General features: G+C 71.8%; 53 protein-coding genes and 2 pseudogenes (1 of these 55 running past the window's edge). 21 read left to right on the top strand and 34 right to left on the bottom strand.

The features are described from left to right. Together purU and ACFY8U_RS10605 are read right to left on the bottom strand one after the other, a co-directional pair. A protein-coding gene (gene purU / locus ACFY8U_RS10610) for a formyltetrahydrofolate deformylase (protein WP_361598573.1) crosses the window boundary here: on the bottom strand, window positions 1-209 show its beginning. The gene continues 643 nt to the left of window position 1, outside the view; 209 of the gene's 852 nt are visible here — the first part of the coding sequence; it begins with the start codon at window positions 207-209; its stop codon lies off the left edge, out of view. Window positions 210-255: 46 nt separating this feature from the next. After that, complete coding sequence (locus ACFY8U_RS10605; protein WP_389569692.1) at window positions 256-702, bottom strand: hypothetical protein; 447 nt, start codon at window positions 700-702, stop codon at window positions 256-258. A gap of 203 nt (window positions 703-905) precedes the next feature. Here ACFY8U_RS10605 and ACFY8U_RS10600 point away from each other — a divergent pair, with 203 nt between their 5' ends. Next, window positions 906-2192: an ABC transporter substrate-binding protein gene (locus ACFY8U_RS10600; protein WP_389568446.1), complete on the top strand. Its 1287-nt coding sequence runs from the start codon at window positions 906-908 to the stop codon at window positions 2190-2192. 45 nt (window positions 2193-2237) lie between these two features. On the opposite strand, the gene ACFY8U_RS10595 is transcribed toward ACFY8U_RS10600, so the two are convergent. After that, entirely contained in the window at window positions 2238-3815 is a 1578-nt protein-coding gene (locus tag ACFY8U_RS10595; RefSeq protein ID WP_389568444.1) for a hypothetical protein, read from the bottom strand. Window positions 3816-3995: 180 nt separating this feature from the next. Next, a complete protein-coding gene (locus ACFY8U_RS10590) occupies window positions 3996-5378 on the bottom strand; it encodes a transcriptional regulator (RefSeq protein ID WP_389568442.1) in 1383 nt (460 codons plus the stop codon). Between the two features lie 267 nt (window positions 5379-5645). On the opposite strand from ACFY8U_RS10590, the gene ACFY8U_RS10585 reads away from it, so the two are divergent. From ACFY8U_RS10585 to ACFY8U_RS10575, 3 genes are read left to right on the top strand one after another with little or no spacing between them, the layout of a single operon-like run. After that, window positions 5646-6323 (top strand): bifunctional DNA primase/polymerase, encoded by a 678-nt coding sequence (locus ACFY8U_RS10585; protein ID WP_389568439.1) that lies wholly within the window; start codon window positions 5646-5648, stop codon window positions 6321-6323. A 59-nt stretch (window positions 6324-6382) separates the two neighbouring features. After that, window positions 6383-7264: an ABC transporter ATP-binding protein gene (locus tag ACFY8U_RS10580; RefSeq protein WP_389568436.1), complete on the top strand. Its 882-nt coding sequence runs from the start codon at window positions 6383-6385 to the stop codon at window positions 7262-7264. Then, on the top strand, window positions 7261-8892 hold the full coding sequence (locus ACFY8U_RS10575) for a transporter (protein ID WP_389568434.1): 1632 nt from the start codon (window positions 7261-7263) through the stop codon (window positions 8890-8892). The genes ACFY8U_RS10580 and ACFY8U_RS10575 overlap by 4 nt, the downstream gene beginning before the upstream one ends. Window positions 8893-8927: 35 nt before the next feature. Here the strand turns inward: ACFY8U_RS10575 and ACFY8U_RS10570 are convergent, their stop codons facing one another. Further along, window positions 8928-9287, bottom strand: a complete 360-nt coding sequence (locus ACFY8U_RS10570) for a winged helix-turn-helix transcriptional regulator (RefSeq protein WP_389568431.1) — start codon at window positions 9285-9287, stop codon at window positions 8928-8930. A gap of 74 nt (window positions 9288-9361) precedes the next feature. Between ACFY8U_RS10570 and ACFY8U_RS10565 the strand changes: the two genes are divergently transcribed. Next, window positions 9362-10012: an NADPH-dependent F420 reductase gene (locus ACFY8U_RS10565; protein WP_389568428.1), complete on the top strand. Its 651-nt coding sequence runs from the start codon at window positions 9362-9364 to the stop codon at window positions 10010-10012. Between the two features lie 61 nt (window positions 10013-10073). On the opposite strand, the gene ACFY8U_RS10560 is transcribed toward ACFY8U_RS10565, so the two are convergent. Beyond that, window positions 10074-11288 (bottom strand): FG-GAP-like repeat-containing protein, encoded by a 1215-nt coding sequence (locus ACFY8U_RS10560; RefSeq protein WP_389568426.1) that lies wholly within the window; start codon window positions 11286-11288, stop codon window positions 10074-10076. Between the two features lie 323 nt (window positions 11289-11611). Between ACFY8U_RS10560 and ACFY8U_RS10555 the strand changes: the two genes are divergently transcribed. Further along, a complete protein-coding gene (locus tag ACFY8U_RS10555; RefSeq protein ID WP_361598597.1) occupies window positions 11612-12064 on the top strand; it encodes an SSI family serine proteinase inhibitor in 453 nt (150 codons plus the stop codon). A 72-nt stretch (window positions 12065-12136) separates the two neighbouring features. Here ACFY8U_RS10555 and ACFY8U_RS10550 read toward each other — a convergent pair whose 3' ends face one another. After that, a complete protein-coding gene (locus tag ACFY8U_RS10550; protein ID WP_389568424.1) occupies window positions 12137-12661 on the bottom strand; it encodes a GNAT family N-acetyltransferase in 525 nt (174 codons plus the stop codon). A 233-nt stretch (window positions 12662-12894) separates the two neighbouring features. Here ACFY8U_RS10550 and ACFY8U_RS10545 point away from each other — a divergent pair, with 233 nt between their 5' ends. Further along, window positions 12895-13164: a hypothetical protein gene (locus ACFY8U_RS10545; protein ID WP_389568421.1), complete on the top strand. Its 270-nt coding sequence runs from the start codon at window positions 12895-12897 to the stop codon at window positions 13162-13164. A gap of 58 nt (window positions 13165-13222) precedes the next feature. Here the strand turns inward: ACFY8U_RS10545 and ACFY8U_RS10540 are convergent, their stop codons facing one another. The 3 genes from ACFY8U_RS10540 to ACFY8U_RS10530 form a co-directional block, all read right to left on the bottom strand. Then, window positions 13223-13729, bottom strand: a complete 507-nt coding sequence (locus ACFY8U_RS10540) for a hypothetical protein (protein WP_389568418.1) — start codon at window positions 13727-13729, stop codon at window positions 13223-13225. Window positions 13730-13979: 250 nt separating this feature from the next. Then, on the bottom strand, window positions 13980-14582 hold the full coding sequence (locus tag ACFY8U_RS10535; protein ID WP_389568416.1) for a GNAT family N-acetyltransferase: 603 nt from the start codon (window positions 14580-14582) through the stop codon (window positions 13980-13982). Window positions 14583-14645: 63 nt separating this feature from the next. Further along, window positions 14646-15083, bottom strand: coding sequence for a hypothetical protein (locus tag ACFY8U_RS10530; protein ID WP_389568413.1), 438 nt, complete (start codon window positions 15081-15083; stop codon window positions 14646-14648). A 218-nt stretch (window positions 15084-15301) separates the two neighbouring features. Here ACFY8U_RS10530 and ACFY8U_RS10525 point away from each other — a divergent pair, with 218 nt between their 5' ends. Next, window positions 15302-15850 carry a DUF1062 domain-containing protein gene (locus tag ACFY8U_RS10525; protein ID WP_389568411.1) on the top strand — a complete coding sequence of 183 codons (549 nt, stop codon included), beginning with the start codon at window positions 15302-15304 and terminating at the stop codon, window positions 15848-15850. 46 nt (window positions 15851-15896) lie between these two features. Here the strand turns inward: ACFY8U_RS10525 and ACFY8U_RS10520 are convergent, their stop codons facing one another. Continuing rightward, window positions 15897-17102: a hypothetical protein gene (locus ACFY8U_RS10520; protein WP_389568408.1), complete on the bottom strand. Its 1206-nt coding sequence runs from the start codon at window positions 17100-17102 to the stop codon at window positions 15897-15899. 88 nt (window positions 17103-17190) lie between these two features. Here ACFY8U_RS10520 and ACFY8U_RS10515 point away from each other — a divergent pair, with 88 nt between their 5' ends. Further along, window positions 17191-18063, top strand: a complete 873-nt coding sequence (locus ACFY8U_RS10515; protein ID WP_389568405.1) for an arginase family protein — start codon at window positions 17191-17193, stop codon at window positions 18061-18063. Between the two features lie 26 nt (window positions 18064-18089). On the opposite strand, the gene ACFY8U_RS10510 is transcribed toward ACFY8U_RS10515, so the two are convergent. Together ACFY8U_RS10510 and ACFY8U_RS10505 are read right to left on the bottom strand one after the other, a co-directional pair. Continuing rightward, window positions 18090-19265: a hypothetical protein gene (locus ACFY8U_RS10510; protein ID WP_389568403.1), complete on the bottom strand. Its 1176-nt coding sequence runs from the start codon at window positions 19263-19265 to the stop codon at window positions 18090-18092. A gap of 137 nt (window positions 19266-19402) precedes the next feature. Next, window positions 19403-19582, bottom strand: a complete 180-nt coding sequence (locus tag ACFY8U_RS10505; RefSeq protein WP_389568401.1) for a hypothetical protein — start codon at window positions 19580-19582, stop codon at window positions 19403-19405. Between the two features lie 184 nt (window positions 19583-19766). Here ACFY8U_RS10505 and ACFY8U_RS10500 point away from each other — a divergent pair, with 184 nt between their 5' ends. The 3 genes from ACFY8U_RS10500 (at window position 19767) to ACFY8U_RS10490 (ending at window position 21907) form a co-directional block, all read left to right on the top strand. Then, complete coding sequence (locus ACFY8U_RS10500; protein ID WP_361598624.1) at window positions 19767-20081, top strand: metalloregulator ArsR/SmtB family transcription factor; 315 nt, start codon at window positions 19767-19769, stop codon at window positions 20079-20081. After that, window positions 20078-20500: an SRPBCC domain-containing protein gene (locus ACFY8U_RS10495; protein ID WP_361598627.1), complete on the top strand. Its 423-nt coding sequence runs from the start codon at window positions 20078-20080 to the stop codon at window positions 20498-20500. Before ACFY8U_RS10500 ends, ACFY8U_RS10495 begins: the two co-directional genes overlap by 4 nt. A gap of 171 nt (window positions 20501-20671) precedes the next feature. Then, the gene (locus ACFY8U_RS10490; RefSeq protein ID WP_389568398.1) at window positions 20672-21907 is read left to right on the top strand and encodes a serine hydrolase domain-containing protein; all 1236 of its coding nucleotides are present in this window, start codon (window positions 20672-20674) and stop codon (window positions 21905-21907) included. A gap of 81 nt (window positions 21908-21988) precedes the next feature. On the opposite strand, the gene ACFY8U_RS10485 is transcribed toward ACFY8U_RS10490, so the two are convergent. Beyond that, window positions 21989-22840: an alpha/beta fold hydrolase gene (locus tag ACFY8U_RS10485; RefSeq protein WP_389568396.1), complete on the bottom strand. Its 852-nt coding sequence runs from the start codon at window positions 22838-22840 to the stop codon at window positions 21989-21991. A gap of 542 nt (window positions 22841-23382) precedes the next feature. Here ACFY8U_RS10485 and ACFY8U_RS10480 point away from each other — a divergent pair. Beyond that, window positions 23383-23574 (top strand): annotated as a pseudogene (locus ACFY8U_RS10480) (MerR family transcriptional regulator); the annotation flags it as partial. Window positions 23575-23709: 135 nt separating this feature from the next. On the opposite strand, the gene ACFY8U_RS10475 reads toward ACFY8U_RS10480, so the two are convergent. Beyond that, on the bottom strand, window positions 23710-24402 hold the full coding sequence (locus tag ACFY8U_RS10475; RefSeq protein ID WP_361437255.1) for an iron dependent repressor, metal binding and dimerization domain protein: 693 nt from the start codon (window positions 24400-24402) through the stop codon (window positions 23710-23712). A gap of 160 nt (window positions 24403-24562) precedes the next feature. Between ACFY8U_RS10475 and ACFY8U_RS10470 the strand changes: the two genes are divergently transcribed. Continuing rightward, complete coding sequence (locus tag ACFY8U_RS10470) at window positions 24563-25330, top strand: SIS domain-containing protein (protein ID WP_389568393.1); 768 nt, start codon at window positions 24563-24565, stop codon at window positions 25328-25330. Window positions 25331-25469: 139 nt separating this feature from the next. Here ACFY8U_RS10470 and ACFY8U_RS10465 read toward each other — a convergent pair. After that, window positions 25470-26811 (bottom strand): annotated as a pseudogene (locus tag ACFY8U_RS10465) (PAS domain-containing protein); the annotation flags it as partial. 603 nt (window positions 26812-27414) lie between these two features. Between ACFY8U_RS10465 and ACFY8U_RS10460 the strand changes: the two are divergent. Next, a complete protein-coding gene (locus ACFY8U_RS10460; RefSeq protein ID WP_389568390.1) occupies window positions 27415-29235 on the top strand; it encodes an FG-GAP repeat domain-containing protein in 1821 nt (606 codons plus the stop codon). 9 nt (window positions 29236-29244) lie between these two features. Here ACFY8U_RS10460 and ACFY8U_RS10455 read toward each other — a convergent pair whose 3' ends face one another. Genes ACFY8U_RS10455 through ACFY8U_RS10445 form a run of 3 tightly spaced genes read right to left on the bottom strand, consistent with a single transcriptional unit; the run spans window position 29245 to window position 31851 of the window. Further along, the gene (locus ACFY8U_RS10455; protein ID WP_389568387.1) at window positions 29245-30066 is read right to left on the bottom strand and encodes an ABC transporter permease; all 822 of its coding nucleotides are present in this window, start codon (window positions 30064-30066) and stop codon (window positions 29245-29247) included. Next, the gene (locus tag ACFY8U_RS10450) at window positions 30063-31046 is read right to left on the bottom strand and encodes an ABC transporter ATP-binding protein (protein ID WP_389568385.1); all 984 of its coding nucleotides are present in this window, start codon (window positions 31044-31046) and stop codon (window positions 30063-30065) included. Before ACFY8U_RS10450 ends, ACFY8U_RS10455 begins: the two co-directional genes overlap by 4 nt. A gap of 1 nt (window position 31047) precedes the next feature. Beyond that, window positions 31048-31851, bottom strand: a complete 804-nt coding sequence (locus tag ACFY8U_RS10445) for an ABC transporter permease (RefSeq protein WP_389568382.1) — start codon at window positions 31849-31851, stop codon at window positions 31048-31050. Between the two features lie 131 nt (window positions 31852-31982). Between ACFY8U_RS10445 and ACFY8U_RS10440 the strand changes: the two genes are divergently transcribed. After that, window positions 31983-32861 (top strand): winged helix-turn-helix transcriptional regulator, encoded by an 879-nt coding sequence (locus ACFY8U_RS10440; protein ID WP_389568380.1) that lies wholly within the window; start codon window positions 31983-31985, stop codon window positions 32859-32861. On the opposite strand, the gene pdxH is transcribed toward ACFY8U_RS10440, so the two are convergent. Then, window positions 32853-33503: a pyridoxamine 5'-phosphate oxidase gene (gene pdxH, locus ACFY8U_RS10435; RefSeq protein ID WP_389569690.1), complete on the bottom strand. Its 651-nt coding sequence runs from the start codon at window positions 33501-33503 to the stop codon at window positions 32853-32855. The genes ACFY8U_RS10440 and pdxH overlap by 9 nt on opposite strands. Window positions 33504-33786: 283 nt before the next feature. Between pdxH and ACFY8U_RS10430 the strand changes: the two genes are divergently transcribed. Then, window positions 33787-34896: a citrate synthase 2 gene (locus ACFY8U_RS10430; RefSeq protein ID WP_389568378.1), complete on the top strand. Its 1110-nt coding sequence runs from the start codon at window positions 33787-33789 to the stop codon at window positions 34894-34896. 210 nt (window positions 34897-35106) lie between these two features. On the opposite strand, the gene ACFY8U_RS10425 is transcribed toward ACFY8U_RS10430, so the two are convergent. Beyond that, the gene (locus tag ACFY8U_RS10425) at window positions 35107-36159 is read right to left on the bottom strand and encodes an isopenicillin N synthase family dioxygenase (RefSeq protein ID WP_389568376.1); all 1053 of its coding nucleotides are present in this window, start codon (window positions 36157-36159) and stop codon (window positions 35107-35109) included. Window positions 36160-36250: 91 nt separating this feature from the next. After that, a complete protein-coding gene (locus ACFY8U_RS10420; RefSeq protein ID WP_389568374.1) occupies window positions 36251-36373 on the bottom strand; it encodes a hypothetical protein in 123 nt (40 codons plus the stop codon). 139 nt (window positions 36374-36512) lie between these two features. Here ACFY8U_RS10420 and ACFY8U_RS10415 point away from each other — a divergent pair, with 139 nt between their 5' ends. Continuing rightward, window positions 36513-38237, top strand: coding sequence for an FAD-dependent monooxygenase (locus ACFY8U_RS10415; protein ID WP_389568371.1), 1725 nt, complete (start codon window positions 36513-36515; stop codon window positions 38235-38237). Here ACFY8U_RS10415 and ACFY8U_RS10410 read toward each other — a convergent pair. From ACFY8U_RS10410 to ACFY8U_RS10370, 9 genes are all read right to left on the bottom strand, one after another. Then, entirely contained in the window at window positions 38204-38815 is a 612-nt protein-coding gene (locus tag ACFY8U_RS10410) for a TetR/AcrR family transcriptional regulator (protein WP_361644503.1), read from the bottom strand. The two genes, ACFY8U_RS10415 and ACFY8U_RS10410, sit on opposite strands and share 34 nt — an antisense overlap. After that, window positions 38803-39510: an enoyl-CoA hydratase family protein gene (locus tag ACFY8U_RS10405; protein WP_389568369.1), complete on the bottom strand. Its 708-nt coding sequence runs from the start codon at window positions 39508-39510 to the stop codon at window positions 38803-38805. The genes ACFY8U_RS10410 and ACFY8U_RS10405 overlap by 13 nt, the downstream gene beginning before the upstream one ends. Window positions 39511-39529: 19 nt before the next feature. Continuing rightward, on the bottom strand, window positions 39530-41107 hold the full coding sequence (locus ACFY8U_RS10400; RefSeq protein WP_389568366.1) for a 4-coumarate--CoA ligase family protein: 1578 nt from the start codon (window positions 41105-41107) through the stop codon (window positions 39530-39532). Between the two features lie 205 nt (window positions 41108-41312). Then, window positions 41313-42446 carry an acyl-CoA dehydrogenase gene (locus ACFY8U_RS10395; protein ID WP_361437224.1) on the bottom strand — a complete coding sequence of 378 codons (1134 nt, stop codon included), beginning with the start codon at window positions 42444-42446 and terminating at the stop codon, window positions 41313-41315. Then, window positions 42443-44371 (bottom strand): biotin carboxylase N-terminal domain-containing protein, encoded by a 1929-nt coding sequence (locus ACFY8U_RS10390; protein ID WP_389568363.1) that lies wholly within the window; start codon window positions 44369-44371, stop codon window positions 42443-42445. The genes ACFY8U_RS10395 and ACFY8U_RS10390 overlap by 4 nt, the downstream gene beginning before the upstream one ends. Before the next feature lie 11 nt (window positions 44372-44382). Further along, window positions 44383-45981, bottom strand: coding sequence for an acyl-CoA carboxylase subunit beta (locus ACFY8U_RS10385; RefSeq protein ID WP_389568360.1), 1599 nt, complete (start codon window positions 45979-45981; stop codon window positions 44383-44385). Further along, window positions 45978-47672: an acyclic terpene utilization AtuA family protein gene (locus tag ACFY8U_RS10380; protein WP_389569688.1), complete on the bottom strand. Its 1695-nt coding sequence runs from the start codon at window positions 47670-47672 to the stop codon at window positions 45978-45980. Before ACFY8U_RS10380 ends, ACFY8U_RS10385 begins: the two co-directional genes overlap by 4 nt. Window positions 47673-47758: 86 nt before the next feature. Then, a complete protein-coding gene (locus ACFY8U_RS10375; RefSeq protein ID WP_389568358.1) occupies window positions 47759-48547 on the bottom strand; it encodes a TIGR03084 family metal-binding protein in 789 nt (262 codons plus the stop codon). A 126-nt stretch (window positions 48548-48673) separates the two neighbouring features. Next, a complete protein-coding gene (locus tag ACFY8U_RS10370) occupies window positions 48674-49282 on the bottom strand; it encodes a TetR/AcrR family transcriptional regulator (RefSeq protein WP_389568356.1) in 609 nt (202 codons plus the stop codon). Between the two features lie 104 nt (window positions 49283-49386). Here ACFY8U_RS10370 and ACFY8U_RS10365 point away from each other — a divergent pair, with 104 nt between their 5' ends. Further along, window positions 49387-49818: a VOC family protein gene (locus ACFY8U_RS10365; RefSeq protein ID WP_361754289.1), complete on the top strand. Its 432-nt coding sequence runs from the start codon at window positions 49387-49389 to the stop codon at window positions 49816-49818. A 118-nt stretch (window positions 49819-49936) separates the two neighbouring features. Here ACFY8U_RS10365 and ACFY8U_RS10360 read toward each other — a convergent pair whose 3' ends face one another. After that, window positions 49937-52273 (bottom strand): LPXTG cell wall anchor domain-containing protein, encoded by a 2337-nt coding sequence (locus tag ACFY8U_RS10360; RefSeq protein ID WP_389568352.1) that lies wholly within the window; start codon window positions 52271-52273, stop codon window positions 49937-49939. Between the two features lie 211 nt (window positions 52274-52484). Between ACFY8U_RS10360 and ACFY8U_RS10355 the strand changes: the two genes are divergently transcribed. Beyond that, entirely contained in the window at window positions 52485-53078 is a 594-nt protein-coding gene (locus ACFY8U_RS10355; protein WP_389568349.1) for a hypothetical protein, read from the top strand. Window positions 53079-53090: 12 nt separating this feature from the next. Here ACFY8U_RS10355 and ACFY8U_RS10350 read toward each other — a convergent pair whose 3' ends face one another. Beyond that, complete coding sequence (locus ACFY8U_RS10350; protein ID WP_389568347.1) at window positions 53091-53612, bottom strand: hypothetical protein; 522 nt, start codon at window positions 53610-53612, stop codon at window positions 53091-53093. Between the two features lie 107 nt (window positions 53613-53719). Further along, a complete protein-coding gene (locus tag ACFY8U_RS10345; protein ID WP_389568344.1) occupies window positions 53720-54595 on the bottom strand; it encodes an NAD(P)-dependent oxidoreductase in 876 nt (291 codons plus the stop codon). Window positions 54596-54883: 288 nt separating this feature from the next. Between ACFY8U_RS10345 and ACFY8U_RS10340 the strand changes: the two genes are divergently transcribed. Next, on the top strand, window positions 54884-55582 hold the full coding sequence (locus ACFY8U_RS10340; protein ID WP_389568341.1) for a hypothetical protein: 699 nt from the start codon (window positions 54884-54886) through the stop codon (window positions 55580-55582). Window positions 55583-55673: the final 91 nt, after the last annotated feature.

Below are 55673 nucleotides of genomic sequence, written 5' to 3'. Positions count from 1 at the left end.
ACCGCCGCGAAGCTCGCCCGGAGCTTCTCCACGGTCACCGGCTCCTCCGCCGAGAAGTGGACGCGCATGAAGAACAGGCCGGTGTCCCGGTCCTTGAACTGCTGACTGTCCTCGATGTTGCAGCCCGTGATGAACAGATAGCTCGAAACGGCGTGCACAATGCCCTGTTTGTCCGGGCAGGAGAGCGTGAGGACGTACTGGTCGGTCATCCCCGTAGGGTGCCATACCCCACCGCGGCGGCAGGGCCGACGTCCGTCAGGCGGACCTCGTGATGATACGGAGAACGTCCAGGGAGCGCGGGGGTGTGTCCGGGTCCTCGCCGTCCGCGGACGCCATCCGTATGTGTGCCTCGCGGGCGGCCCGTACGGCCTCCGGCCACCCGTGGTGCTCCATGTACGCCGAGAACGGCGCGTCGGGCCCCACCTGGTGCATGATCCGCAGCACGCGCAGCGCGGCGACGTCCACCAGCGCGGCCTCGCCCGAGTCACGGAAGATCGTGCCGACGTACTTCTCGGCGGACCAGTTGTCGAGCCAGGTGTCCTCCACGAGGCGGTAGACGGCGTCGGTGACGTCGCCGTACCCCTCGTGACCGGCCAGCCAGGTGGTCTCGTGGAACCCGGGGTCGGAGAGCATGTGCAGCGCCGAGCGCACGTTGCTGCGCCAGCGCCACCACGGCATGTCGTTGAGCGGCATGTCGCCCATGGTGGAGGAGCGACGGCCGCGACGGGAAGAGTTCACCGAACCCGAGACTGGACTGGACACCGTTCGATCGTACGTTCCCTTCCAAGATCGGCGGACCGGCCCCCTCCCGAGCAGGCTCCGGCTCCGGCAATTCACCTTCACGTCACCCCCCGTTGAACCGTGCACACTTCTGCGTTACCCGTGAGGCGGAATTGTGCGTGTCCATGACCGGTAGGCGACTGACCTCACTCCTCGCGTATGTCACGACGGCGGCGGCCGGGGCGTCGCTGCTCACCGGCTGTGGCGTGCTCCCTGGGACCACGGGGGGATCCAGGGAGCCCGTCACGGTGATGACCTGGGCCCCGGACGGCACCCGGGCCACCAACCAGCCCGGTATGCCCGCCATGGCCCAGGCCTTCGCCCGCTGGGTCAACGCCTCCGGCGGCATCGACGGCCACGAGCTGAAGATCCTCACCTGCAACGAGAAGAACACCTCCTCCGGCGCCGCGGACTGCGCCCGCCGGGCCGTCCGCGAGGACGTCGTCGCCGTCGTCGGTTCGTACAGCCAGAACGGGCGTGCCTTCATGGCCCCGCTGGAGGCGGCCGAGATCCCGTACATCGGCGGCTACGGCATCTCCGAGGACGAGTTCACCAGCCCGCTCTCCTACCCGGTGAACGGCGGCCTCGCCTCGCTCATGGCCGGGCACGGCCGGCAGCTCGCCGAGTCCTGCCGCAAGGTCTCGCTCGTACGCCCCGACACCCTGTCCGGCGACAAGCTGCCCGACCTGCTCAACTCCGGTCTGCGCAAGGGCAGTCACGACGGCGCGGTGGACATCCCGGCCGTCGAGGACGCCGCCGAGTACACCACGCAGGCCGAGCGCGCCCGCGACAAGGCAGGCAGCAAGGACGGCTGCGTCGCCGCCGTCCTCGGCGAGCGCACGCAGACCTTCTTCGACTCCTTCCGCCGCCTCCCCGAGGGCGAGGACGGCCAGGGCGGCCAGGACGACGGCAAGGGCAAGGACGGGATCCGGATCTCCTCCGTGCTCGGCAGCGTCAGCCAGCCCGTCGTCGACCGCACCGGAGGCGCGCACAGCCCCTTCGAGGGCGCGTACGTCACGGGCTGGTACCCGGAGGCGAACGACGCGCGCTGGGCGCCGATGCGCAAGGTGATCAAGGAGCACGCGTTCGCCGACAACCGGGTCGACCCGACCGACGCGGGCGTCCAGACGACGTGGATCGCGTACACCGTCCTGAAGAAGGTCATCGAGTCCCTCGACAGCGACACGATCACCGCGGGCGCCGTCGCGCACGCGCTGGACCGCGGTGTCCAGATCGACACCGGCGGCCTCACCCCCGAACTGCGCTGGCGGTACGAGGACATGCTCGGCGCCCCCCGCTTCCCCCGGATCGTCAACCACGAGGTGACGTTCCAGGTGGTGCGCAAGGGGCAGCTCGTGGCGCAGAAGCCCGGCTTCGTCGACGTCGGCGAGACCGTCCTCAGCGCCCCGTAGCGGCCGGGGCGTCACCGGTTCCCCGGCGGCGCCCCCGCCCCTCCCCTACAGCTGGGTCGGGGTCCGCTTCGACAGCCCGAACTTGTCGGCGGTCGGGTTCCACAGGGACGCCGCCTCACGCTTGGCGATCGTGGCGTCGGAGCTCTTCTTGCCCGCCTCGACCGTGTGCGAGGTGCCGCGGGCCTTTCCGCCCTTGCACAGCTTCTTGTTGCCCTTCACCTGGTCCGCCCAGGCGGCGTAGTGGTCGTCGGCGGACGCCGAGGCCTGCCACGCCTTGGTGAGGGCGGCGGTCAGGGCCGCGCTGTCCGGAAGCTTGTCGACCGTCAGGCCCTGCAGCCGGGTCACCAGGCCGCGGCGCTGCCCGGCGGCGTCCCGCAGATCGGTGGCGGCCTGGTCGAGGTTCTTGCACTGCTTGATGCTCTCGACCGAACGGATCACCGCGTCACGGCTGTTGTTGCTGTCCGCGAGCAGCTTGTCGAGCTCCTTCGCCTGCGGCTCGGCCGGGTCGGCGGCCGCCTTGCCGGTCGGCTCGGCCGACGGGGCGCCGGAGCTGGCGGCCACGTTCTGGGCGGGGGCCTTGTCCTTGCCCTCGTCCCCGCCGCTGAGCAGCGCCCCGGCGCCGAGGCCGACGACGGCGCAGCCGACGACGACGGCGGCGATCAGCGCCACGGGCGACTTACGGCGCGGCTCGGGCTCGTCGTCGTACCCGTCGTCGTAGGCGCCCTGGAAGGGGGCCGGCGCGGTCGGCTGCTGGAACTGCTGCTGCGCAGGCGGCTGCTGGGCGTACGGGGGCTGCTGGAACTGCGGCGGGAACTGCTGCCGGGACTGCGGCGGCTGCTGCTGCTGCGGCATGTGCTGCGTCGCGTCGCTGCGGAAGAGGTTGTCGAACTCGGCGGGCGGCTGCCGCTCGCCGTGCGTCTGCGCCGGTACGGGAGCGATGTACTGGGTCGCGTCGGAGGCCCCGGCGGGCTGCTGCTGCCGGCCCAGGGGGCCCGTGCCGAGGAACTGGGTGTCCGAGCCGGCACCCTGCGCCGCGACGGGCGGGATGTGCTGCGTCGCCTGCATGTCGGAGGCGGACGCCCCGGAGGTGGGCATTCCCGACATGCCGGGCATCGACTGTGCGGCGCCGGGGTGCGCGGGGCCCACGGGAGGGTAGCCGTAGCCGCCCTCGGGGCCGGGCTGCGCGGGCGCGGCGGCGTGGGGGTATCCGTACCCGCCGGGCGGCGGGGTGGGGGACGACGACGGATACGCGCCCGGTATCTGGCCCTGCGTCCCGGGCATCGCACCCGGCATCGGGCCCGGCATCGGCCCCGGCCCGCCGCCGGGCGGCGCGCCCTGCGGCGGGATCGGCGCGAGGTACTGCGTCGCCTGCATGTCCGCGGCCCCGCCCGGTCCGGCCTCCGGCGGAAGCGGCTGGGCCGCCGGCAGCGGCTGCGAGGACGGCTGGGGCTGCTGCCCCTGCGGCCCGCCACCGGGGCCCCAGGCGCCGCCCCACGGCTGTCCTCCGGCCGGGCCCGCGCCCTGGCCGGTCTCCACGCCGCCCTCCGCGGGCAGCACGACACCTTCGTGCGTCGGCCGTACCGCCGGATACTGCGGCTCCGGCCCCTGTCCGCTCTGCGTCACCGGGACTCCCACTGATGGACCTACGGAATCGTCGGCTCACGCTACCGGGTGCGTCCGGCGCCGCGCACACGTGTGTGAGCCCGGTAACAGACCCACAACGACACCACCCTCAACTGCCGTATCAGCGTGCCCCGATCACCCCACAGCGCAGGTCGTGACGGTGACGCCCATCACACCAGGTCACGCCGCATGGAGTTCGAGCCGCGCCCCGAACTCCCGTACCACCGGCTCCCCCGCGAACGGCTCCAGGCGTTCCTTGAGGTCGTCCAGATACTCCGCCCCGCGCGAGGACCGCAGCGTCGCGAGCAGTTCGAGGGCGCGCGTCCCCGTGTGGCAGGCCTGCTCGACCTCGCGCCGCTGCACCTGCGCCGAGGCGAGCAGCACCAGACCGATCGCCCGCCGCCTGGCCCGCGTCTCGGGATGGCCGGCGAGCGACTCCTCCGCCGCCCGCCCCGCCGCCTCCGCCTGACCCAGATCCCGGTGGCAGTGGGCCAGTTCGTCGGCCAGATACGCCTGGTCGAAGTGGGCGATCCACGACGGGTCGTCACCCGACTCCGGATCCGCCCGCTCCATCGCCCGTACGGCACGGCCCGCGACCGCCTCGAAGGCGTGGACGTCCCCGAGCAGCGCGTGGCCCCGCGCCTCCGCCGCGTAGAACATCGCCTCCGCCCGCGGGGTCACCCGCCCCCGCGCGCCCTCCTGCGCCGCCCGCGCCAGCTGCGCGATCTCCCGCGGGTTCCCGAGCTGGGCGGCGAGATGACTCATCGAGGCGGCGAGCACATAGCCGCCGTAGCCCCGGTCGCCGCCGGCCTGCGCGAGCCGCAGGGCCTGGATGTAGTACCGCTGGGCGAGCCCCGGCTGCCCGGTGTCCACGGCCATGTACCCGGCCAGCTCCGTGAGCCGCGCCACCGCCGCGAACAGCTGCCGCCCGACCGCCTCCCGGTACGAACCCGAGAGCAGCCCCGCCACCACGCTGTTCAGGTAGTGCACGACCACCGGCCGCACATGGCCGCTGCCGAACCGCCGGTCCAGGTCGACCAGCGCACCGGTCATCGCCCGGACCGCCTCCACGTCCGAGACCCCCACCCGCGCCCCGGCCGACCGGGCCACGTGCGCGTCAGCGCCCGTGATCAGCCAGTCCCGGCTCGGCTCCACGAGCGCGGAGGCCGCCACCGTGGACCCGGAGAGGAAGTCCCGGCGCCCCACGTCGCTGCGCCATAGCTCGCAGACCTGCTCGATCGCGCCCAGCACGGTCGGCGAGAACTGCAGCCCGACGCCCGCCGCCAGGTTCTTGCCGTTCGCCATCCCGATCTCGTCGATCGTGACCGTACGGCCCAGCTTGCGGCCGAGAGCCTCCGCGATGATCCCCGGCGCCCGCCCGCGCGGCTGCTGACCACGCAGCCAGCGCGCCACCGACGTCTTGTCGTACCGCAGATCGAGACCGCGCTCGGACCCGACCATGTTCACCCTGCGGGCGAGGCCGGCGTTGGAGCACCCGGCCTCCTGAATGAGCGCCTGCAGCCGTTCGTTCGGCTGACGGGCGACGAGTGGCCTGGCTGACATGACTACCCCCTGAGGCCGGTGTGATCGGTGAGAACTGATCACTGCCCGGCGGATATCCGGTCAATGCCGATGTGAACACGCGAAACCGGACGCATCGGCCACGGGCAGCCGGCCGACACCCCCCACCTCTGGCTACCCCTCCACCGCTCCCCGGCCCCACGCGCGCCCCCGTCCGTGCACCCATGCGCCCCGCCGTGCAGGATCGATGCTCCACACCGCGCCGCGCCCCGCCCGTAACCCCAGGTGACGGCGGCAGTTGAGATCACCGTGGATGAGACCATCGGAGTCACGGAAGCCGCACAGATCCCCAAGCAGCGAGGCGAGCAGCTGCTGGACAGCGCCGTGCGGTATGCGGAAGAGCGGCACTGGGACGTGTTCCCGGGGACCTGGCTGGAGGCGGTCGAGGGCCGGGAGCGCTGCTCCTGCGGCGCGGAGGCGTGCGTCTCGCCCGGCGCGCACCCGGCCAGGCCCGACTGGTCGACGCAGGCGACCGGCAGCGCGGTCGGGGCGCGTCGCATGTGGTCGAAGCAGCCCAAGGCGTCGATCCTGCTGCCGACCGGGCGCACCTTCGACGCGATCGAGGTGCCGGAGTCGGCGGGCTTCCTGGCGCTCGCGCGGATGGAGCGGATGGAGCTCACGCTCGGCCCGGTGACGTGTACGCCGGAGCGCCGGATGTTCTTCTTCGTGCTTCCGGGCGCGGCCACCAAGGTCCCCGATCTCGTACGGAAGCTGGGCTGGGCGCCGGCGTCGATCGACCTGACCACCCGCGGCGAGGGGTACTACGTGGCGGCCCCGCCCACCCGGGTCGGCGGGCACGGCGCGGTGCAGTGGGCCCGGCGGCCCACTCCGGCGAACCGCTGGCTGCCGGACGCCGAGGAGCTGATCAGCCCCCTCGCGTACGCCTGCGGGCGGGAGGCGGCGGCCGAGAGGGCTCGCAGGGCCTAGGGGCGGCCTCTAGGGTGTGCCCGTACGGAGTACGGGGACGACCGGAGGGTTGACGGACCATGCCTGACCAGGCACTTGACGGCGTGAACGAGGAAGGCGGCGACGCACGCGCGGACGCCGTGACGGCGGGCGGCGCATCCGGGGACCACGGTGATGCGGTGCCCGCCGTCCGTGTCGAGGGGCTCTGGAAGCGCTTCGGGCAGCAGATCGCCGTCAACGGCGTCGACCTCGTCCTGCCCGCGGGCAAGTTCATCGGTCTCGTCGGCCCCAACGGCGCCGGCAAGACCACCACCCTCTCCATGATCACCGGCCTCCTCCGGCCCGACGCGGGTCGTGTGCTCGTCGCCGGGCACGACGTCTGGCGCGACCCCGAGTCGGTGGCCGAGGTGAAGGCACGGATCGGGATCCTTCCCGAGGGCCTGCGGCTCTTCGAGCGGCTCTCCGGCCGTGAACTCCTCGCGTACAGCGGGCGGCTGCGGGGGCTGCCCGGTGCGGAGGTCGACAAGCGGGCCGCACAGCTCCTCGACGTACTCGACCTGGCGGGCGCGCAGAACAAGCTCGTGGTGGACTACTCCACCGGTATGCGCAAGAAGATCGGGCTCGCCGCCGCGCTGCTGCACAACCCGGAAGTCCTCTTCCTCGACGAGCCGTTCGAGGGCGTCGACCCGGTGTCCGCGCAGACGATCCGGGGCGTCCTGGAGCGCTACACGGGCTCGGGCGCGACGGTCGTCTTCTCCAGCCATGTGATGGAGCTGGTGGAGTCGCTGTGCGACTGGGTCGCCGTCATGGCGGCCGGCCAGATCCGCGCCCAGGGACCGCTCGCGGACGTGCGGGGCGACGCGCCGTCGCTGCAGGCCGCGTTCCTGGAGCTGGTCGGCGCGAACGGACGGGAAGCGGCCGGGGACTCCCTGGACTGGCTGGGCGGCGGTACGGCCCGATGACCGCGGCGACCACGGCCACTCCGGCCGTCTCGGCCTCCCCCTCGCTGACGTCGGTCTTCGTACGGCTCAAGCTGTCGCTCCTGCGCAACGGGCTGCGGCAGTCGACGGGCCGGACGGCGGCGTACATCGTCTCGATCGTGATCACGGCCGTCTTCGCGGCGGCGATGGTGCTCGCGTTCGTGCTGATGCGCGGCAGCGCGGACGCGGACTCGATCGTGATCCTGCTGACCGGGGTGCTCGCCCTGTCGTGGGCCGTGATGCCGCTCTTCGTACCGGGCGGTGACGAGACGCTCGACCCGTCGCGGCTCGTGATGCTGCCGCTGCGGCCCCAGCCGCTGGTCCGGTCGCTGCTCGTGGCCTCGCTGGTGGGCATCGGCCCGGCGTTCACGCTGTTGATAGGGGTGGGTGCGGCCCTGGCGCTCGCGCGGGGCGCGGCGGGTGTCGTGGTGTCGGTCCTCGCCGTGCCGCTGGTGGTCCTGGTGTGCGTGGCGCTCTCGCGGGCCGTCGCCGCCGCCAACGTACGGCTCCTCACCTCGCGCAAGGGCCGTGACCTGGCGGTGCTGAGCGGCCTGCTGATCGCGGTCGGCATCCAGGTGGTCAACTTCGGCGCGCAGCGGCTCAGCCGCGCCGGCGGCCTCTCGTCGCTCGAACCGGCCGCGGCGGTCGTGGGCTGGCTGCCGCCGGCCTCGGCGATCGGAGCCGTGGACTCGGCGAGCGAGGGCGACTACGCGCTCGCGGCGGGCCAGTTGCTGCTGACGGTCGCCGCCCTCGGGGCGCTGCTGTACTGGTGGCAGCGGAGCCTGGTGAAGCTGATGACGGCACCGGACGGCTCGACGATCGGCGCGGCTCCGGACTCGGCCGGCGGCCGGTCGGGTACGGGACTCCTCGGGCGGCTGCTGCCCGGCGGACGGACGGGAACGGTGATGGAGCGCACCCTGCGCTACATCACGCGCGACCCGAAGACGAAGGCGGCCTGGATCACCTCGCTCGCGATCGGTGCGATCGTGCCGCTCTTCAACGCCTTCCAGGGCACGGGCTCCATCTACTTCGCGTGCTTCGCCTCCGGCATGCTCGGCATCCAGATGTACAACCAGTTCGGGCAGGACACCTCGGCGTTCTGGATGGTCGCCCAGACGATCTCGACGGCGGCGGACGCGTACGCGGAACTCCGGGCGCGGGCGCTCGCGCTGCTCCTGATCACCCTGCCGTACACGGTCCTGGTGACGGCGGCGACGGCGGCCGTCCTGGGCGACTGGTCCTCCCTCCCGGAGGCGCTCGGCCTGGCGTTCGCCCTACTCGGCGCCATGCTGGCGACGGGCGCGGTGACGTCGGCGAACTTCCCGTACTCGATCCCGCAGGACAACGCGTACAAGAACGTCGCCCCGGGTCAGGGCGGTCTGGCGTGGATCTCGATCTTCGGCGGGATGATCGGGGGCGCGCTGCTGTGCGCCCCGGTGATCGGCGCGACGATCTACCTCCACCTCGCGGACGAGGAGTCGCTGCTCTGGATCCTGCTGCCGACCGGCACCCTGTACGGCGCGCTCCTCGCCTGGGGCGGCCTGAAACTGGCGGCCCCGAGGACCGCGAACCGCCTGCCGGAGATCCTGACGGCGGTGAGCAAGGGGTAGGAGTGCGAGTGGCTCCCGCGCTGAGAGGGGCCTCGCTATTCGACTCGTCCAGAGGCGCGGTCCTGGGCAGCCATGACCTCGTCGCCGTGCTCGAACGCCCACGCTCCGAACGCCTCGATCGGGTCGAGCAAGGTGCCGCCCAGGGCGGTGATCCGGTAGTCCACCCGCGGCGGCGCCTCGGCGTAGGCGCGCCGCTCGACCAGGCCGTTGAACTCCAGTCGCCGCAGGGTCTCGGTGAGGACCTTGGGGCTGATGCCGCCGATGCGGTCGAGCAGTTCGACGGGGCGTCGGGGGCCCTCGCGCAGGGCCCAGAGGACCACGGCGTTCCAGGTGTTGGAGAGAAGGTCGAAGGCGAGGCGTGCGCGGCAGTCGGCGAGAAAGGCGTCGGACGTCACGCACCACATGGTGCCTGACGGTCTTCCTAGTGTCGTCCCGTATCCGGTTCGAGGCAGGACTGAGAGGGGACATCGTGAGGATCGGCGTGCTGGGGACGGGCAACATGGCGGACGCGCTCGCCACGCACTGGGTGCGGGCGGGGCACGAGGTGTTCGTCGGGGGACGGGACGAAGGGAAGGCGCGGCGGCTCGCGGCCCGCATGGGCCCCACGGTGGGGCACGGAAGTCCGCGTGCGGCGGCCGAGTTCGGTGAGGTGGTGCTCGCCGCCTTGCCGTACGGCGCTGGGGCGGAGGTCGCCCGTGAGCTTCACACGGCCCTGCGGGGGAGGGTGGTGCTCGACTGCGCCAATCCGGTGGGGCCCGGCTTCGGTCTGCTCACCGAAGCCGGGCTCTCGGCGGCGGAGCAGCTGGCGGAGGCGGCACCGGGGGCGCGTGTGGTCAAGGCGTTCAATCTCTGCCACGAGGACGTGTGGCGGATGAACCCGCCGGTCTTCGACGGGCGGCCCCTGGCCGTTCCGGTCTGCGGGGACGACGACGCGGCACTCGCCCTCGTACACACGTTGGTACGGGATGCCGGCTGTGAGCCGGTGGCCGGAGGCGGGTTGGAGCGGGCCGGGCTCCTGGAGGCGACCGCCGCGCTGTTCATCGGCCTGTGGGTCGGCGAGGGGGCTGACGCCCAGGCGATCGCGCCACCGTTGGCGTTTGCCACGGGACCGGGGAGCTGAGTCCGGGGACTTCACCCTGGGCGGCGGCCGGTCCGCGGACCGGCCGCCGCCCAGGGAGCATTCAGAAGGCGCCGTTCAGGCCCCACCATTCGCCGTCGGTGCGCTCGCCCGCGGCGAGGGAGCCGTCGGCCCGGCCGCGGTAGGTGATCAGCCAGCCGAGGTGGCCGGGGTGGCCGTCGATCCGGTACTGCTCGTTGGTGACCGTGGCGAGGTCGGCCTGGCCGTCGCCGGAGAAGTCGCCGACGGCGATGAAGGTGTCCATCGCGTTCCAGCCGCCGCTGCCGATCAGCGTGCGGGACGCGAGGGTCGCGGTGCCGCCCGGGTAGCGCCAGAGCTTGCCGGTGGACGCCTCCCGCGCGACCAGGTCGGGGCGGCCGTCGCCGTTCATGTCACCGGCGCCCACGAGGGCGTTCATGCTGTTCCAGCCGCCGCTGCCGACGAGCTTGCGCGCGCCCAGGCCGCCCGCGGCCGTACCCGGGTACATCCAGAGTCTGCCGGTGGACTTCTCGACCGCGAGGAGGTCGCTGCGGCCGTCCCCGGAGAGGTCACCGAACGCGGTGACGTTCGACATGCCGTTCCAGCCACCCGTGCCGATCACCTCGCGCGCGCCGAAGCCGCCGGAGCCCGTGCCCGGGTAGAGCCAGAGCTTGCCGGTGGACGCCTCGCGGGCGATCAGGTCCTCGTGGCCGTCGTGGCTGAAGTCGCCGTGCCGGGTGAGCGCGTTCATCCCGTTCCAGCCACCGGAGCCGACCAGGCGGCCGGTCCCGTCACCGGGCAGGAACCAGAGACGGCCTGCCTCGTCCCGCGAGAGCACATCGGCCCTGCGGTCGCCGTTCAGGTCGCCGAAGCCCGCGGCCGTGGGCGCCGGCTCCGCGTGCCAGCTGGGGTAGGCGGGCCGGCCGCACTCGCGCTCCGTACGGACGAACTTGATCGAGCTGGTGGTGGCGGTCGGCCAGGCGCCCCACTCGCCGGGACCGTCCGGGGACAGCGACGCATAGCCGCCCCACACCTCGTAGTCGGCGTTCTCGTACAGGCAGGCGTACGCCGACGTGCGGTTGGTGAACGAGCGGAACGCGTCGTCCCAGGTCCCCAGGGTCGCCTTGTCCGTGTCGGTCTTGAACATGGTCCCGGTGGCGGACTCGTTCTTCCAGGCGCAGAAGTACCCCCTGGGGCAGTCCGAGGCGGCGGCCCGCGCCGGCGCCGTGCCCGCGCCGAGAACGCCGATCGAGGCAAGGCCGAGGACGGTGGCCAGACCTCGCAGAATGGTGGTGCGCATAATCCCCTCCCTCTGGGCGGGGGGAACGTACCGCAGGGAGGCTCCGATGCCACCCCCTTGGCGGGCCCCGGGACAGGCTTCCGGTCGAACAGAGCCCCCGACGACTGCTCCAATTTCGAACAATTTCGCGTCTTCGCAGGTCAGGCGGTCGTTCGAGGTTGCACAACCACCATGGGAAGCGCTCTTTTCTCCCCGCGCACCCCTCCCGAACAGCCCGAACGTTCGGTCGTGACCGGAAAGCGGCGGACGATGTGCGATCACCCTCCGCGTCGACAAGACTCCGGTGCGCAATCACGTAGCACCCGCCTCGAAGGGACACCCTCGTGCGTTACGCACTCCGCAACACCGCCTTCACCACCGCGCTCGCCACCGGCCTCGCTCTCGTCGGCGTCGCGGCGACCTCCGGCAGCGCCCAGGCCGAGCCGGCCGCGCCCGCCGGGCTGTACCCGCCGTCGGCGCTCGTCCTCACGATCGGCAAGGGCGAGGACGCGGCGACGGCGACGATCGACCGGGCGGTCACCCTGAGTTGCGCCCCGACCCCGACCGGCACCCACCCGGCGCCCGAGGCCGCCTGCGCGGAACTGGACGCGCTCGACGGCGACTTCGCCCAGCTGTCGAGGATGGACAACAGCATTCCGTGCCTGCATGTCTGGGACCCGGTGACGGTCACCGGCGAAGGCGTCTGGCGGGGCAAGCGCGTCACGTGGTCCGCGACGTACGGCAACACGTGCGAGATGAACGTGGGCATGTCGAGGAGCACGGTCTTCGCGTTCTGACGGCACGGAGCCGGGCCTTCGCACATGCGGCGGAGAGCCCCGTCCGGCGCAGTCGCGCGGGGCGGCCCCGACCTAGACGGTCACCGGGCCGCCCCGTTCGGCCCTCCGGGTCAGTACGCGGGTCGTACTGCCGTCGTCCTCCGTGACGTCCCGTACGTGGGCGAAGCCGAGCTTGTCCAGCAGTGCCAGTGACGCCGTGTTCGGGGCGGCCACGGTGGCGTGCACCTCGGTCAGTCCGAGCGTCTCGAAGCCGTACGAGACGATCGCCTCGGCCACCTCGCCTCCGAGGCCGGAGCCCCACACCTCGGGGGCGAGGGCGTAGATGATCTCGAAGCCGTCGACGGCATCGGTCCGCTTGATCTCGGCATGCCCGACCAGCCGTCCGTCCCGCCGGACGGCCCAGACGTCGAACAGCTCCTCGGCGTACACCTTGCTGAAGATCCGCCCGAACAGGGCCCGGTCGTCCGCCTCGGACGACAGCCCGTCACCCATCCAGCGGGACACCCGCGCGTCCTGGAACAGGGCGACGAAACCGTCCTCGTCATCGGGGACGTACGGCTCGAGAAGCAGACGCTCGGTACGCAGAGTCGGAGTCACGAACGACGACGCTACGCACGCACGGGCCCGGCCCACAAACGGGTTTCATGGCTAACCTCGTCCCCGTCGGAGGGGTGAGGATGGAACAGGTCGTCGTCGCATCCGTCAGGTACTCCGCGCCGTGTCAGGACTGCGGTGCGGAGCTGACGTGTTGCGGCACCCAAGCGCTCGTCGACGGCCGCTTGCGGTGGGATGTCGATGCGACGTGCTCCGCCTGCGGGTTCACGGTCGCGGTGTGCGGCGGAGACCTGCCGGGCGAGCGGCGCGAGCAGATGCTCGCCGAGCACGGACCGGTGACGCTGCACGTCCCCGGTGCCTGCTCAGCGAGCGGCGCCGTGATCATGCGAGTGCTCCGAGCCGAGCTCGGGCTCGACCTCCTCCACGCCAAGGCCGCGCTCCGCCGCGTGCGGAGCGGCGACTACGCGGGAACCCTGCCCGAGGTGGAGCTCCTGGCGCGCGGGCTCCGGGCGTCCGGCGTCGCCGCCACGGCTGTCCGCCCCTGAGCCGCGCGCCGAACAGGCATGTACACCGTGGGAGTTCGGCCGCGCAACCAACCGGGCGTCAGTCGAGCGGGTGTGGTCGCTGGTTCGGGCCTGGCGGATCGAAGCTCAGCCCGTTCTCGTCGAGGGCGTTGAAGACGGTCACCCGCCTCTCCTCGAAGACGAGGCTGAGGTCGACGTTCCCCAGAGCGACGTCCCTGCCCGTCCACTCGAGCAGCTCCGCTCGTTCGAGGGGCAGCCCCGGCAGCGTTTGCAGTTCGTGCAGGGGCTCGGGGCGCCACCGCAGGTCGAAGCCGGCCCATCGGACCGGACACCTGGGGTCGATCGTGTTCCACGTGAGGGAGAGATCCCCGAACTTCTGATGGTTGACCTCGACCTGCTCGCCGTCGAAGTCGAACAGCACCGGGCAGTCGCAGAACCACTCGTCGTCCCGAAGGTCCCACACCATCCAGACCCTCGTGAGCGGCCGGCCGGCAAGAGTGCGCAGCCGCTGCCCGTGCTCCCGCACGACCTCGCTGCGGCCGCTCGACCACCTCGGCCGGTATCCCGCGATCCCGAAATCGAACACCGCGCCATCCTGTCAGAGCCGACCCACGTCGCCCGACGCGCGAGATCGGCGTCCGATCGGCGAGGGCCTTCACCCGAAGACGAAGGGGGCGCATTTCTTTCCCTCCCGGATGCGGCGCGGAGAGGTGCTCGACGCGCCGCGAGGGGGCCGTACCGTGCGGCCGGGGGCATCTCGCCGCGTGGGTGACCTTCCCGCGCGGCAGGAAGTACGCCGGCCGGCCGGGCCCAGGGGTGGCGAGCGCCCTGTCGGATCAGGCGTCCCAGGCGCGAGGACGGTTCAGGTCTTCCCATTCAGGGCGGAGCAGCGAGAGCACGGCGAGGTCGTGGCGGCGGCCACGGTGGAGGCAGGCGGCGCGGCTGGTCCCTTCCCGGGTGAAGCCGGACTTGGCGAGGACGGCGAGGGCGGGAGCGTTGTCGGTGTGGGTTTCCGCCGTGAGCCGGTACATCGGGAGTTCACCGAAGGCCAGGTCCACCACCGCGTCGAGGGCGGCGGTGGCGTGGCCGTGCCCGCGATGGGGAGCAGCGAGCAGCAGCTCGACGTGAGCTGTGCCGTCGACGAGGTTCTGGCTGGTCAGTGCGACGTGGCCGACAGGGGTGCCGTCGGGAAGGAGGACGAGGAAGTCGTCGCGGTCGTCGTCCTCGATGTCGCGTTCGACGCGCTCGCGCATGGCGGTGAGTGAGCGCGGCCAGATGCCTATGTGGTGGGCGGCTACGGGGTCGGATCGCCAGCTGTGCATGAGCTCGGCGTCGTCCGTGTCGAGAGCGGCGAGGCCGACGGACGCGGCCCGCCACGAAAGGGTCCTCGCGGCTTCTGCGTCATGCTCGTCGCCTGAAATCCCGCTGTCTTCGGTCATAGGCGGATGCTAGGGGCGCCTTCAGGCGGGAACCACCGGGTTTCTCCGCCGCCCAGCAGCGCGTCATCCTGCCAGGTCATCGGCGCCGAGGGGCCAGTGGCAGCCGGCGACGTGCAGGCCGTTCAGCGCCGCGTGGTCGTTGGCCACCAGGACCTGCGCCAGCCGGGCTGCCGCGGCGACCACGGCTTGCCAGCCCGGGGAGTCCAGGTACGCCTCGTCGGGGGCGTCGGCACCGACCGCGTCCTGCACCAGCCCGTAGGCGACGCCCAGACGTGCCATCAGGTCGACCTCCTGCTCCGTGCGGAGGCTGCGCCCCAGCCACGGCGACGGGTCGTCCGCGTCGCAGAAGTCGTCGAAGAGGACGTGTACGACGTGGTCGAGGTCCTCGAACTCGGCCTTGTCGAGCCACACTTCGCGCTGCCACGTCGGGCTGGCCAGCGCCACGACCGCCGGCACGACGTGGAGGCGGAAGTACGGGAGGGCGACGCCGTGATCGATCACGGGCCGAGAGCGTACGCCGCCGCGGCGAGTGAGGCGCTCGAAAACCGGTGGAGGGGTGCCGGCGTGCGGCGTTAGCGTGCTGCCGAGCCACGTCGTCCAGTCAAAGGCCTGCCGTTGTACACCGTGTGAGACCTCCCGAGCGCTGAATCGTCGCGCGTCGCGCCTGTGCGCCGCGCTCCTTTTTGCTGCGGACTTCTCACTGGAATCGGTGTACTTCTGTGCTCAATCGCTGGGTGGTCACGCCCACCTGCCTGCCGCTCGTCATCCGCCGTTGCCACACCTGCACGTCCGAGCGCTTCCGTGCCAACGGCAAGTTTCGCGTCAACGCCAACCACAAGCTCATCGACGCCTGGCTCCTCGTGCTCTGCACCGGTTGCGGGGAGACGGCGAAGCTCACGGTCCTGGAGCGGATGAACGTGCGCTCCGTACGGCCCGAGCTGCTGAACCGGCTGCACGACAACGACCCTCGCCTGGCGGCTGAGTTGCTCCAGGATCCGGTCGTGCGGCGCCGCAACCGCATCGCCCTCGACTGGGACGACGCCTGGCGCCTCGACACCGGCGGATCGGATCACCTGGACCGCGAGGTGGTGGACGTGTCGGTCCGCTTCGCGGCGCGGATCCCTGTCCGGCCGGTGCGACTGATCGCCGAAGGGTGCGGTCTGTCGCGGTCCGAGGCTGAGCGGCTGATCGCGGAGGGGAAGCTCGTCTCGGCAGTCCGGCTGAGCGGCAAGCTCTCCGACGACTTCACCTTCATGCTCAAGCGCTGAGCCCCCTGGGGACCAGGGCCTGTCGGCGCGATCCGCCGGGCAGGCCCTAGTCCTGCCAGTAGAAGAGCAGCGTCTCCACCGTGAGGGGGCCTCGGCCGCCGAAGTAGTAGACGCAGAGGTCCGTGACCCGGATCGCGCCGGTTTCCGCGTCGATCCAGCGGAAGCCCGCGCGTTCGAGTGCGCGGCGGGCGGCGGTGTCGTCGTTCTCGGCGGTGGCGAACGGGCCGAGGGTGCTGATCAGGACGCGGCCCTCGCCTGCTTCGATCACGTAGTACGTCCCGTCCCCCTGCTGGTTGTCCTCGCCGCACGAGACCGGGGGCTTCGGGGCGAGGCCGGCTGTCGTGAGGGCGGTCGTCGCGCGGCGGAGCTGGGCTTCCATGTCGGGGCGGGCAGGCGGGTCGGTGCACAGGGCCTCGATCCGCCACCGCGGGTCGCTCGGGCGCTCGCAGCCGTGGCCGTACTCGTGGACGATCGCGGCGCGCAGGTCCTCGTCCAGGTCCTCGACCTCGACCCGGGGGCTGCCCAGGCGTTCGTAGATCGTCCTGGTCTCGGCCTTGTCCTCGGTGAGGCCGTACAGGCCGTACGCCGCCCAGAGCTTCGCCTCCGTCGTCGGTGCCTCGTCGAGGTAGGCGCGCAGGCGGTCCACGTCCGTGGAGAGGGACTGCGCGAGGTGGGCGACCGCCCGGTCCGGGTCCGCGAGCGCGTCGGTCACGTCCTCGTCGGCGCGGTACCGCGTCAGGACGCGGTACGCCCGGTCCTCGGGCCGCTCCACGCCGAGTTCGGCCAGGATCGCGTCCGCGCCGTACCGGTCCACAAGAGCGTCCAGACCCGCTTCGCCCGCGGCGCTGACGCGCTGCCACGGTGAGGCGGCGAGGGTCGCCAGCTCGCGCGCGGCCGAGCGGTCGCCGAGCAGGCCCCGCGCCTTCAGGAAGGCCTCGGCCATGCCGTACGAGGTGTCGGCGCGACGGTCCTCGTGCCGCAGCCAGGGCAGCAGCTCCGCCCGGTCCGCGAGCAGGTCGAGGAGGGCCCTGCGCACCTCGCCGGTGTCGTCGGCGTCGTAGATGCGCGCGGTCAGCTCGGGGACGTACCGCTCCGGGACCCGGCCGGTCAGGGCGATCGCACAGGGCCTGCGGCGCCACCACGGGTGCGCGGGGTCCGCCACGTACCGGGCGAGTTCCTCCGCGCCGACCTCCCGCAGGGCGGCGGTGTCGTCGCGTCCCGCCTGCGGTATCAGGGCCTCGATGCTTCGCATCCGGGGATGCTACTGCTCCGGCACCGCGCTGAGCAGCGCATTTTCCTCGGCGTGCGCACGGCCTGCCCGGGTGGGACACCATGGACGTATGGCGCTGCCCAGCGAGCGTGGCCTCGCCGTCGTCGAGGCACCGTCCGTGCTCGGGTTGCGGCCGTCCGGGGTCGAGGAGCTGCCGGGGGCCGTACTCGGCACAGTGGCGCGGGTCGCGCGGGTCGAGGCACCGGCGTACGACCCGGTGCGGGACGCCGCGACCGGGGTGCTCAACCCGGATGGCATCGCGCGGTACTCCGTACAGCTGGCGGACGTCGTCGGCGCGGTGCTCGACTCCGGGCGCTTTCCGGTCGTACTCGGCGGTGACTGCAGCATCCTGCTCGGCAACCTCCTCGCTCTGCGCCGCCGGGGCCGCCACGGCCTGCTGTTCCTCGACGGGCACACGGACTTCTACCAGCCGTCCGCCGAGCCGACCGGTGAGGTCGCGTCGATGGAACTCGCCCTGGCCACCGGGCGCGGCCCCCGGCCGCTCGCCGATCTCGAAGGGCGGGGGCCGCTGGTGCGGGACGAGGACGTGGTCGCGTTCGGGTTCCGGGACGCCGACGAGTCCGCCGCGGCGGGGAGCCGGCCGCTCCCGCCCCGGCTGTACGCCCTCCCCCTCGACGACGTGCGCGCGGTCGGCGCGGGCGAGGCCGCCCGCGGCGCCGTCGACCGCCTCGCCGAGCGGGAAGGGGACGGGTACTGGGTCCACCTCGACGTCGACGTCCTGGACGACGCGGTCATGCCCGCCGTCGACTACCGCCAGCCCGGTGGGTTGAGCTGGGCCGAGCTGGAGGACGTGCTGAGGACGGCCCTGGGCCACGAGCGGGCCGTCGGGTTCGACGTCACCATCTTCAACCCGCGCCTCGACCCCGACGGGACCATCGCCGCCCGGCTGACCGAATGCCTGCGCCGAGGCCTCTCGGTCTAGCGGCCGGCCCGCCGTGGTGCGGCCTCTCAGGGGGTGTCTCGTCCGAGGATGTCGGCGAACACGATCACGGCCGCGCTCTTGCCGTACTTCGCCTCCATCTCCGACGCGAAATCGCCCTTACGTACGAGGATCCGCTTGATGTCGATCCTGGTGCCGACAGGGAAGGTCATCTCCTGCTCGGACGCGTTGTTCTTGCCGAGCGACCTCCCCTGGTGCTCGTCCGGCAGGCCGAACTCCCAGACGACCTCCTTGCCCGCCACGTACGTGTGGGTCAGCGGATCGCCGAACGTGGTGGACAGGATCGCCGGCCATTCGACCGTCTTGTTGATCGTGACGTAGCCGCCGTCGGGGTGTTCGTCGGGCTTCAGAACGCCTTCGAAGGAGTCGTAGACGTGCTTGCTGTCGCCCCGCACCACCTGCCCGTCGGCATTGGCGGGGGTCTTGTCGAAGTCGCTCCACACGCCGTTGATGCGGGCGAAGATCTCGTACGTGTTCCGGAGGTGGTTCGCGTCCCACCCTTCCGTGGTGTCCTGGGTCGCGTAGTTCCGCGCGACGGCCACCCTGCGCCATGCGTCGAGCACCTCCTGCTCCTTCGCCTGGAAGGAGAAGTCGGGGGCGGTGATCTGTGAAGGGGCGTAGCCGACCTCTGCGAAGGCCGCCAGGAGCGGATTGATCCGGCGGTAGTCCGCGCTGAGGTAGTTCTCGCCGAGGTTGAGATCCTGCTGCTTCTGCTTGGCGGCGAGGACGGCCGGATCCAGCTCCTTCTGACGGGAGGCCAGGTAGGTGGCGCGGGACTCCTCGGCGCCCTCGACGGTTCCCCAGTCCTTGGCGACCGGGGACACGCGGACCTTCTTGCTGTCCGGGCCGGCGACCAGATAGGACCCGAGGCTGAACTTGTCGATCGTGTAGCCCGTACGGTCTCCGTCGTCCTCGTGCTTGACGACGGCGGTCCCTCTGTCGAGGCCCTTCGCCAGGACGCGCTGGACAGGTGCCTCGCCGCCCGGTCCGTGCACGGAGGGGCGCTGCACCATCCGGGCCACGGCCGCGTTGCCCACGCTGCGTTGGAGCGCGGCGAGCGTGTCCGGGGCGAGTACGGGGTTCCCCGGGGCCGGGGACCCGCTCCGGCCCTGCGACCGGGTCTCGGTCCCCCGAGGCGCGGGGGCGGGCCGCCCCGGCTCTTCGCGTTCGCGGTCGCGTTTCATGGTGGCTCCTGTTGCTGGGCGGCTTGTCTCCACTCCTAGCACCGGGGAGCCACCACGCGTGAGGGCCGCGGAGGCAAGGCCGAGGGCAGTCCGTGCCGCCCCTGCGTCCCTGCCGACGGCTCCGGCGGTGGGTCCTGTTACTTGACGACCTCGACCTTCTTGTCCCCGGAGGCCGCCTCCACCACCGTCTTCACGGTGCCCGTCTCCCGGCTGCTCGCACTGGCTGCGTCACCGTCGGAGCTCTGGCCCGCGACGACGACGGCGAACGCGGCGACCGCGGCGAGGGCGAGGGCGGCCTTGGCGAGGGTCTTCTTCATGTACGTGTCCTCCCGTTTGTCCTTCGATGTGAAGGTGGAGTGAAGATATCGCGCAACCACCCTGCGGGGAATGGGGAGTTGGGGCGACGGGCGGGGCGGCGACAGGACGGCGGCCGGGCGCCGCGACCATCGACGCGTCGGGAAAAGTTGACACGTCGGAATTCTCCGACGCATAGTGCTGTGCATGGTGGTGGTCGATGTCTTCAGCGCCCTGTCCAATCCCGTACGACGCCGTCTCCTGGAGGCCCTGCGCGACGGACCGCGGGCGGCCGGTGAGCTCGCCGGCGAGTTCGAGCTGAGCCGGCCCGCGGTCTCCGAGCACCTGGCGGTGCTCAGGAACGCGCGGCTGGTGCGCGAGGAGCCCCGGGGAAGGCATCGCTACTACCACCTGGAGGCGGCACCCCTGGCCGAGGTCGGCGAGTGGCTGCACCCCTTCGAGCACTACTGGCGCACCCGGATGCGGGCGCTGAGCGACCTGATCGACGAGGAGAACCCGTGAGCACCCCCACCGAACCGAACGTCATCCGCTGCGACCAGTTCATCGCCCACCCGCCCGCCAAGGTCTGGAAGGCGCTGACCGATCCCGAGCTCCACGCCCGCTGGTGGGCCGCCGGTGACGTACGGGCCGTCGTGGGCCACCGCTTCACCTTGGACATGGGGAACTGGGGGCACCAGGAGTGCGAGGTGCTCGCCGTCGAGCCCGAGCGCCTCCTCCGTTACAGCTTCGCCCCCGGCTCGCTGGACACCACGATCACGTGGGAGCTCCACCCCGAGGGCACGGGCACGCGGCTCTTCCTGGAGCACGCCGGGTTCGACCTCGACTCCCCGCTCGGCAAGGCGGCCCTCGAAGGAATGGGCCGCGGATGGCCCGGCCTGCTGAAGCGCATCGAACCGGCCCTGGACGCCGTCGGCCAGTAGGAGCGGTTCCGGCCGCCGCTCCTGTCCGGGCTCACGGGCCCTGGCCGGGTTCCGGGTTCCGGGTCCGAACGAGTGGACTCACGGGGCCTGGGGACGCGGAAGGGGCGTACCTGGGCATCGCGGGGGTCACGTTGGCGTTCCCGACCCTGAACCGGAAGAGGCGCCCCCGACATGCGACGTACCCCCGCCCGCCGTCTATTCGCCGCAGCGCTCCTCGTGGCGTCCGCACTGGCTCCGATGGCCACCACCCCCGCCACCGCCGTCCCCGCCTACGCCGCAGGCCCCGCCGGTGTCCACCCGCACGGCACGGAGGACTGCCGGGACGGCGGCAGCCTCGGCCCCGAGCTGACCGCCCGGCTGGACAAGGCCATCGAGGACGTCCGCGAGCAGGCCGGTATCCCCGGCATCGTCGCCGGCGTGTGGATGCCGGGCAAGGGGTGCTACGTCCGCGCCACCGGTGTCGCCGACAAGGTCACCGGCAGGCCGATGAGCACCTACGGCTCCGTGCGGATCGGCAGCGAGACCAAGACCTTCACGGTCACCGCGCTCCTGAAGCTCGTCGACGCGGGCAGGATCGGACTCGACGACCCGATCTCCCGCTACATCGACGGCGTACCCAACGGCGACAACATCACCCTGCGCCACCTGGCCGAGATGCGCAGCGGACTCTTCCCGTACACCTCCGACCCTGGCTTCCTCCAGGATCTGGAGAGCCAGCCGACCCGCTCGTACACCCCGGACGAGTTGCTCGCCTACGGCTACCGGCACGACAACACGTTCGCGCCGGGGACGCAGTTCGAGTACTGCAACAGCAACCTCATCCTCCTCGGTCTCGTCGTCGAGAAGGTCAGCGGCAAGCGCCTCGCCGACTTCATCGACAGGCAGGTGCTGCGCCCGGCAGGCCTGCGGGAGACGCTGTTCCCGAGGGGGGCGGAGTTCCCGGAACCGCATCCGCGCGGGTACACCGACCAGACGCCGAGCGGCGCGGTGGTCGACTCCACGGACTGGAACCCCAGTTGGGCCTGGGCCGCGGGGGCGATGATCTCGGACCTGCACGACCTGCGCCGCTGGGCGAAGATCGTCGCCACCGGGGAGCTGCTGAGCCCGGAGACCCAGGCCGAGCGGCTCAAGACGCTGCCGACGGGCTTCCCCGGCACGAGCTACGGCCTCGGCATCTTCGAGACCGGAGGCTGGATCGGGCACAACGGCTCCATCCCCGGCTACGAGACCGTGACCGTCTATCTGCCCTCGCAGAAGGCCACCATGGTGCTCATGCTGAACACCGACATCTCGGCCGGGGGCCAGGAGCCGAGCACTCTGGTCGCGCGTGCCGTCACCGAGGTCGTGACGCCGGACAACGTGTTCGACCGGCCGGTCCCCCCGCCGCTCAGCGAGACGCGCCTGTGAAGTCGGGCCGATGCGGTCCGGCCGATGCGGTCCGGCCGACACGGTCCGGCCGACACGCTCAGAGCTTTTGTGACGTCAGGGCTATGAGGTCAAAACGCCGTTGAGGAACGGCTCGATAGCCGTGCGCCAGGCGTCCGGGTGGTCGTAGTGGAGGAGATGGCCGGCGTCCGGGATCTCTGCGTACGCCCCGCGCGGGAGGACGCGGACCATCTCCTGGGCCTCGGCGCGGCCCAACTCGCCGTCCAGGCCGCGGACGACCAGCGTCGGGCAGCGGACCTGGGCGAGCGAGTCCCAGTGGGCGTCGTGGACCCAGGTCTCCCGGGAGGTCAGCATCTGGGCGGTGTCGAAGACCGGGTACCAGCCGTCGGGACGCTCGGTCATCACCTCGGCGAAGAACTCACCGCGCGCGGGGTTCGGCCGCTCGACCCAGGGGTCCTCCTCGCCGAACCACTTCCGCACCCCGTCGAGCGAGGCGAAGGGCGCCGGCCAGCGGCGGAACCAGTCCTGCCACTCCCGCTGCGAGGCGGCGCCGAGGGCGGAGGCCCGCATGTCGCAGATGACCAGGGCCTGGACGAGGTCGGGGTGCTCGGCGGCGAGCTGCCAGGCGGTGAGCGCGCCCATGGAGTGGCCGACGAGGGTGACGGGGCCGAGGCCGAGCTGCTCGACGGCGGCGGCCGCGTCCGAGACGTACGCCTCGCGGGTGAAGGGGCCCGCGGGGGGCTTGTCGCTGAGGCCGTGACCCCGCTGGTCGAGGGCGACGACGCGATGGCGCCCGGCCAGCCAGCGGGCGGTGGGGGCCCAGTGGGAGGCGCGGCCCATCAGACCGTGCAGAAGTAAGACTCCGGAGCCGGTCGTCCTTGCCTGCTCTTCTGTGAACTCCCAGGCAGCCAGGCGTACGCCGCCGGCCCCGGTGACATCGAGACGTCGCACCATGTTCCCTGGCACCCCCTCTTTCCCATCGAGCGTGTCGAGCACCGCCAGACTATCGAACCCATATTCGAAAATGGGGTTCTGCCACGTAACACCCCTCGTTCGAGTGACCGTGCTCAAGGATTGACGCGGGCCGCCGAGGGGAGATCTTCAGCGGGAGGCGGACCGCTCGGGGAAAACGGTCCGAGGGGAACGACCCTGGGAGCTCGGGGCTCCGGGTCGACACAGGGGAGGACAGGCCCCGGCGCCCATGGGCGCCGGGGCTCTCCGTCTGGCGGCACACCACCCCGGACGACTCCATCTCACCCACCCCTCCCCGGCCGTACGGCTCCCCCCAGCGTGGCACGCCGAGGGCCACGGGCGTGGCGATTCCGCCGTAAAACGGGCCGCGGAGACCCTCCGACCCCCGGGACCTGGGCGGGAACGCGGCCAGGCGCGGTGCCGGGAGCGAAGCCCTTGACCCTCACGTGACGTCATGCCGCATGGTCGGAGGCGTGGAAGGGCACCTGACCGTCGGGCGTGTGGCGGAGCTGGCCGGCGTGAGCCGGCCCGAGGCGTACCTGGACGACCATGTGCGCCGCGCGGTGTCGGTGTGGACCAGGGTCGGGCCGCAGGCCGAACTACGGGCGGTGGAAAAGCTCCGCGAGGGCCTTTCCTCAGGCCGGTGGGCCGAGCGCAACCGGGACCTCGTCGCCCTCGACGCGGCAGAACTCGGCCTCCGCCTGCTCGTGGCCTGAACCGCCGCGCACCAGAGAGCCGACCGGCCGGAACGAGCCGACAGGGGGAGCCGGGGCCTCCGGGAACGCGGAATCCCCGCGGGTCCACGGGGATTCCCGTCCAACCCGCGGGGACTCCGCGTCGGTCACTACCGCCTAGCGCTTCGCCACGAAGACGTGGGCCGCCACGTCCGGCTCCAGTTCGGCCGCTTCGCCGCTGCTGCCGACCAGGACGCCGCCCGCCGACTCCGTCACGCTCACCACCGAGCCGGGCTGCACGCCCGCGCGGCGCAGCGTGTACATCAGCTGGGCGTCCGTCTGGATCGGCTCCCCGATCCGGCGCACGATCACCGTCTTGCCGTCCGGGCCCGGGTCCAGGTCGGCGAGGGAGACCATCGAGTCGTCCAGGAAGGACTCCGCCTCGGCCTTCTCCCCCAGCTCCTCGAGGCCCGGGATCGGGTTGCCGTACGGCGACTCCGTCGGGTGCCGCAGGAGCTCCAGGACGCGCCGCTCGACGGCCTCGCTCATCACGTGCTCCCAGCGACAGGCCTCCGCGTGGACCTGCTCCCACTCCAGACCGATCACATCGACGAGCAGGCACTCGGCGAGCCGGTGCTTGCGCATCACTCGCGTCGCCAGCCGCCGGCCCTCGTCCGTCAGCTCCAGGTGTCGATCGCTCGCGACGGCCACCAGGCCGTCGCGCTCCATGCGGGCCACCGTCTGGCTGACCGTCGGGCCGCTCTGATCGAGCCGCTCCGCGATCCGGGCGCGCATGGGGACCACACCTTCCTCCTCCAGCTCGAGGATGGTGCGGAGATACATCTCCGTTGTGTCGATCAGTCCGGACATACGTGCCCCTCGATGAGTCGTGCGCTGGCCCTGCACCAATTCTTACGCATCCCACTGACAACCGTGCCCCGCGGGAGAAACGAAGGGGAAAGGCAGTATTGACAGACCAATGGTCCAGACCGCACCGTGATCCGCGACACGACGACAAGGAGCTTCGGCAATGGGCGACAGCGCGCGCGAGTCCAAGCTGGCAGGACAGTTCTTCGACGCGGCGATCGGCCTGCTCCAGCAGGTCCGCGACCAGGACGCCGAGGAGATCGCCGCCGCCGGGACCGCGATCGCCGAGGCCGTCGCCGCCGGCGGCCGGCTCTTCGCCTTCGGCGCGGGCCACTCGTCGCTGGCCGCCCAGGACGTCGTCTACCGGGCGGGCGGCCTCGCGCTGATGAACCTCCTGGCCGTCCCCGGGGTCGTCGGCGTCGACGTCATGCCGGCGACGCTGGGCTCCGCCCTGGAGCGCGTGGACGGCCTCGCCGGCGCGGTGCTCGACTCCTCGCCCGCCAGGGCCGGCGACGTCCTGATCATCATCTCGCTCTCCGGCCGCAACGCCCTGCCCGTCGAGATGGCGATGAACGCCCGCGCCCTCGGCCTGACGGTGATCGGTGTCACCTCGGTGGCGTACGCGACGGAGACGAAGTCCCGGCACGTCTCGGGGACGTACCTGAAGGACCACTGCGACATCGTGCTCGACTCGCGGATCGCGGTCGGCGACGCGGAGCTGACGCACGAGGCCATCGAGGCGCCCTTCGCCCCGGCCTCGACCGTCGTCACCAGTGCCCTGATGCAGGCCACGATGGCCGCGGCGGCCGAGGAGATGGTCCGCCTGGGCATCGAGCCGCCGCTGCTGCGGTCGGGGAACGTCGACGGCGGGCACGAGTGGAACGGCCGCGTGATGACCGAGTACGCCGACCGGATCTTCTACCGCCACTGACCGGGACGGGCTCCCGACGGCCCGGGGGCGACTGCCGCTACCGCCGCCCGGGCCATCCCGAACCGGAGCCCGAGCCGGGCCCCGAGCCGGAGTCGGAGCCTGAAGCCGTGCCCGTACCCGTTCCCGTACCCGTTCCCGCTCCGGTCGCCTCCGCCAGGTCCAGTGAGGCCGCGACCCGTACCGCCACCGCCTCCGCGTAGACCGCGTCCGGTCGTTCGAAGGCCGTACGGGACCCGGAGCGCAGGAACGTCACCGCGCCCACCGTCCTGCCCCTGCTGCGCAGCGGCAGGCAGAGCGCGTGGACCGCGTCCCGGGGCCAGTGACGCGTCGTCGCCCAGTCCTCGGCCGCCTGCGGGCCCGCCGTGGCGGGCGCCGACGCCCGTACCGGTCCCGTACGGGAGAGGGCCTGGAGGACCGGGTGGCCCGACGGGTAGCGCAGCGGGATGCCGCCGCCCGCGACGGGAACGACCGGGCCCGGCTCGCCCGTCGGCGTCGCCGCCACCCGTACGAGCCGCCGCTCCCCCGCCGCCACGTCGACGAGCGCGTGGTCGGCGAAGCCCGCGAGCGCGAAAGTCCAGCAGGACCGTCGCCGCCTCCTTCGGGTCCTCGCACTCGGCCGCCACCGCGCCCCCGCGGTGCAACTGGCTGTACCGGAAGCGCAGCCGGTCCGCCTCCTGCTCGGCGAGCCGCTCCTCGGTGACGTCCTGGAACAGCCACCCGACCCCCAGCGGAACCGGCTCCTCCGCCAGCGGCGACGCCAGTCGCACGAACCCGCTGCGCCAGCACCGCCTCCGCTCGCCCTCCGGCGTCCGGAGCGTCACCCACACCTCGGCCGCGCCCTTCGGCGCACCCTCCGCGAGCACGTGCTCCAGCGCGGACTCGAGCTCCTCCACACCCTGCGCGATCAGCTCCCCCAGCGGCCGGCCGAGCAGGGTCGTACGGCCCGCGCCCATGACCCGGGCCGCGTGGCCGTTGACGACGGTGGGGCGCAGGTCCACGTCGACGAGCACGACACCCCAGGACGCGTCGTCGAACAGCGCCTCGCTGAGCGCGATCGAGCGCTCCAGATCGATCTGCGCATGCACCTCGCTGAACGCGCAGTACACCCCGGCGGGCTTTCCGTCCGCGCCGCGCACGCCTGCGGACTGCGTCCGTACGAGGACGCGGCCGCCGTCCTTCCGGACCAGCGCGAACTCGTTCACCAGCCGGCCCGGCGCCTCCATCGCGGCCATCAGACGGGCCAGCGCCTCGACGGCGTCGGCGGGCCGCGCCGCCCACCCCTCGAAGCCGCGCCGGCCTACGGCCTCCTCGGCCGACCAGCCGAGGATCCGCTCGGCCTCCTTGTTCCAGTGCGTGACGGCGCCGTCGGCGTCGAAGGCACAGAGCGCCGCGTCCATTCCGTCGAGGAGCGCGGCGAGCAGATCGGCCCCCGGCCCCTCCGCGTCGCGCCGCTCCGCGGTCCCACTCCTGGCAGCACTCATCCCGGCACCCCCTGCAGGACGGTGTACGCACGTGCATCCGCACGTCTCAGATCATTCAACTTGAACGTGACCCAGGACACACCCGGTTCAATGAAATCGTTGCGTCCCGGAAACGAACACGGGGCGGGCGGGGAGGTACGCGGAGGTACGCGGAGGCGGGCGGACGGACCTCGCGCCCGGCATGCGCGGGGCGCGCGGTCACGGCGCGAGAGCCACCGATCGACGCAGCGTGTTCCGGGGGAAATCGGCGTAATAAATCGCTTGAGGCTTCGCGGAAGGGTTCCTAGGGTGTGGAGCACACGCGAAAGGAGGTGATCCGAAAACATGATTTCTTTTCGGACTCGTGAGGTGACTGCGGGCTAACGGCCTGCCGTCGCACTCTGTGCACCTCGGCAGGACAGCTGCCGATACCCAAGCAGTCACCCGACCCGTGGGCCGCCGGTAAGTCCGGCCGGCTCTCGTCCGAACTCGAGCGGACGGGACCAAGGCCCACGGGTCGTCTGCGTTTTCGGGCCGGCGTGTACAACCTGTTCCCCTGTCCGGCGGTCGAACCGGACGGCGCGCACCGGTGCGCGACCGCCCGTTCGCCCAGGAGGACACCTCTTGCTTCCCGTACGCATGCCCCGTCGCCGCCTCGGCGCCGCCGTCGCCACGGTCCTCGCCGTCACCCTCGGCGCGGGCACCCTGGCCGCAGCTCCGGCGGGCGCCGCCGTCTCCGTCCGGACAGCCGCCACGGCTGACACGGCCGAGGTCCGCACGCTCGTGCCCGGCGCCGATCTGATGAGCGCGAGCGGAACGGGGTATGTCACGGCGGTCCCGAGCGACGACGAGTTCGGCAGGACGCTGCGCTGGACCCCCTACGGGACGGGCGCCGGCCGTGACCTGGCGTACTCCGGCCTCCGGGGCTCGGTCAAGGCCTCCGGGGACTGGATGGTCGTGTCTCCCGAGGGGTACGGGGCCACGGCCACGAACCTGGCCACCGGGGAGTCGTTCCGCTCGGGCGGGGTGCCCGGCTGGCTGGACGCCGAGGACATGGGAACCGCCGGTGCGGCTCTGTTCATGGGCACACCGGGCGGGCTCTGGATGAAGACGAAGGACTCCGGTCCGCGCCGCGTGACAGGTCTGCCGGACGGGACTTCGTACGAGAGGGTGAAGCCGCTCGACGCCGGGTTCGGCCTGCTCGCCTACCGGACAGAGGCGCACGAGCGACGACGCGCGCTCATCGATCTGGCCACCGCCTCCGTGACGGAGACGTTCCCGTACCCGGAGGGCGCCCTGGAACGCGATGTCGCTCTCTCCGGCGAGCGCTTCGCATGGGTCGAGGCCGACACCGGCACGAACACCCTTCGGGTCGTCGTCCGCGACCGCGCGACCGGAGCCGAGAGCGTCGTCGTCGTCCCGGGCAAGACCGTTCACCACCTCCTGGACATCGAGCTGCTCGGTGACTGGCTGATGTACGACGGGACGGCCCGCCATCTGCGGTCGGGCGAGACCGTCAAGGTGCTCGACTTCTCCTTCGGGTCGACCGCCACCCCCAACGCCTCGGTCAAGATCACGCAGGGCCGCACCGCCGGCGTCGACGGCATCTTCCGCCTCACCCTCGGCGCGGACGGCCGGCCCGTCGTCACGCTCCTGGGGCGCCAGGGCTCCGCCACCACCGCGATGCACGACGTGAACGCCGACGGCCATCCGGACCTGCTCGCCCGGGACGCCAAGGGCGCGCTGTGGACCGACGACGCCGGGAACGGCTCCCGTCCGGTGTCCCTGAACACCGGCTGGCAGGTGTACGACAAGATCGAGGTCGTCGGGAACATCGTCGGCCTGGGAGTCACCGCCGATGTGGTCGCCCGCGACAAGGACGGCGTCCTCTGGCTGCCCCAGACCTATGGCGGAGGCGGCGTCCACGGGCGCCAGCGGGTCGGCGGAGGGTGGCAGACGTACGCCACCCTCACCGGCGGCAGCGACCTGACCGAAGACGGGCGCACGGACCTCGTCGCCATCGACAAGGCCGGCGTCCTCTGGCTGTACAAGGGCACCGGCGAGACGAACCGTCCCTTCGAGGCCCGCGAGCGCATCGGCACCGGCTGGAGCATCTACGACCAGCTCGTCGCCGTCGGCAACCTCGCCGGCGGTCCGGCCGGCGACCTCGTCGCCCGCGACAGGAACGGCGTGCTGTGGCTCTACCTCGGGAGGGGCGACGGCACCTTCGTCCAGCGCACGAGGATCGGCGGCGGCTGGCAGACGTACTCCCAGCTCATCGGCGCCGGAGACGTCGACCACGACGGCAGGGCCGACCTGTTCGCCGCCCACCCGGGCTCGAAGACCGTCTACCTCTACTCCGGCACCGGCGACCGTCACCGGCCGTTCCACTCCCGCAAGGTCACCGACGTCCATGCGGGGCGCACGTACAACCACATGAGCTGACCACACGCACTAGGCCATCGACAGCCGGCCCGTGCGCTGCGACCGGGCCTCGCCGGCCCTGAGGATCACCGCCGCCGCCCCCAGCAGCAGTGCACTCAGGGCGGTGAGGCCGAGGAGTGCCGGGGCGAGGTCCGTCAGCGTGCGGTGTTCGAGCAGGGCGCCGCGGACGGCGATCAGGCTGCCGGTGAGCGGGAAGACCGCGCCGACGACCTGGATCGCCGCGGGCAGGGCGAAGTGCGGCAGGCGGACGGCCGAGACGAACCACAGCGGCTCGTCGAGGATCGTGTACAGGAACGCCGAGTCGCGCGAGAAGACCAGCAGGCTGTTGAGGAACGCGCCCCACGCGACCGCCGGGACCAGCAGGGCGAGGAAGACGACTCCGTACATCCACCAGGCGGAGACCGACAGCGCGCCGAAGCCGGTGAGGGCGGCGACGGTGAAGCAGGTGAGCAGCCAGGCGTTCTGGAGGAGCGCCCCCGCGCCGTTGGCGATCATGAGGGTGAGGCGGCCGGCCGGGGAGAGGAAGAGGAGCTCCAGCGTGCCGGTGGCCCGCTCGAAGGAGAAGTGCCAGGCGCTCTGGACGAGGGAGAAGAAGAAGGCGTACGCGAGGGTTCCGGTGGCCAGGAAGGCGAGGAGACGGTCCGGGTCGGCGGCGAGCGGCCAGTTCGCGGCGGCCGGGGAGGCCGTGGCGACCGGGCGCAACGTGTAGTAGGTGGTGGCCAGTTGGAGGACCGGCCAGACGAGCATCGAGAAGGCGACGAGCGGCTGGCCGAAGAGGCGGCGGTGCTGCTTCAGCGCCTCCGCCGCGAAGACTCTCAGCGCGTGGTTCATACGAGGGCCTCCTCGCCGGCCTCCGCCAGCGCCAGGATCGCGTCCTCCAGGCTCGCTTCCGCTATTTCCAGGCCGCCGATCGAGCCGCCCGCCTCGACGACGGCGGCCGCGAGCGGGCCCGCCATGTCGTCCGGGTGGCGCAGGGTGATCAACTCGGCGCCCTCGGGGAGGGGTTCGCGTACCGCGCCGAAGCGTTCGGCCACCGCGGCGGTCGCCGTGCCCGGGTTCGTGACCGTGAGGCGGATCGTTCGGTGGCTGCCGGTGGCCGCCTTCAGCTCCCCGGGGCTGCCCTCGGCGAGGTGGCGGCCCGCGGAGATCACGTACACATGACCGCAGAGCTCCTCGACCTCGGCGAGGTAGTGGGAGGTGAGGAGGACGCCCGTACCCTCCTCGGCGAGGCGGGCCACGACGCGGCGCAGGTCTCGGGCGATCGGGGCGTCGAGGCCGAGGGTCGGCTCGTCGAGCAGCAGGTAGTCGGGCGTGTTGACGAGACCGCGGGCGATGGCGAGGCGCTGGGTCATGCCGCGCGAGTACCGCTCGACCATGGTGTCGGCCGCGTCCGACAGGCCGACCAGGCTCAGCAACTCGTCGATGCGGGCGCGCAGTTCGCGCTTGGGTACGTCGTAGAGCTGGCCGAAGTACCAGAGGTTCTCACGGCCGGTCATGCGGGTGTAGACCATGCGCTCGCCGCCCGCGATGAGGTTGATGCGGCGGCGTACGGCGCGGGCGTCGGCGACGGTGTCGAGCCCGTCGACCGCGACCGTGCCGGAGGTGGGGCGCAGCAGGGTGGCGAGGATCTTGATGGTCGTGGTCTTGCCGGCGCCGTTGAGACCGAGGAGGCCGGTGATCCGGCCGGGCGGGATGTCGAGGTCGATGCCGTCGACCGCCCGCTTGAGCGAGCGCGGGCCGAAGATCCCCTTGTCGCGTACGGGGAAGTCCTTGGTGAGCGCGCGCACCTGAATGCCCGTCGAGCCCTGCATATCAGTACGTCCTTTCTACGGCCCGGGCCTCGGCCCGCGGCAGGTACGTCAGGCCGAGCAGCAGGTACACGGCGCTGACCGCGGCGCACACCGCCAGCCTCGGCAGGAGGTCGGGCAGCGGCTGGCCGCCGGTGGTCGCCGCGTGCAGGACGTCCGTCGCCGCGGTCGTCGGGAGCAGTTCGGCGAACCACTGGACGGGATCGGGCAGGTAGGCGCGGGGGAAGGTGAAGCCGCCGACCAGGCCGAGGACGATGAAGACGGTGTTCTGCGAGATGTGCGCCTCGCCCGCGGCGATCATCAGTCCGCCGAGCCCGACCGAGAGCGCGAAGACGGCGCCGGCGAGCGCGAGGACGCCAAGGAGCAGGCCGGCCGCGGAGGCCACGGGGACGGAGAGGCCGAGCAGGGCGACGAAGACGCCGAGCGCGAGGAACTCGACCAGGCTGCTCAGCACGGCGAAGGCGGTGAAGCCCGCGAGGTACGGAAAGCGGCCGGCCGGGGCGATCAGGAGGGCGCCGAGCGTGCCCTCCCGCTGCTCGGTGATCAGCGCCTTCGCCGACCAGAGGATGAGGCGGACGGTGAACTGGAAGGCGGTGGCGCCGACGACGATGTAGGCGAGGTAGGCGGTGGTGCCGCTGCCCGCGGCGAAGTCGTCGGCGACGGCTCCGCCGCCGACGACGTGGTAGCCGAGGTACGCCAGCGAGATGGCGAGCGCGGCGGGCAGGACCGTGCCGATGGCGTAGGTCCATGGGTAGGCGCGGCGGGTCATCTGCCAGGTGCGCCAGGCGGTTGCCCAGGCTATGGGCATACGAGCGATCCCTCCCCCTGTGAATCGATCTCTGCGATCAGCGAGTTTCCTTTCGGAACTTACACTGAGTTTCTATCGGGAACTCACTCGATGGCGCAAGATGGAGCAGTTGCCCGACCGAGGAGGAGCGCATGGTCCGAGCCGTGCCCGAGCGCGACGCCGCCTGCGCGATCGCCCAGGCCGCCGCCGTCGTCGGCGACTGGTGGAGCCTGCTGCTCGTACGGGAGACCGCGCGCGGCCGCCACCGCTTCGACGAGCTCCAGGGCGAGCTCGGCATCTCCCGCAAGGTCCTCGCCGAGCGCCTGGGCCATCTCGTCGACAGCGGCGTGCTCGACAAGGTGCCGTACCAGGAGGGGCCGGTGCGGTACGAGTACCGGCTCAGCCCGGCAGGGCGCGCCCTGCTCCCCGTCCTGGTCGCGATGCAGGACTGGTCCGACCGCTGGCTGCTCGGCGACGGCACCCTCACCGCCTCCGCCGACGAGCACAGCGCCGAGGCCCTCCGCGTCCACGAACTCCCCGGCACCCGGCTGCCGCGCCTGACCCTGCCCGCGCACACCGGCGCCGAGCGGGACCCCGTGGACCCGGACGCCGCCGCGACGGTGCTCTTCTGCTACCCCGCGACCGGGCGGCCGAGCCCGCTGCCCGACGGCTGGAACGACATCCCCGGCACGGTCGGCTGCACGCTGGAGAACCGGCTGTTCAGGGACGCGTACGGGGACTTCACGGCGGCCGGGATCGCCGTCCACGGGGTCTCGACCCAGCGCCCCGACGAGCAGCGGGCCTTCGCCGCCGCCGAGGACATCCCCTTCCCCCTGCTCTCCGACATGGACGCCCGGCTCTCGGCGGCGCTCCGGCTGCCGACCTTCCGCGCCGGGCAGGCGCTGCGGCTCAAGCGCGCCGTCCTGGTCGTGGACCGCGAGCGGACCGTACGGCACGCGCGCTTTCCGGTCACCGACATCCCGCACGCCGTCGAGGAAGCGCTGGTGGAGGCGGCGAAGCTGTCAGGGTGAGAGGCGCTCCACGCGCCACTCGCCGATGTCGCCTTCGCCCTCGCCCTCGCCCACCCGCACGTACCGCAGCCGGTCGTGCAGCCGGTTCTCGTGCCCCTGCCAGAACTCCACCGCCTCCGGCACGACCCGGATGCCGCCCCACTCCGGGGGCACCGGGACCTGCTCGCCCGCCGGGTAGCGCGCCGTCAGCTCCTCGTACCGGGCGAGCAGCTCGTCGCGCGACTCGATCACCGAGGACTGGTGGCTGGCCCAGGCGCCCAGCTGGGAGCCGTGCGGGCGGGTGCGGAAGTACGCGACGGTCTCGTCCCTGCCCGTACGGACCGCGCGCCCCGTGACGATGACCTGGCGGGCCAGCGGGTGCCAGGGGAAGAGCAGCGAGACGCACGGATTGGCGGCCAGCTCGCCGCCCTTGCGGGAGCCGTAGTTCGTGTAGAAGACGAAACCGGCCTCGTCGTAGTGCTTCAGGAGCACCGTGCGCGAGGAGGGGCGGCCGTCGGGCGTCGCGGTCGAGACGACCATGGCGTTCGGCTCGTGGATCGCCGGGCTGGTGGCGGCGATCTTGAACCAGCGCGTGAACTGTTCGATCGGTTCAGGGGCGAGGTCGGCCACAGTCAGCTCCGTGGTGCGGTACTGCTCGCGCATGTCGGCGGGATCGAAGGCGTCGGTCACAGGAATCATCCTGCCGCAGAGGCGGAGCCTGCCCGGCATCGAGGCCCGCTAATCCTTCCTCGCCGGATCGGCGCACTGTGCCGGATGTCACGCTTCCCCGCATCATCGGAACCGTACAGACTCTTGGGCTGGATGACTGTTCATTCCCGACCAACAGGCCTCACCGGCCGACAGGTCCCCTCCGACCTCCCGGTCCTTCCGACCGACAGGTCCACCAAACCGCTGGATGATTGATCATCGATTGAGGAGCCGCCTGATGTCCGACTTCGTACCCGGGCTCGAGGGAGTCGTCGCGTTCGAAACGGAGATCGCCGAACCGGACAAGGAGGGCGGCGCCCTCCGGTACCGCGGCGTAGACATCGAGGACCTGGTCGGTCACGTCTCGTTCGGCAACGTCTGGGGTCTGCTGGTCGACGGGGCGTTCGACCCCGGTCTGCCGCCGGCCGAGCCGTTCCCGATCCCCGTGCACTCCGGTGACATCCGCGTCGACGTGCAGTCCGCGCTCGCCATGCTCGCCCCCGTCTGGGGTCTCAAGCCGCTGCTCGACATCGACGCCGAGCAGGCCCGCGAGGACCTCGCCCGCGCCGCCGTCATGGCGCTGTCGTACGTCGCCCAGTCGGCGCGCGGCCAGGGCCTCCCGATGGTCCCGCAGAGCGAGATCGACAAGGCGCAGACGGTCGTCGAGCGGTTCATGATCCGCTGGCGCGGCGAGCCGGACCCGCGCCACGTCAAGGCCGTCGACGCGTACTGGACCTCGGCCGCCGAGCACGGCATGAACGCCTCCACGTTCACCGCCCGTGTCATCGCCTCGACGGGCGCGGACGTGGCCGCGGCGCTGTCCGGCGCCGTGGGCGCGATGTCCGGTCCGCTGCACGGCGGCGCCCCGTCCCGCGTCCTCGGCATGATCGAGGAGATCGAGCGGACCGGCGACGCCACCGCGTACGTGAAGAAGGCCCTGGACAAGGGCGAGCGCCTGATGGGCTTCGGTCACCGCGTCTACCGTGCCGAGGACCCGCGCGCCCGCGTCCTGCGCCGTACGGCCAAGGAGCTGGCCGCGCCGCGGTTCGAGGTCGCGGAGGCGCTGGAGAAGGCGGCCCTGGAGGAGCTGCACAACCGCCGCCCGGACCGTGTCCTGGCGACGAACGTGGAGTTCTGGGCGGCGATCATGCTGGACTTCGCCGAGGTCCCGGCGCACATGTTCACGTCGATGTTCACCTGCGCCCGTACGGCGGGCTGGTCGGCGCACATCCTGGAGCAGAAGCGCACCGGCCGCCTGGTCCGCCCCTCGGCGCGGTACATCGGCCCGGGCCAGCGCAACCCGCAGGAGATCACGGGCTACGCCGACCTGGCGGCCTACGCGGGCTGAGCCCGCGCGGGGCCAACGCGCGCCGAAGCGGCACGGCGACGTACCGGCACGGCGACGTACCGGCACGGTGCCACAGCGACTCAGCGACGCGGAGAAGGGCGACACGCACCGGGGCGAGCCCGCACAGCCTGCCCCGGTCGGACCCCGCTCGGGCGTCGGCCGGCTCGGCCGGGCCCTGCCGTCCCGGCCGGGCCCGGGTTCAGGCGTCCGTCACGCCGTCGTGAGGCGCCGGTCCTCCGTGAGCAGCAGGTCCGCGTGGTGGCGCGCCGCGGCCAGCGGGTGGGCGCGCAGCTTGCCCTTCAGTTCGTTGCGGCCGTACTCGGCGAACAGCGGGTTCGCCGGGTCGGTCGTGATCCCCGGCGCCGTCGAGGCGTACGGGAAGGGCAGCGGCGCGATCCGCGCGTCGAGCCGCGGGTTGTAGAAGAACGGGACGGAGAAGCGCTCCGTCGCCCCGCGCGGGGAGACCACCCGGTGGTTGGTGGCGATCAGATAGCCGTTGGTCGCCACTTCGAGCAGCTCGCCCAGGTTCACGACGAAGGCACCGGGCAGCGGCGGCACGTCGTGGAAGAGACCGTCCTCCCGCTCGACCTGGAGGCCGCCGACGTGGTCCTGCAGGAGCAGGGTGAGGAAGCCGTAGTCCTTGTGGGCGCCCACACCCTGGTCGGCGCCGTCCCCGGCGCTTCCCGGGTAGCGCACCAGCTTGAGGTGCGGGTGGGCCTGGGCCCCGAAGATGTCGTCGTAGAAGCCCTCGGGCGCACCGATCGAGGCCAGCAGTTCGTGCAGCAGCCGCTGGGCGACCGCGCTGAGGCGCTCGACCCAGTTGAGGGCGGCCAGGCGCAGCTCGGGAAGGGCCGCGGGCCACTGGTTCGGGCCCTGGAGCCACCAGTACGGGGCCTCGCCCGGGCCCGGGACGTGCGCGGGGCGCTCGGCACCGATGTCGAGCTGGTCGCGCCAGTCGCGTGAGCCGCCGGTGCGCTCGTCGCCGATGCGGGTGTAGCCGCGGAAGTGCGGCGAGTTGGTGGTGTCGAGGGCGAGCCGGTCGGCCTCCGGGAGGGCGAAGAACGCCTTCATCGCGGAGGTGAGGGCCGCCGTCTCGGCCTCGGTGACTCCGTGCCCGACGAGCTGGAAGAAGCCGACGTCGTGGGCGGCGGAGTGCAGCTGGGCATGGAGGAGGCGTCGGTCCCGCGGCCCGCGGTCGGCGGCCGAGAGGTCGACGATCGGGAGCTGGGAGCTGTACGGCTGGGTGTGCGACGAGTGCGTCATGGTGTGCGTCCGCGGGGTGTACGGGTGCCCGGGCGCGCCGCCAGGGGTGGGGCGGGGGCGCGGGTGCCTGGAGAAGAAGGGGGGCTCGAGGTCAGGCGGAGCGCCGACAGCCCATGCTCGTGACGCGGACGAAGTCCACGTGGCGGCGGCGTACGAGCGGAAGCATGGAACCAGCGTACTGCGGGGCGGGCCGGACGTATGTGGCGTGGGTCACGACCGCGTGTGTGCTCGGTCACGGATGCTCCGGCGCGGTTCGCGGCCCACCGGGGCACCCGCTCCGCTCGCCGCTCGCGTGCCGGCGGGTGACCATGGGACGGGACCGCGCCGGGGGCCAGGTGCATGAGGAGTCACTCGTGGCACACACCCGTACGACCGACGTGCTGATCGTGGGCGCCGGCCCGGTGGGGCTGAGCGCCGCCGCGGAGCTGCGCCGCCGCGGGGTGGAATGCCGGCTCGTCGACCGGCTGCCGGCCCGCCTCCCGTACGCGAAGGCGGTCGGCATCCAGCCGCGCACGCTGGAGATCTGGGACCGGATGGGACTGGCCCGCGCCGTCCTGGAACGCGCCGTCCCGCTGCGCGGCCAGTTGCTCTACGTCGACGGCAGGGAACAGGGCCGGTTCGAGCTCTCCCTGCCGCCGGAGGTCCCGTACCGGTTCGCCGCGCTGCCGCAGTACGAGACCGAGCGGCTCCTGGAGGAGTACGTCGCGGGCCTGGGCACGGTCATCGAGCGCGGCACCGAACTGCTGTCGTTCGCCCAGGACGCGGACGGGGTGACCGCCCGGCTGCGGACCGCCTCCGGCGCCGAGGAGGAGCTGCGCGCCCGCTTCCTGATCGGCTGCGACGGCGCGCACAGCACCGTCCGCAAGGGGCTCGGCCTCAGCTACGAGGGCGGGGCCTTCCCGGAGGAGTACATGCTCGGCGACGTCGAGACCGACTGGGACCTCCCGGACGGGTACGGCGTACGGTCCCTGCACCGCGCCGAGGACGGCTCGACCGACGACGTACTCGTCTGCATCCCGCTGCCCGGCACCCGCCGCTACCGGATGTCGATGACGGTCCCGCCCGAGCTGTCCGCCCAGGGCGCGGGGAAGGAGCGGGGCGACGGCGTGGCGCACGGCCTGGAGGGCGGCGCGGCCCCCGAGCTGTCCCACATCCAGGCCGTGGTCGACCGGCTGGCCCCCGCCCCGACCCGCGTCTCCACGCTGCGCTGGTCCTCCGTCTTCCGCATCAGCCACCGGATTGTCGACCGGTACGGCGAGGGCCGGGTCTTCGTCGCGGGCGACGCCGCCCACATCCACCCGCCCACCGGCGCCCAGGGCATGAACACCGGCATCCAGGACGCCTGCAACCTGGCCTGGAAACTCGCCCTCGTCCTGCGCGGGGAGGCCGGGACCGCCCTGCTCGCCAGCTACGACGCCGAGCGCCGCCCGGTAGGCGAGGAGGTCGTGGGCCGGACCGTCCGGCACGCGAACCGAGGCATCGAGAGCGATGCCGAGGACCCGGCGACCCTGATGCTCCGGGAGGCCCAACTGCTCGTCACCTACCGGGACGGTCCGCTCGCCGGCAGCCCCTACGGTCGGGACGACGCGCCCCAGCCCGGCGACCGGGCACCGGACTGCGGGGGCCTGCCCCTCCCCCTCGCCGCCTATCCGCTCCGGCTCCTCGACGTCCTGCGCGGCCGCACCGGGCACGTCCTGCTGCTGTACGCGGCCGACCCCGAGGATCTGGCCAGGGCGGTGGAGGCGGGCGCGGTGGTGCTGAAGGCCGTCGGCGGTCAGGAGTCGTCGGAGGACGGCCGTCTGTCGACGGTCGCGGTGCTCGCCCGGGAAGCCTCGTCCGACGCGCCCGAGGCACCCGCCTCGTCCGACGCGCCCGCCTCGTCCGACGCACCCGCCGCCTCGGCCGGCCGCTTCGGATACCGGGACGCGGCAGGGGAGTTCGCCCGGCTCTACCGGCCCGACGGCCCGACCGGGTTCCTCGTCCGTCCCGACGGGCAGCTCGGCGCCCGCTTCCCGCTCGCCGGCACCGCGGCGGCGCTCACCGGCTACCTGGCGGCGCTGTCCGTGCCGGACGCCTGAGCCCCCAGCGCCTCGTCCAGGAGCTTCGACCACTGGGCCACCACCCGGTCCCGGCGGGCCCGGTCGTCCGTCAGAAGGGTCGCGAGCCCCAGGCCACGGGCCATGTCCAGGAAGCCCTGAACCGTCTCCCGTACGCCCGGGACCGACTCGTCCGCGGCGAGGAGGGTCACCGCCATGCGGTGGGACTCGCGGCCGACACGCGCCTCCAGCTCCTGCACGCGCGCGTGGAGCTGCGGCTCGTGGGCCGCCGCCACCCAGAGGTGGAGGGCGGCGCGGAACAGCGGCCCGGTGAAGAGGTCCACCAGGGCCGACACGGCCTCCCGGCGGTCGCGGGCCGGGAGGGTGCGCAGGGCCTCGGAGCGCTCCTCGGCGACGTACTCGACGGCCGCCGTGAAGAGGTCCTCCCGGGTGGGGAAGTGGTGCTGCGCCGCGCCCCTCGAGACGCCCGCCCGCTCCGCGACCACCGAGACGGTGGAGCCCGCCCAGCCGTGTTCGGCCAGGCAGGACACCGCCGCCTCCAGGAGCCGCTGCCGGGTGGCGCGGCTCCTGTCCTGCTTGGGGCCGGTCACAACCGCCATTCGGGTTCCCGTCGTTCGAGGAAGGCCGTCATCCCTTCGCGCGCCTCGGCGGAGGCGAAGAGCGAGGCCGACCTCTGGACCAGGTCCTCCGCTTCGCGTTCGAAGGTCTCCAGGACTTTAGCCGTGACCAGGCGCTTCGACTCGGCCAGCCCCTGCGGGGAGCCCGTGCGAAGGCCGTCCAGGACGGCGTCCAGGGCGTCCTCGCCTGCCGTCACCAGGCCCATCGCGCGGGCCTCCGCCGTCCCGAAGCGCTCCCCCGTCAGGTAGTACCGCGCCGCCGCCCTCGGCTCCAGCTTCGGCAGCAGCGTCAGCGAGATGACGGCGGGCGCGACCCCGATCCGTACCTCCGTGAGCGCGAAGTCCGACGCGTCCGAGGCCACCACGATGTCGCACGCCCCGAGCAGCCCGAGGCCGCCGGCCCGGACGTGGCCGCGCACCACGCCCACCACCGGCTTCGGCAGCCCGACGATCTGCCGGAGCAGGTCCACGAAGGCGTACGGGCTCGGCGGCGCCTTCAGGTCGGCGCCCGCGCTGAACGTGGAGCCGGTGTGGGTGAGGACCACCGCCCGTACGGCCGGGTCCTGCCCGCACTCGGTGAGCGCCTCCGCCAGCTCGGCGACCAGGGCCGCCGAGAGCGCGTTGCGGTTCTCCGGGGAGTCCAGCGTCAGTGTGGCGATGCCACGGTCCAGCTTCATGCGTCGTCCCTCAGCTCGGTCACTCGCGGTCCCTCAACTCACGACGCAGGATCTTCCCCGACGCGGCGCGCGGCACTCCGTCGATGAACTCCACACGCCTGATCTTCTTGTACGGGGCGACCTTTCCGGCCACGTACGCCATGACGTCCTCGGCGGTCAGCTCCGGGGCGCTCGGCTGCCGGACGACGAACGCCTTGGGTATCTCCGTACCCTCCTCGTCGTCCACACCGATCACGGCCGCGTCGGCGACGCCCTCGTGGGTGAGCAGCAGGGCTTCGAGTTCGGCCGGGGCGACCTGGAAGCCCTTGTACTTGATGAGTTCCTTGACGCGGTCGACGACGAACAGCCAGCCGTCCTCGTCGACGCGGCCGACGTCGCCGGTGTGGACCCAGCCGTCGGCGTCGATCATCGCGGCGGTGGCGTCGGGGCGGCCCAGGTACCCCTTCATGACCTGCGGGCCCCGGATGGCGACCTCGCCCTCGGCCCCCGGCTCGGCGTCCTTCGACGGGTCGTCGAGGGAGAGGATCCGCATCTCGGTGGAGGGCAGCAGCTTGCCGACGGCGCCGGGCGGCGGGCTGACGGCGTCGAGGGGCACGACGTGCGTGCCGGGCGACAGTTCCGTCATCCCGTACGCCTGGCGGACCGGCGGCAGCTTGAGCCGGGCCGAGCACGCCTCGGCGAGGGAGGCGTCGAGGGGGGCGGCGGCGCTGACGATGTACTCCAGGGAGGAGAGGTCGTGGTCGGCGACGGCCGGGTGCTTGGCGAGCGCGAGGACGATCGGCGGGGCCACGTAGAGGCCGTTGATGCGGTGCTTCTCGATCGCCGCGAGGAACTGGTCGAGCTCGAAGCGGGGCAGGACGACGACGGTGGCGCCCTGCCGGAGGGGCGCGTTCATCAGAGCCGTGAGGCCGTAGATGTGGAAGAACGGGAGGACCGCCAGGATGCGGTCGCCGGGGCCCATGGGGACGAAGGGTTCGAGCTGGGCGAGGTTGGTGGCGATCGAGGTGTGGGTGAGCATCACGCCCTTGGGGACTCCGGTGGTGCCGGAGGAGTACGGGAGGGCGGCGACGTCCTCGTCGGGGTCGATGGCGAGGTGCGGCTCGGGGGCGGTGGTGGCGAGCAGGGACTGGAGGGAGCGGACGCCCTCGGCCTCGGGTGCCTGGTCGCAGACGAGGATCTCCTCGATGCCACCGGCGAGTTCGGCGGCCCGGCGGGCCGGGGCGAGGAGCGGGGAGACCGTGACGATCCAGCGCGCCGAGGAGTCCTGGAGCTGTTTGGCGAACTCCTCCGGTGTGGAGAGCGGATGGACGGTGGTGACGGAGGCGCCGGCGCGGGTGGCAGCGTAGAACGCGACGGGGAACAGGACGGTGTTGGGGCTGTGCAGGGCGACGACGTCCCCCTTGCGGACCCCGGCCTCGGCGAGGCCGGCGGCGATCCGCCGGTGGAAGGCATCGACCTGGGCGTACGTGAGGGTCGTCCCGGCCACCCCGTCGATCAGGGCGGGCGCGTCCCCGAACTCGGCGGCCCGGCCGAGGACGGCCTCGTGGATGGGGAGGGAAACGGTGGAGACGGCCTCGTACTCGCTGTGGAACACCATGCAGGCCCCCTGGAGAGGTGGAAGGTGGTCGCCAGGATCGCGCGTGTCGGTACGGCTTGGGGAGACCTTGGCAGCAGTCCGCGGAAACAATCAAGCAAGCCTGCATGATTCGCGGAAGGGCACGGCGGTTCCGGGCCCGCGGGTCGTCCCGCGGGCCCGTCCGGGCCGGGCCCGGACGGTCCGCCCGGGTCGGTGGGAGGCCGCGTCAGTACGACTTGGGCAGCCCCAGGGTGTGGACGGACACGTAGTTGAGGATCATCTCCCGGCTGACGGGGGCGATCCGGGCCACGCGGGAGGCGGCGATCAGACGGGCGAGGCCGAACTCGCGGGTGAGGCCGTTGCCGCCGAGGGTGTGGACGGACTGGTCGACGGCCTTCACACAGGCCTCTCCGGCCGCGTACTTGGCCATGTTGGCGGCCTCGCCCGCGCCGATGTCGTCCCCGGCGTCGTAGAGCTGGGCGGCCTTCTGCATCATCAGCCGGGCCAGCTCCAGCTCGATGTGGGCCTGGGCGAGCGGGTGGGCGATGGCCTGGTGGGCGCCGATGGGGGCCTTCCAGACCGTGCGCTCCTTGGCGTACTTCACGGCCTGGGCGAGGGCGTAGCGGCCCATGCCGATCGCGAACGCCGCCGTCATGATGCGCTCCGGGTTGAGCCCGGCGAAGAGCTGGAGCAGCCCCGCGTCCTCGTCGCCGACGAGCGCGTCCGCGGGGAGGTGGACGTCGTCGAGGGTCAGCTCGAACTGCTTCTCGTGCGCGTCGAGTTCCATCTCGATCTGCCGCCGCTGGAAGCCGGGGGCGTCCCGGTCCACGACGAACAGGCAGGGCTTGAGGTTGCCGGTCCGGGCGTCCGACGTCCTGCCGACGATCAGGGTGGCGTCGGCGATGTCGACGCCCGACACGAACACCTTCCGGCCGTTGAGGACCCAGCCGTCCTCGGTCTTCGTGGCCGTGGTCGTGATCCGGTGGGAGTTGGAGCCGGCGTCGGGCTCGGTGATGCCGAAGGCCATGGTGCGCGAGCCGTCCGCCAGGCCCGGGAGCCATGCCCGCTTCTGCTCCTCCGTGCCGAAGCGGGCGATGACCGTGCCGCAGATCGCGGGCGAGACGACCATCATCAGGAGCGGGGCGCCGGCGGCCCCCGCCTCCTCCAGGACGACCGACAGCTCGGCCATGCCGCCGCCCCCGCCGCCGTACTCCTCGGGCAGGTTCACCCCCAGGTAGCCGAGCTTGCCCGCCTCCGCCCAGAGCGCGGCCCGGTCGAAACCGGGGCCGTGGCGGTGGCCCAGCGCCGAGACGGCGGCCCGGAGCGCGGTGAGCTCTTCGCTTTCGATCATGGTGCTCATACGGTCTGGTCCTCCTGTGCTTCGGTCTGTACGGACTGCTGTACGACGGCGAGCAGGGCACCGACCTCGACCTGGCGGCCGGGGGCGGCGTGGAGCGCGGTGAGCGTGCCGGAGGCGGGGGCGACGACGCGGTGTTCCATCTTCATGGCCTCCAGCCAGAGGAGCGGCTGCCCGGCGGTGACGCGCGCGCCGGGCGCAAGGCCGTCGGCGACGCGGACGACGGTGCCGGGCATGGGCGCGAGCAGGGAGCCGGGTTCGCGCTGCTCGGTGGGGTCGGGGAAGCGGGGCGCCGCGGTGAGCCGGTGGCGGCCGACGTGGACGGTGTCGCCGTGGCGGGCGACCTCGACGTCCCGTACGACCCCGTCGACGTCCAGCCGTACGCGGTCGGGCGAGACGCTCACGGGACGGACGCCCTCGGGGACGGTGACCGTGTACCCCTCCCGGGTGGGCCGGTAGCGGACCTCGTGGTCCCCGTACGTGGCGACCTGGTCCTGCGAGCGCACGTTCCGCCAGCCACCCCCGAACCGTCCCTGGTGGGCGGCCGCCTGTGCGAGGGCGGCGGCGACGGCCGCGTACGCCTCGCCGGGCGGTGCCTGTGTGAGCGCGTCGAGGTTCCGGTCGTAGAACCCGGTGTCCAGACGGGACGGGTCGTGGAAGTCAGGGTGCCGCAGGGAGGCGACCAGCAGGTCCCGATTGGTCACAGGCCCGTGGATCCGGGCCTGCTCCAGGGCGTGGGCGAGCTTGCGGACGGCCTCGGCCCGGGTGGGCGCGTGGACGACGACCTTGGCGAGCATGGCGTCGTAGTGGACCCCGATGGTGTCCCCGGAGACGTAACCCGTGTCGACGCGCAGGCCCCGGCGGAACTCCAGGGTGTGCAGCGCCCCCGTCTGCGGGGTCCAGCCCGCCGCCGGGTCCTCCGCGTAGAGGCGGGCCTCGATCGCGTGGCCCCGGGGCGACGGGGGCTCCGCAGGGAGGGAACCGCCCTCCGCCACGGTGATCTGGAGCGCCACCAGGTCCACGCCGTGGACCTCCTCCGTCACTGGGTGCTCCACCTGGAGGCGCGTGTTCATCTCCAGGAAGTGCGCCTTGGGGGTCCCCCCTGCTCGAGCGGAGCCGAGAGTTTGGGGGACGTCCGCGACCAGGAACTCGACTGTGCCCGCGCCGACGTAGCCGACGGCCTTCGCCGCCGACACCGAACGGTCGTACAGCTCCTCGACCAGCGCCGGCGGCAGACCCGGCGCCGGGGCCTCCTCGATCACCTTCTGGTGGCGGCGCTGGAGCGAGCAGTCGCGGGTGCCGAGCGCCCACACCGTGCCGTGCGCGTCCGCCAGGATCTGCACCTCCACATGGCGGCCGTTCTCCACGTACGGCTCGACGAACACCTCGCCGTCGCCGAACGCGCTCGCCGCCTCCGCCGAGGCGGCCGTCAGCTCGCCCTCCAGAGCGGCCAGTTCGCGGACGATCCGCATGCCGCGCCCGCCTCCGCCGGCCGCCGCCTTCACCAGGACCGGCAGGTCCGCCTCGGTGAGGGCGGCGGGTACGAGCGGGGCGATCCCGAGGAGCTCCTTCGCCCTGGTCTTCGACGCCATCGCCTCGATGGCCGACGGCGGAGGGCCGATCCACACCAGGCCCGCGTCGAGGACCGCGCGCGCGAACTCCGCGTTCTCCGACAGGAAGCCGTACCCCGGGTGCACCGCGTCGGCGCCCGCCGCGAGCGCCGCCTTCACCACCAGGTCTCCGCGCAGATACGTCTCCGCGGGGGTGGCCCCCGGCAGCCGTACCGCCGCGTCCGCCTCCCTCACGTGCAGGGCGGAGGCGTCCGCGTCCGAGTACACGGCGACCGTCCCGATACCCAGCTCCCGGCACGTACGGAAGACCCGGCAGGCGATCTCGCCCCGGTTGGCGACGAGGACAGTGGAGATCATGGGATCAGGCCTCACATTCGGAAGACGCCGAAGCCGCCGCGCGCGCCCTCGACCGGTGCCGTGTGGATCGCGGACAGGCACAGCCCGAGGACCGTGCGGGTGTCGCGGGGATCGATGACGCCGTCGTCGTACAGCCGCCCCGAGAGGAACATCGGCAGCGACTCCGACTCGATCTGCGCCTCGACCATCGCGCGCAGCCCCGCGTCCGCCTCGTCGTCGTACGGCTGCCCCTTCGCCGCGGCGCTCGCCCGCGCCACGATGGAGAGCACGCCCGCAAGCTGCTGGGGGCCCATGACGGCCGACTTGGCGCTCGGCCAGGCGAAGAGGAAGCGCGGGTCGTAGGCCCGGCCGCACATGCCGTAGTGCCCGGCGCCGTACGACGCGCCCATGAGCACGCTCAGGTGCGGCACCCGGCTGTTCGACACCGCGTTGATCATCATCGCGCCGTGCTTGATGATGCCGCCCTGCTCGTACTCCTTGCCGACCATGTAGCCGGTGGTGTTGTGCAGGAAGACCAGCGGGATGTCGCGCTGGTTCGCCAACTGGATGAACTGCGCCGCCTTCTGCGACTCGGCGCTGAACAGCACGCCCTGGGCATTGGCCAGGATGCCCACCGGATAGCCGTGCAGCTCCGCCCAGCCCGTGACCAGGCTCGGTCCGTACAGCGGCTTGAACTCGTCGAAGTCCGAGCCGTCGACGATCCGGGCGATCACCTCGCGCGGGTCGAACGGGGTCTTCAGGTCCCCCGGCACGATGCCGAGGAGCTCGTCCTCGTCGTACTTCGGCGGCTCCGCGAGAGCCGGATCGCGGTGCGCCTTGCGGTGGTTGAGGCGGGCGACGATCCGCCGGGCCTGGCGCAGGGCGTCGACCTCGTCGACGGCGTAGTGGTCGGCGAGGCCGGAGGTGCGCGCGTGCATCTCGGCGCCGCCGAGCGACTCGTCGTCGCTCTCCTCGCCCGTGGCCATCTTCACCAGCGGCGGACCCCCGAGGAAGACCTTCGACCGCTCCTTGATCATCACGGTGTGGTCGGACATCCCGGGGACGTACGCCCCGCCCGCCGTCGAGTTGCCGAAGACCACGGCGATGGTGGGGATGCCGGCGGCGGAGAGCCTGGTCAGATCGCGGAACAGGGCCCCGCCGGGGATGAAGATCTCCTTCTGGGACGGCAGATCGGCACCGCCCGACTCGACGAGCGAGATGACCGGCAGCCGGTTGGCGTACGCGATCTCGTTGGCGCGCAGGGCCTTCCTCAGCGTCCACGGGTTGGAGGCTCCGCCGCGCACGGTCGGGTCGTTGGCCGTGATCAGGCACTCGACGCCCTCGACGACACCGATACCGGTGACGATCGACGCGCCGACCGGGTAGTCGCTGCCCCAGGCGGCGAGCGGGGAGAGCTCCAGGAACGGGGTGTCGGGGTCGACGAGCAGCTCGATCCGCTCACGGGCGAGCAGCTTGCCGCGCTTGCGATGACGGGCGATGTACTTCTCGCCGCCGCCCGCGAGCGCCTTGGCGTGCTCGGTGTCGAGAGCGGCGATCTTGTCGAGCATGGCGGCGCGGTGGGCCGCGTAGTCGGGTCCGCCGGTGTCGAGGGCGGAGGCGAGGACGGTCACAGCAGTTCCTCCAGAAGGTCCACCGGGATGTCGAGATGACGCGAGCGGAGCCACTCGCCGAGGGCCTTGGCCTGAGGGTCGAAACGGGCCTGGGAGGCGACGCCCTCGCCGAGGATCCCGGTGACGACGAAGTTCATCGCGCGCAGGTTCGGCAGGACGTGCCGTACGACGTCCAGGCCGGCGGTCTCCGGCAGGAGCTGCTGGAACCGTTCGACCGTGAGGGTGTGGACGAGCCAGCGCCACGCGGCGTCCGTGCGGACCCAGACGCCGACGTTCGCGTCGCCGCCCTTGTCGCCGCTGCGGGCCCCGGCGACCCGGCCGAGCGGGACCCTGCGCACCGGGCCTGCGGGCGGCGGCCCGGGCAGTGGCGGCTCGTCGACCGGTTCCAGTTCCCGCGTGTGGACGGGTACGGGGAGGCGGACGCGGCTCCCGTCGGGCAGGACGGCCGTGTGCGGGACGTCGGCGGCGGGGACGTACGCGGCCTCGAAGACGCCGTAGGGCGCGCCCTTGCCGGGCGGCGCGGTGACGTGGAAGCCGGGGTAGCTCGCGAGGGCGAGTTCGATCGCGGCGCCGCTGAGGGCGCGGCCGACGGGCTCGGGGGCGGGGTCGCGGACGACGAGCCGGAGGAGCGCGCTCGCGGTCTCCTCGGTGTCGGCGTCGGCCCGGTCCGTCCGGGCCAGCTCCCAACGGACCTCGGCAGGGCGTGACTTGGAGCGTTCGAAGGCGTCCTCGACCTGCTCCCTGACGAGCTGGGCCTTGGCGTCGATGTCGAGTCCGGTGAGGACGAGGACGACCTCGTTGCGGTGGCCGCCGATCCGGGCGAGCCCGGCCTTGAGGGTGGGCGGCGGGGCCTCGCCCCGTACGCCGTCGATCCGTACCCGGTCCGGCCCGTCCTGCGTGAGCCGTACGGTGTCGAGCCGGGCGGTCACGTCGGGTCCCGCGTAGCGGGCGCCGGACGTCTCGTACAGGAGCTGCGCGGTGACGGTGCCGAGGTCGACGACGCCGCCGGTGCCGGGGTGCTTGGTGATGACGGCGCTGCCGTCGGCGTGGAGTTCGGCGAGCGGGAAGCCGGGGCGGCGCAGCGTGTGCCGGTCGTGGGCGGTGAAGAAGGCGTAGTTGCCGCCGGTGGCCTGGGTGCCGCACTCCAGGACGTGGCCCGCGACGACCGCGCCGGCCAGCCTGTCGTACTCCTCCGGGTCCCAGCCGAAGTGCCACTGCGCGGGGCCGGTGACGAGGGCGGCGTCGGTGACCCGTCCGGTGACGACGACATCGGCGCCGGCGGTCAGGCAGGCGGCGATCCCGGCGCCGCCGAGGTAGGCGTTGGCGGTCAGGACTCCGTCCCGGGTGGGGAGGCGGTCGCCCTCGACGTACGCGATACGGGTGGGCAGGCCGAGCCGGTTCGCGAGGGTGTCCATCGCCTCCGCGAGGCCTGCGGGGTTGAGGCCGCCCGCGTTGGTGACGATCCGGACGCCGCGCTCGTGGGCGAGGCCGAGGCCCTCCTCCATCTGGCGCAGGAAGGTCTTGGCGTAACCGGAGTCCGGGTCCTTCAGGAGGTCGCGGCCGAGGATGAGCATGGTGAGTTCGGCGAGGTAGTCGCCGGTGAGGACGTCGAGGGAGCCCGGTTCGCCGCCGGTGAGCATCTCGCGGACGGCGTCGAAGCGGTCGCCGTAGAAACCGGAGGCATTGCCGATACGGAGGGTGCCGGGGGTGCTTGGGGCGTCGGGAGCGCCCGGGGTGCCGGAGGCGCCGGGGGCGCCGGGGGTGCGGCGGAGGTCCACTAGGCCCCCTGGGGTGCGCGGCCGGTGCCGGCCGGGCCCGCGAAGGCCTGGGCGATGGTGAGCCAGTGCACGGCGTCGGCGCCTTCCGCCGTGAGGGCGGTGTCGTCGCGGTGGACGCGCTGGGTGACGAGGAGGCAGAAGTCGAGGGCGGGGCCGGTGATCCGCTGGGCGGCGCCTTCGGGCCCGTACGCCCACTCCTGACCGTCGGGGGCGGTGAGTTCGACCCGGAACGGCTCGGCGGGCGGGGTGACCCCCCGTACGAGATAGGCGTAGTCGCGGGCTCGGATGCCGATCCAGGCGACGTGGCGCAGCCGGTCGGTCGGCTCGCGGACGACTCCTAGGGCGTCGGCGATGTCCTGGCCGTGCGCCCAGGTCTCCATGAGCCGGGCGGTGCCCATCGAGGGGGCGCTCATGGGCGGCCCGTACCAGGGGAAACGGGCGCCGGGCGGGGCGGCGCGCAGGGCCATCTGCAGCCGTTCGCGCCCGACGCGCCACCGCCCGAGGATCTCGGCGGGCGGCAGCGCGGCCCCCTCCTCGGCGCCGTCGTCGACGAACGACTCGGGCGCGGCGAGCGCCTTCTCGGCCTCGGCGGCGAACCCCTCGGGGTCGGTGACGGCGAGCAGGGCGGCCCGGTCGGTCCAGGCGAGATGGGCGATCTGATGGGCGACGGTCCAGCCGGGGGCGGGGGTGGGCGCGGCCCATCTGTCGTCGCTCAGCTCCCGTACGAGCCGGTCGACCTCCTCGCTCTCACTGCGCAGATCGTCGAGCACGACGACAGGGTCGGACACGGTGCGCTCCCCTCGGGACACGGGCGTGTGCCGAGGAGCATGGCAGCGGCGAGAGAAACAATCAAGCGTGCTTGCTTTACTTTCTCGACCGATTGCGAGGGACGGGAGGGCTCCCCCTCTCCCTCGTCAGACGTCCCGGCGGCGGATACCGGCCAGAAGGCCGTCCAGGGCGGCCACCGTGAGGTCGAGCGACTCGGGTGTGCCGCTTCGGGCCAGCCAGAGAGCGGCCTCGTTCATCGCGCCCGAGAGCAGGCGCGCCAGGGGCTCGACCGGCTGCTCGGCGATGAGCCCGGCGTCGATCAGGGCGGCGAGGGCCTCGTGCAGGTGCCGTGCGGAGGACTCCTCATCCAGGGCGCGCCACTCCTCCCAGCCCAGGACGGTCGGCGCGTCGACGAGCACGATGCGCCGTACGGCGGGGTCGGAACCGGCGGCCAGGAAGGCCCGGCAGCCGGCACGCAGTTGCTCCCAGGGGTCGGCCTGCTCCTCCGCGGCGGCCGCGACCCGCTCGCCGAGGTCCCGCTGGACCTCGGCGACGACGGCCCGGAAGAGCCCGGCCTTGCTCTCGAAGTGGTGGTACGCGGCGCCCTTGGTGACCCCGACGGCCTGGGCCACTTCGGCCAGGACCACACCGTGGTAGCCGTCCTCGGCGAACCGCCGCCGCCCTTCGGCCAACAGCGCCCGCCGCGTCGCCGCCCGCTGCTGGGCCCGGTTGCCCACCGCCCGCTCGTCCGCCATCACCCGTACCGCCTTCCCATTTCACATACCCCGGGTATGCTAGCCGAGACGATTCACATACTCCGGGTATGTGAAATGGGAAGGCACGCACAAGGAGTCATGTCATGAGAACCGGGCTCGACAGCTTCTATCCCGTGATCTGCACGCGTGACGTCGCGGCGGCTCGCGACTTCTACACCCGCCATCTCGGCTTCACGACGACCTTCGAAGCCGACTGGTACGTGAGCCTGCGCCGCCCCGACGCACCGCACTACGAACTCGCGCTGCTCGACAGCAGCCACCCGACCATCCCCGAGGGCCACCGCACCCCCACCCGGGGCGGACTGCTGCTCAACTTCGAGGTACAGGACGTGGACGCGGAACACCGTCGGCTGATCGGCGAGGCGGGCCTGCCCGAACTACTCCCCCTGCGCACGGAGGACTTCGGCCAGCGCCACTTCATCGTCGGAGCCCCGGACGGCGTACTCATCGACGTGATCACCACGACCCCGCCGACGGAGGAGTACGCCGGGCAGTACACGTCCTCCGCGGACTAGTACGGAACGGGTGCTTCTCCTGATGGTTCGGCATCCCCAAAACGGGAGAAGGGCCCCGACCGTGCCGAGGCGTGCGGGTCGGGGCCCTTCTGCATGAGGCGTGTACTGCCTGTTCAGGCTACGTGCCGAGGGCCTTGCGCCGGCGCATCCACCACACCAGGCCACCGCCGAGGGCGAGGATCGCCGCGGCGATGCCGGTGATCAGGCCGACGGGGGTGTCGGACCCTGTGTCGGCGAGGCCGCCGTCGGGGTCCGGCTTGTTCGCCGGCGGGGCCGTCGTACCGTCACCGGGGCCCGGGGTGGTGGGGTCCGGCGCCGGGGTCGACGGCGGATCGGTCGGGTTCGGCGGGTCGGTCGGGTCGGTCGGGTCCGGCGACGGGGTGTTGCCGCCGTCGTCGTCCTTCTGGCCGTTGGAGTTCCCGCCGAGGAGGAGCAGCCGCTCCCGCTCGGTGTCGTCGGTCATGGCCTTGACCGAGGTCTTGGTCTGGCGGGGCAGATGGCGGTTCTGGAGGCGGAACTCGGTCTGGGTGACGTTGCGCTTGGGCTGCTTGGACAGGTCCACGCCGCCGACGCTGATGACCCAGACCTCCTCACCCTTGGTGAGCTCGTACTTGAACTCACCCTCCTTGAAGACCTTGACGTACTTGTCGAAGACGTCGGTCTTCTTCCAGTCCTGGTGCGGGGCGCGGATCGGCCACTGCTTCACGTCGTTGCTGTTGATGATGGTGCGGTAGTCCGTCGGCCGCTGGGCGTCCTGCTGACGGACGAACTCGGCCGCCACCCGGGACTTGTAGACACGGCGCAGGTCGGCGTACTGCGGGGCCTCGTTGATCCACTTCTCGACCTCGGGCACGACCGTGCTGCGGAACACCCGCTCGTTGTGCTCGATCTCGGCCTTGGTCAGCGAGTCCTGGCAGGGCTTGCCTCCGGGGCCGGGGGTGTTGACCTCGGCGTACTCGGACTGGAGCTTGAGCGGCGCGTCGAGGATGTAGATCCCGCCGTCCTGCTCGCGGACCTTCGCCGGCTTCGGCTCGATCCAGTTCCGCGTCGACGTCAGGCACGGCCAGCCGTTGACCTTGGACAGGCGGTCCCAGGTGTTCTTGCCGAGGTCCGTCTTGGGGTCCATGGCCTTGAAGAAGTCGTGCTTGAGCCGGAGGTCGGCCTCCAGCAGCACGCGGCCGGCGTCCGTGGCGGCGAACTTGTCATCCATGATCGTGCCGGGGGTGTCCGGGTTGAGGTTCACCCAGAACTTGTCCGGCGTCAGAGCCAGCCACGTGAAGAACGCGTCCGACGCCATCTGCGCCTTCGCCCTGCCGCCCCAGCCGACCGTGTCGTTGTCGGGGTCTTCCTTCGCGCCGAACGAGTAGTCCAGGCCCTTGCCCTTCACGGGCGTGCCGACGTACTGGAGTTCCAGCGTGGAGAAGTCGATGCCGCCCGGAGTGGGCATCTGGGAGACGCCGGGGATCCGGCCGATGCGCTGAAGCCGGTCGGCGAGCTGCTTCGGGTTCTCCGGCGACTTCTGGATCATGTCGTTGCCGCCGCCCCGGGAACCGGTACTGGTGCCGGGCTTGGCGTTCATGTACGGATCGACACGACGCGTCGGACTGTTCGACGTACCGCTCGGGGCCTTCTCGACCGCGTCCGCCTTGTACGAGATCTTCTTGACCCGGTCCGGGGCGATCTTCCGCAGGTCGGCGTCGTGGTTCTTCGCGCCGCCCTTCGTCTCCCGCCCGTACGCGTAGGAGATCTTCTTGTCCGCGTGGTTCGGGTCCTTCAGCAGCGCCTTGTCCTTGGGGCGCTGCGTGGGGTCGGGCTTGTCGTTCGACTTGCCCTCGACGATCTCGCCGGTGCGCTGGTTGTAGGCGTCCGCACGGCGTACGTAGCGTTCCTTGGTGTCCGGGTCGATGACCTCGAACTCCTTCTCGCAGATCCAGTCCGGACCCACCAGGCCGAAGTCGTAAACGAGCTTGGCCATGTACGCCTTGCCGCGGGGGTCGTTGCCGCCCCTGGGGATGTAGAAGTCGTCCCGGTACGTCTCGAACGGCACCCCCTTCCACTGGGCCGTCTTCTGCGCCTTCTTGTAGTAGGCCCAGACCCGCTTCCTGTCACCCTTCTTGTAGTCGTCCGGGTTGTCGCTGATCTCCTTGAGCTCATCGGCGGTCGGCGCGCGCAGGCCGTCCCACTGCTTCTGGCCGTTGACGTAGTCGTACTCGTCCCGCTCCGCGTCCGGCCGGACGTACCCGTCGTCCGGGAGGCCGCCTTCCACGACGTCGGAGAAGTCGTAGAAGTCCTTGTACTCCTCGTCGCACCGCTTGCCCTGCTTCAGCGGCGGCTTCGCCTTCGCCTCGGCCTGGTCCCAGCCGGGCAGCCCGGTCAGTGAGACGGCGCCGGCGCAGGCCAGCGCGATCGCCGCCCGCGCCCACAAGCGGCGTCGGGAACGTATGTGCTGGGTCACGAAAACCCCCTGGGGGCCCCAGGTCGGTGTCAGATGTCCTCGCGCGGCGCCACGGGCCCCCGTGGTCAGTCGGCGCCTGTGCGCGGAGCACCGTTCACCCTAGGACCCCAACTGCCCCTGCTCACACTGCAATTACCGACGACACACCGACAACTCACGCGCCACGCGGGATCTTTACATCGCGCACACATGGCTCGCTTAGTCTCGGGGCATGGAGTGGACCGACCCGCGCGACATGGACGAGGACGAGTACGCCGAGTACCTGCGCGAAGAGAAGACCCGAGACCACGTCAGCGCCCACAACCCAGTGCTGGAGAAGTGGCTGGAACAGCAGCGCACCGGATTCCCCGCCTGGGCGGAGGAACACGCCGGCCGCGGGCCGTGGGACTTCACCGTGGATTCCCTCCCCCGGCTCGAAGCGCTCGTCCGGGACGCGTTCGACAGTCCCGCTCAGGCCCGCGAGGTGATGGACACGCCCCTGGTCGCCGTCGGGGCCTGGTACCTCGGCGAGGTCCACAACCGCGCCTTCGGCACCCAGTGGCGGTTCCACCCCTCCTTCGCCGACGACAACCCCCTCGACCACCGGCCGCACATCACCCTGCCCTGGGAACGCCGGGAGGAATTCCACTACACCGACCCCGAGCACATCGAGGACGACGCGCGCCCGATCTACTCCCCCACCGAAATCCTGTGCAACCTCCCCGCCCGGCCTGCGGATCAGGGCCTCCTGCACCGCATCAGCAACCGGTGGGAGGTCCCCACCTCCTGCGACGACGCGTCCTGCCGCTACCACCCCAACAGGTAGCCGCCGACCGACTCAGTCGTCGGCCGCGACGAGGAGTGTGATCCGTCCGCCTGAACGGTCGATGAGCACGAACTCGTGGAAGTCGATGTGCACACACCCCCAGTCGTGGATGGCCTCGTCCCCGAGCCCGCTCAGGTAGTAGATGTGATCGGCGACGGCCAAGCGGTCGAGCACCTCGCGCTCCAGACGCGCCTCCAGTTCGCCGGGCACGTCCCCGTACTGGTTCGCCCATGCCCTGAGGACCTGCGCGCCCTTCTCCCGGCTGACGGCTTCGTAGGCGTCCGGGGTGACCAGCTTCAGCCAGTACGGGCCGTGTCTGGGACCGTCCGGCAGCACTCCACCGCCTGCATAGTCGTCCCTGAACTGTTCATGGCCGATGAGCGCCGCGAGCAGTTCCCTCTCGCTGACGGACTCCGCGGGGAGCCGCAGGTGCTTGAGGTCGACCCACCTGTAGCCATGTGATCCTGGATCCTGGAACGTGAAGTCCCGGAAGTTGATGAAGCCGTCGGCCTCGTGAGTGAGCGTGCTGGGCATGGCGTCAGAGCTTAAGGAGCCGGGGGTCCGTTCACGAGTCAGGGTCCCGGTGCCGAAGCGCCCGTACGCAGGCGGCCCCATGACGCCACCGCCCGGCCGCGTGAGCCTCAGGCCGGCGTCTTGATGCTCTCGATGATGCGGGCGAAGCCCTCCGCTCCGTGGCCCGCGTCGATCTGGCGCCGGATGAGGTTCTGGACCATGGCGATCACCTCGGTGCTGATGCCCTGGTCGGAGCTGGCGGTCAGGATGTCGCCGAGGTCGGAGAACTCGAGGCTCTGCTGCCCCTCGACGGTGTAGTCCCCGCCGTCGATGACCTCGGCGAACCCCTGGAAGCCGCCGGTCATGGCGCTCAGCCACGGCGCGGCCCTGGAGGCGAACTCGCTCGCCGTCACCCCGGCCGGCGCGACCATCGCGGCGCCGTGCACGAATCCGGCGAACATGACGTACATGCCCGCCAGGAGAGCGAGGTCGTACAGGGACGCCAGCCCGGCGTCCTCGCCGAAGTAGGTGCTGGTTCCCCACAGGTCGAGCAGCGCCTTGTACTGATGGAAGACCTCGGCCGATCCGCTGTAGAGGATCGACGAGCCAGGCTGTCCGATCATGGACGGTACGGCCATGATGCCGCCGTCCAGATACGCGATCCCCGCATCGGCGGCCCATGCGGCCAGCTCCCGTGACTGCTCCGGTGTCGTCGTGGTGACGTTGATCAGGGTTCGTCCGGTCAGCTCCTGGGCGAGCGGACCGAGCACCTCGTGGACCGACGCGTGGTCCAGCAGGCAGGCGATCACCACGCGTCCGGCCCTGACCGCCTCGCCGGCCGTGCCGGCGGCCTCCGCGCCCCGTGCGACGAGGCCGTCCGCCTTCCCCGGTGAGCGGTTCCAGACCGTGGTCGCGTACCCGGCCTTCACCAGGGCGTCGGCGAGGGCGCTCCCCATCGCCCCCAGCCCGAGAACACTCACCTGCACGCTGTTGTCGCTAGTCATTCCTGGGACTCCCGTCTCGCGTTCGTCGTTCGGCTCGATCCTCGCCGCCGCCAGAAGGGTTGACCAGTACGGACTAATTAGTCGGATACGCACCAGGGGGTAAGTGAGCCGAGGACCCGCGGCCCCGCCCGGCCGGCCCAGGCCGTCTCGTTCGGATCATCTGGGCAGGGCGGCCAGGCGATCGACTTGGATGCCGTCGGCCCAGGTGGGCGAAGAGCGTCATCAACTCGACCGCGTTCCGGGTGTCAGAGCGAAAGCCGCGCGGAACAGGCCAGTAGCTTCTGCCTCATGGATAAACAGGACACAACCTTCGTCGACAAGGCTCTCGAGGACAAGGCCTTCGCCGACCAGCTCATGGGCGACAAGGCTCTCGCCGACGAGCTCATCGCCGCGCTCATCGCCGATGAATCCCTCGGCGACGTGGACCTTGTCCAACTCGTGAAGGCCCTCTTCGAGAAGAAGGGAATCCTCCAGGAGGGCATGGTCGGTCTGGCGAAAAGAGCGAACCACAACGACGACCTCTTCGCCTTCAAGACTCTCGTCTGGGCGGTCCAGGCATCGACCATGCAGTTCCCGAAGCCCTTCGCAGAGGACATTCGCAGCCCCGTCAGCGGGGTGTATGTCTTCACCGATCGGAACTGCCAGGGCAAGCACGCAGGGTTCGGCGGCGGTCGGCATGACATGGCCGACATCGCGAGGCAGATCGGCAACGATGCGATCTCCAGCCTGTCCATCGCCAAAGGGTGGGGCATCACTCTCTTCACGGGTGCGGGATTCTCCGGCGACAAGACGACCATTGCCCCTCGGCGCGACGGAGTCGGAGGGGATCGGTACAACCTGACCGACGGGTTCGACAACGCAGTCTCCTCCTTCGTCATCACCGGCGTCCCCAGGGATCCCTCCCGCAAGAACCAGGTCACGTCTACGTACCACGGCTCAGCCACCGGATACACCCCAGCGGAGGGGCAGAAGGGCTACTCCGACTAGTGACCTGAGTCAGAGATTCGTCGTTAGTCGGGCATGAGTCGCCCGGGTCCGAAGATTCCGCCGTTGTCGGTCACTGATGCCCAGCGGGCTG

It is taken from the genome of Streptomyces sp. NPDC012508, from assembly GCF_042902595.1.
Taxonomy (GTDB): Bacteria; Actinomycetota; Actinomycetes; order Streptomycetales; family Streptomycetaceae; genus Streptomyces.
The sequence above is the reverse complement of the archived record's forward strand: the minus strand, read 5'-3'. Positions and strand labels throughout refer to the sequence as shown.

Coding starts and splice junctions, on each gene's coding strand:
- ACFY8U_RS10605 (WP_389569692.1), bottom strand. CDS start 702: ATGGGCGACATGCCGCTCAACGACATGCCGTGGTGGCGCTGGCGCAGC.
- ACFY8U_RS10600 (WP_389568446.1), top strand. CDS start 906: ATGACCGGTAGGCGACTGACCTCACTCCTCGCGTATGTCACGACGGCG.
- ACFY8U_RS10590 (WP_389568442.1), bottom strand. CDS start 5,378: ATGTCAGCCAGGCCACTCGTCGCCCGTCAGCCGAACGAACGGCTGCAG.
- ACFY8U_RS10580 (WP_389568436.1), top strand. CDS start 6,383: ATGCCTGACCAGGCACTTGACGGCGTGAACGAGGAAGGCGGCGACGCA.
- ACFY8U_RS10575 (WP_389568434.1), top strand. CDS start 7,261: ATGACCGCGGCGACCACGGCCACTCCGGCCGTCTCGGCCTCCCCCTCG.
- ACFY8U_RS10560 (WP_389568426.1), bottom strand. CDS start 11,288: ATGCGCACCACCATTCTGCGAGGTCTGGCCACCGTCCTCGGCCTTGCC.
- ACFY8U_RS10535 (WP_389568416.1), bottom strand. CDS start 14,582: ATGACCGAAGACAGCGGGATTTCAGGCGACGAGCATGACGCAGAAGCC.
- ACFY8U_RS10520 (WP_389568408.1), bottom strand. CDS start 17,102: ATGCGAAGCATCGAGGCCCTGATACCGCAGGCGGGACGCGACGACACC.
- ACFY8U_RS10515 (WP_389568405.1), top strand. CDS start 17,191: ATGGCGCTGCCCAGCGAGCGTGGCCTCGCCGTCGTCGAGGCACCGTCC.
- ACFY8U_RS10510 (WP_389568403.1), bottom strand. CDS start 19,265: ATGAAACGCGACCGCGAACGCGAAGAGCCGGGGCGGCCCGCCCCCGCG.
- ACFY8U_RS10505 (WP_389568401.1), bottom strand. CDS start 19,582: ATGAAGAAGACCCTCGCCAAGGCCGCCCTCGCCCTCGCCGCGGTCGCC.
- ACFY8U_RS10500 (WP_361598624.1), top strand. CDS start 19,767: ATGGTGGTGGTCGATGTCTTCAGCGCCCTGTCCAATCCCGTACGACGC.
- ACFY8U_RS10490 (WP_389568398.1), top strand. CDS start 20,672: ATGCGACGTACCCCCGCCCGCCGTCTATTCGCCGCAGCGCTCCTCGTG.
- ACFY8U_RS10485 (WP_389568396.1), bottom strand. CDS start 22,840: ATGGTGCGACGTCTCGATGTCACCGGGGCCGGCGGCGTACGCCTGGCT.
- ACFY8U_RS10475 (WP_361437255.1), bottom strand. CDS start 24,402: ATGTCCGGACTGATCGACACAACGGAGATGTATCTCCGCACCATCCTC.
- ACFY8U_RS10470 (WP_389568393.1), top strand. CDS start 24,563: ATGGGCGACAGCGCGCGCGAGTCCAAGCTGGCAGGACAGTTCTTCGAC.
- ACFY8U_RS10455 (WP_389568387.1), bottom strand. CDS start 30,066: ATGAACCACGCGCTGAGAGTCTTCGCGGCGGAGGCGCTGAAGCAGCAC.
- ACFY8U_RS10450 (WP_389568385.1), bottom strand. CDS start 31,046: ATGCAGGGCTCGACGGGCATTCAGGTGCGCGCGCTCACCAAGGACTTC.
- ACFY8U_RS10445 (WP_389568382.1), bottom strand. CDS start 31,851: ATGCCCATAGCCTGGGCAACCGCCTGGCGCACCTGGCAGATGACCCGC.
- ACFY8U_RS10440 (WP_389568380.1), top strand. CDS start 31,983: ATGGTCCGAGCCGTGCCCGAGCGCGACGCCGCCTGCGCGATCGCCCAG.
- pdxH (WP_389569690.1), bottom strand. CDS start 33,503: ATGCGCGAGCAGTACCGCACCACGGAGCTGACTGTGGCCGACCTCGCC.
- ACFY8U_RS10430 (WP_389568378.1), top strand. CDS start 33,787: ATGTCCGACTTCGTACCCGGGCTCGAGGGAGTCGTCGCGTTCGAAACG.
- ACFY8U_RS10425 (WP_389568376.1), bottom strand. CDS start 36,159: ATGACGCACTCGTCGCACACCCAGCCGTACAGCTCCCAGCTCCCGATC.
- ACFY8U_RS10410 (WP_361644503.1), bottom strand. CDS start 38,815: ATGGCGGTTGTGACCGGCCCCAAGCAGGACAGGAGCCGCGCCACCCGG.
- ACFY8U_RS10405 (WP_389568369.1), bottom strand. CDS start 39,510: ATGAAGCTGGACCGTGGCATCGCCACACTGACGCTGGACTCCCCGGAG.
- ACFY8U_RS10400 (WP_389568366.1), bottom strand. CDS start 41,107: ATGGTGTTCCACAGCGAGTACGAGGCCGTCTCCACCGTTTCCCTCCCC.
- ACFY8U_RS10395 (WP_361437224.1), bottom strand. CDS start 42,446: ATGAGCACCATGATCGAAAGCGAAGAGCTCACCGCGCTCCGGGCCGCC.
- ACFY8U_RS10390 (WP_389568363.1), bottom strand. CDS start 44,371: ATGATCTCCACTGTCCTCGTCGCCAACCGGGGCGAGATCGCCTGCCGG.
- ACFY8U_RS10370 (WP_389568356.1), bottom strand. CDS start 49,282: ATGGCGGACGAGCGGGCGGTGGGCAACCGGGCCCAGCAGCGGGCGGCG.
- ACFY8U_RS10365 (WP_361754289.1), top strand. CDS start 49,387: ATGAGAACCGGGCTCGACAGCTTCTATCCCGTGATCTGCACGCGTGAC.
- ACFY8U_RS10355 (WP_389568349.1), top strand. CDS start 52,485: ATGGAGTGGACCGACCCGCGCGACATGGACGAGGACGAGTACGCCGAG.
- ACFY8U_RS10350 (WP_389568347.1), bottom strand. CDS start 53,612: ATGCCCAGCACGCTCACTCACGAGGCCGACGGCTTCATCAACTTCCGG.
- ACFY8U_RS10345 (WP_389568344.1), bottom strand. CDS start 54,595: ATGACTAGCGACAACAGCGTGCAGGTGAGTGTTCTCGGGCTGGGGGCG.
- ACFY8U_RS10340 (WP_389568341.1), top strand. CDS start 54,884: ATGGATAAACAGGACACAACCTTCGTCGACAAGGCTCTCGAGGACAAG.